The sequence below is a fragment of the Nonomuraea sp. NPDC050153 genome, from assembly GCF_044460125.1.
Taxonomy (GTDB): Bacteria; Actinomycetota; Actinomycetes; order Streptosporangiales; family Streptosporangiaceae; genus Nonomuraea.
The window spans coordinates 1-57,671 of the sequence record NZ_JBITJQ010000047.1 but is presented as its reverse complement, the minus strand read 5'-3'; the positions used below and the strand labels follow the sequence as shown (position 1 = coordinate 57,671).

At 70.7% G+C, this 57,671-nt stretch carries 44 protein-coding genes (1 of these 44 running past the window's edge); 23 read left to right on the top strand and 21 right to left on the bottom strand.

What is annotated here, in order from left to right:
* Together ACIBQ1_RS56260 and ACIBQ1_RS56255 are read right to left on the bottom strand one after the other, a co-directional pair.
* Positions 1-428 carry the start of a lyase family protein gene (locus tag ACIBQ1_RS56260; RefSeq protein ID WP_397291268.1) on the bottom strand. Its footprint begins 847 nt before the window's first position, so the window shows 428 of its 1,275 coding nt (coding positions 1-428); its start codon is at positions 426-428; its stop codon lies off the left edge, out of view.
* A 29-nt stretch (positions 429-457) separates the two neighbouring features.
* Entirely contained in the window at positions 458-1,612 is a 1,155-nt protein-coding gene (locus ACIBQ1_RS56255; protein WP_397291266.1) for a 4-hydroxybenzoate 3-monooxygenase, read from the bottom strand.
* Between the two features lie 68 nt (positions 1,613-1,680).
* Here ACIBQ1_RS56255 and ACIBQ1_RS56250 point away from each other — a divergent pair, with 68 nt between their 5' ends.
* A complete protein-coding gene (locus tag ACIBQ1_RS56250) occupies positions 1,681-2,448 on the top strand; it encodes an IclR family transcriptional regulator (RefSeq protein WP_397291264.1) in 768 nt (255 codons plus the stop codon).
* On the opposite strand, the gene ACIBQ1_RS56245 is transcribed toward ACIBQ1_RS56250, so the two are convergent.
* The gene (locus tag ACIBQ1_RS56245; protein ID WP_397291262.1) at positions 2,417-4,177 is read right to left on the bottom strand and encodes a thiamine pyrophosphate-dependent enzyme; all 1,761 of its coding nucleotides are present in this window, start codon (positions 4,175-4,177) and stop codon (positions 2,417-2,419) included. The genes ACIBQ1_RS56250 and ACIBQ1_RS56245 overlap by 32 nt on opposite strands.
* Positions 4,178-4,264: 87 nt before the next feature.
* Here ACIBQ1_RS56245 and ACIBQ1_RS56240 point away from each other — a divergent pair, with 87 nt between their 5' ends.
* From ACIBQ1_RS56240 to ACIBQ1_RS56210, 7 genes are all read left to right on the top strand, one after another.
* On the top strand, positions 4,265-5,158 hold the full coding sequence (locus ACIBQ1_RS56240; RefSeq protein WP_397291261.1) for an SDR family oxidoreductase: 894 nt from the start codon (positions 4,265-4,267) through the stop codon (positions 5,156-5,158).
* 113 nt (positions 5,159-5,271) lie between these two features.
* Positions 5,272-5,850: a helix-turn-helix domain-containing protein gene (locus ACIBQ1_RS56235; protein ID WP_397291259.1), complete on the top strand. Its 579-nt coding sequence runs from the start codon at positions 5,272-5,274 to the stop codon at positions 5,848-5,850.
* A 34-nt stretch (positions 5,851-5,884) separates the two neighbouring features.
* On the top strand, positions 5,885-7,003 hold the full coding sequence (locus tag ACIBQ1_RS56230) for an ABC transporter substrate-binding protein (RefSeq protein WP_397291257.1): 1,119 nt from the start codon (positions 5,885-5,887) through the stop codon (positions 7,001-7,003).
* 6 nt (positions 7,004-7,009) lie between these two features.
* Positions 7,010-7,885, top strand: a complete 876-nt coding sequence (locus tag ACIBQ1_RS56225) for an ABC transporter permease (protein ID WP_397291255.1) — start codon at positions 7,010-7,012, stop codon at positions 7,883-7,885.
* Positions 7,882-8,676 carry an ABC transporter permease gene (locus ACIBQ1_RS56220; protein ID WP_397291253.1) on the top strand — a complete coding sequence of 265 codons (795 nt, stop codon included), beginning with the start codon at positions 7,882-7,884 and terminating at the stop codon, positions 8,674-8,676. The genes ACIBQ1_RS56225 and ACIBQ1_RS56220 overlap by 4 nt, the downstream gene beginning before the upstream one ends.
* Positions 8,663-9,772 (top strand): ABC transporter ATP-binding protein, encoded by a 1,110-nt coding sequence (locus tag ACIBQ1_RS56215; protein ID WP_397291251.1) that lies wholly within the window; start codon positions 8,663-8,665, stop codon positions 9,770-9,772. The genes ACIBQ1_RS56220 and ACIBQ1_RS56215 overlap by 14 nt, the downstream gene beginning before the upstream one ends.
* A complete protein-coding gene (locus ACIBQ1_RS56210) occupies positions 9,769-11,187 on the top strand; it encodes an NAD(P)/FAD-dependent oxidoreductase (RefSeq protein ID WP_397291249.1) in 1,419 nt (472 codons plus the stop codon). Before ACIBQ1_RS56215 ends, ACIBQ1_RS56210 begins: the two co-directional genes overlap by 4 nt.
* 21 nt (positions 11,188-11,208) lie before the next feature.
* Here the strand turns inward: ACIBQ1_RS56210 and ligD are convergent, their stop codons facing one another.
* Both ligD and ACIBQ1_RS56200 read right to left on the bottom strand, forming a co-directional pair.
* Positions 11,209-12,411 carry a non-homologous end-joining DNA ligase gene (gene ligD, locus ACIBQ1_RS56205; RefSeq protein WP_397291247.1) on the bottom strand — a complete coding sequence of 401 codons (1,203 nt, stop codon included), beginning with the start codon at positions 12,409-12,411 and terminating at the stop codon, positions 11,209-11,211.
* 32 nt (positions 12,412-12,443) lie between these two features.
* Positions 12,444-15,650 carry a BTAD domain-containing putative transcriptional regulator gene (locus ACIBQ1_RS56200; RefSeq protein ID WP_397291245.1) on the bottom strand — a complete coding sequence of 1,069 codons (3,207 nt, stop codon included), beginning with the start codon at positions 15,648-15,650 and terminating at the stop codon, positions 12,444-12,446.
* A 54-nt stretch (positions 15,651-15,704) separates the two neighbouring features.
* On the opposite strand from ACIBQ1_RS56200, the gene ACIBQ1_RS56195 reads away from it, so the two are divergent.
* Entirely contained in the window at positions 15,705-16,985 is a 1,281-nt protein-coding gene (locus ACIBQ1_RS56195; RefSeq protein WP_397291243.1) for an FAD-binding oxidoreductase, read from the top strand.
* A gap of 16 nt (positions 16,986-17,001) precedes the next feature.
* Here the strand turns inward: ACIBQ1_RS56195 and ACIBQ1_RS56190 are convergent, their stop codons facing one another.
* From ACIBQ1_RS56190 to ACIBQ1_RS56180, 3 genes are all read right to left on the bottom strand, one after another.
* Positions 17,002-19,419 (bottom strand): DUF4132 domain-containing protein, encoded by a 2,418-nt coding sequence (locus ACIBQ1_RS56190; RefSeq protein WP_397291241.1) that lies wholly within the window; start codon positions 19,417-19,419, stop codon positions 17,002-17,004.
* A gap of 1 nt (position 19,420) precedes the next feature.
* The gene (locus ACIBQ1_RS56185; RefSeq protein ID WP_397291316.1) at positions 19,421-19,801 is read right to left on the bottom strand and encodes a hypothetical protein; all 381 of its coding nucleotides are present in this window, start codon (positions 19,799-19,801) and stop codon (positions 19,421-19,423) included.
* Positions 19,802-19,938: 137 nt separating this feature from the next.
* Complete coding sequence (locus ACIBQ1_RS56180; RefSeq protein WP_397291239.1) at positions 19,939-20,688, bottom strand: crotonase/enoyl-CoA hydratase family protein; 750 nt, start codon at positions 20,686-20,688, stop codon at positions 19,939-19,941.
* A gap of 152 nt (positions 20,689-20,840) precedes the next feature.
* On the opposite strand from ACIBQ1_RS56180, the gene ACIBQ1_RS56175 reads away from it, so the two are divergent.
* The gene (locus ACIBQ1_RS56175) at positions 20,841-22,439 is read left to right on the top strand and encodes an AAA family ATPase (RefSeq protein WP_397291237.1); all 1,599 of its coding nucleotides are present in this window, start codon (positions 20,841-20,843) and stop codon (positions 22,437-22,439) included.
* 64 nt (positions 22,440-22,503) lie between these two features.
* Here the strand turns inward: ACIBQ1_RS56175 and ACIBQ1_RS56170 are convergent, their stop codons facing one another.
* A complete protein-coding gene (locus ACIBQ1_RS56170; RefSeq protein WP_397291235.1) occupies positions 22,504-23,544 on the bottom strand; it encodes a LacI family DNA-binding transcriptional regulator in 1,041 nt (346 codons plus the stop codon).
* A 60-nt stretch (positions 23,545-23,604) separates the two neighbouring features.
* A complete protein-coding gene (locus tag ACIBQ1_RS56165) occupies positions 23,605-25,179 on the bottom strand; it encodes a glycoside hydrolase family 13 protein (RefSeq protein ID WP_397291233.1) in 1,575 nt (524 codons plus the stop codon).
* Positions 25,180-25,356: 177 nt separating this feature from the next.
* Between ACIBQ1_RS56165 and ACIBQ1_RS56160 the strand changes: the two genes are divergently transcribed.
* Positions 25,357-28,323 (top strand): carbohydrate binding domain-containing protein, encoded by a 2,967-nt coding sequence (locus ACIBQ1_RS56160; protein WP_397291231.1) that lies wholly within the window; start codon positions 25,357-25,359, stop codon positions 28,321-28,323.
* 71 nt (positions 28,324-28,394) lie between these two features.
* Here ACIBQ1_RS56160 and ACIBQ1_RS56155 read toward each other — a convergent pair whose 3' ends face one another.
* The 10 genes from ACIBQ1_RS56155 to ACIBQ1_RS56110 form a co-directional block, all read right to left on the bottom strand.
* Positions 28,395-30,233, bottom strand: coding sequence for a glycoside hydrolase family 13 protein (locus tag ACIBQ1_RS56155; protein ID WP_397291229.1), 1,839 nt, complete (start codon positions 30,231-30,233; stop codon positions 28,395-28,397).
* Positions 30,234-30,271: 38 nt separating this feature from the next.
* The gene (locus ACIBQ1_RS56150; RefSeq protein ID WP_397291227.1) at positions 30,272-31,345 is read right to left on the bottom strand and encodes an SDR family oxidoreductase; all 1,074 of its coding nucleotides are present in this window, start codon (positions 31,343-31,345) and stop codon (positions 30,272-30,274) included.
* The gene (locus ACIBQ1_RS56145) at positions 31,342-32,448 is read right to left on the bottom strand and encodes an ROK family protein (protein ID WP_397291225.1); all 1,107 of its coding nucleotides are present in this window, start codon (positions 32,446-32,448) and stop codon (positions 31,342-31,344) included. The genes ACIBQ1_RS56150 and ACIBQ1_RS56145 overlap by 4 nt, the downstream gene beginning before the upstream one ends.
* Positions 32,441-33,535, bottom strand: a complete 1,095-nt coding sequence (locus ACIBQ1_RS56140; protein WP_397291224.1) for a sugar phosphate nucleotidyltransferase — start codon at positions 33,533-33,535, stop codon at positions 32,441-32,443. The genes ACIBQ1_RS56145 and ACIBQ1_RS56140 overlap by 8 nt, the downstream gene beginning before the upstream one ends.
* Complete coding sequence (locus tag ACIBQ1_RS56135; protein WP_397291222.1) at positions 33,528-34,928, bottom strand: hypothetical protein; 1,401 nt, start codon at positions 34,926-34,928, stop codon at positions 33,528-33,530. Before ACIBQ1_RS56135 ends, ACIBQ1_RS56140 begins: the two co-directional genes overlap by 8 nt.
* A gap of 13 nt (positions 34,929-34,941) precedes the next feature.
* Positions 34,942-36,237 (bottom strand): aspartate aminotransferase family protein, encoded by a 1,296-nt coding sequence (locus tag ACIBQ1_RS56130; RefSeq protein ID WP_397291220.1) that lies wholly within the window; start codon positions 36,235-36,237, stop codon positions 34,942-34,944.
* Positions 36,234-36,563 carry a cupin domain-containing protein gene (locus ACIBQ1_RS56125; RefSeq protein ID WP_397291219.1) on the bottom strand — a complete coding sequence of 110 codons (330 nt, stop codon included), beginning with the start codon at positions 36,561-36,563 and terminating at the stop codon, positions 36,234-36,236. Before ACIBQ1_RS56125 ends, ACIBQ1_RS56130 begins: the two co-directional genes overlap by 4 nt.
* Before the next feature lie 23 nt (positions 36,564-36,586).
* Positions 36,587-37,756, bottom strand: a complete 1,170-nt coding sequence (locus tag ACIBQ1_RS56120; protein WP_397291217.1) for a sedoheptulose 7-phosphate cyclase — start codon at positions 37,754-37,756, stop codon at positions 36,587-36,589.
* A 61-nt stretch (positions 37,757-37,817) separates the two neighbouring features.
* The gene (locus tag ACIBQ1_RS56115; RefSeq protein ID WP_397291216.1) at positions 37,818-39,980 is read right to left on the bottom strand and encodes an alpha-amylase family glycosyl hydrolase; all 2,163 of its coding nucleotides are present in this window, start codon (positions 39,978-39,980) and stop codon (positions 37,818-37,820) included.
* Positions 39,981-40,062: 82 nt separating this feature from the next.
* Positions 40,063-40,536: a MarR family winged helix-turn-helix transcriptional regulator gene (locus ACIBQ1_RS56110; protein ID WP_397291214.1), complete on the bottom strand. Its 474-nt coding sequence runs from the start codon at positions 40,534-40,536 to the stop codon at positions 40,063-40,065.
* A gap of 161 nt (positions 40,537-40,697) precedes the next feature.
* On the opposite strand from ACIBQ1_RS56110, the gene ACIBQ1_RS56105 reads away from it, so the two are divergent.
* From ACIBQ1_RS56105 to ACIBQ1_RS56060, 10 genes are read left to right on the top strand one after another with little or no spacing between them, the layout of a single operon-like run.
* Positions 40,698-42,323 (top strand): alpha-amylase family glycosyl hydrolase, encoded by a 1,626-nt coding sequence (locus ACIBQ1_RS56105; RefSeq protein ID WP_397291212.1) that lies wholly within the window; start codon positions 40,698-40,700, stop codon positions 42,321-42,323.
* Positions 42,320-44,221, top strand: a complete 1,902-nt coding sequence (locus ACIBQ1_RS56100) for a maltotransferase domain-containing protein (RefSeq protein WP_397291211.1) — start codon at positions 42,320-42,322, stop codon at positions 44,219-44,221. The genes ACIBQ1_RS56105 and ACIBQ1_RS56100 overlap by 4 nt, the downstream gene beginning before the upstream one ends.
* Positions 44,218-45,132 carry an adenosine kinase gene (locus tag ACIBQ1_RS56095; RefSeq protein WP_397291209.1) on the top strand — a complete coding sequence of 305 codons (915 nt, stop codon included), beginning with the start codon at positions 44,218-44,220 and terminating at the stop codon, positions 45,130-45,132. The genes ACIBQ1_RS56100 and ACIBQ1_RS56095 overlap by 4 nt, the downstream gene beginning before the upstream one ends.
* Positions 45,129-46,592: a phosphotransferase gene (locus ACIBQ1_RS56090; protein ID WP_397291207.1), complete on the top strand. Its 1,464-nt coding sequence runs from the start codon at positions 45,129-45,131 to the stop codon at positions 46,590-46,592. The genes ACIBQ1_RS56095 and ACIBQ1_RS56090 overlap by 4 nt, the downstream gene beginning before the upstream one ends.
* Positions 46,589-47,410 carry an HAD family hydrolase gene (locus ACIBQ1_RS56085; protein ID WP_397291205.1) on the top strand — a complete coding sequence of 274 codons (822 nt, stop codon included), beginning with the start codon at positions 46,589-46,591 and terminating at the stop codon, positions 47,408-47,410. Before ACIBQ1_RS56090 ends, ACIBQ1_RS56085 begins: the two co-directional genes overlap by 4 nt.
* Positions 47,407-48,327 (top strand): ABC transporter ATP-binding protein, encoded by a 921-nt coding sequence (locus ACIBQ1_RS56080; RefSeq protein WP_397291203.1) that lies wholly within the window; start codon positions 47,407-47,409, stop codon positions 48,325-48,327. Before ACIBQ1_RS56085 ends, ACIBQ1_RS56080 begins: the two co-directional genes overlap by 4 nt.
* A 12-nt stretch (positions 48,328-48,339) precedes the next feature.
* Positions 48,340-49,101 carry an ABC transporter permease gene (locus tag ACIBQ1_RS56075; protein WP_397291202.1) on the top strand — a complete coding sequence of 254 codons (762 nt, stop codon included), beginning with the start codon at positions 48,340-48,342 and terminating at the stop codon, positions 49,099-49,101.
* 5 nt (positions 49,102-49,106) lie between these two features.
* Positions 49,107-49,904 (top strand): ABC transporter permease, encoded by a 798-nt coding sequence (locus ACIBQ1_RS56070; protein WP_397291200.1) that lies wholly within the window; start codon positions 49,107-49,109, stop codon positions 49,902-49,904.
* A 25-nt stretch (positions 49,905-49,929) separates the two neighbouring features.
* On the top strand, positions 49,930-52,158 hold the full coding sequence (locus ACIBQ1_RS56065) for a glycosyltransferase (protein ID WP_397291198.1): 2,229 nt from the start codon (positions 49,930-49,932) through the stop codon (positions 52,156-52,158).
* Complete coding sequence (locus ACIBQ1_RS56060; RefSeq protein ID WP_397291196.1) at positions 52,146-54,293, top strand: glycosyltransferase; 2,148 nt, start codon at positions 52,146-52,148, stop codon at positions 54,291-54,293. Before ACIBQ1_RS56065 ends, ACIBQ1_RS56060 begins: the two co-directional genes overlap by 13 nt.
* A 69-nt stretch (positions 54,294-54,362) precedes the next feature.
* Here the strand turns inward: ACIBQ1_RS56060 and ACIBQ1_RS56055 are convergent, their stop codons facing one another.
* Positions 54,363-54,902 carry a hypothetical protein gene (locus ACIBQ1_RS56055; RefSeq protein ID WP_397291195.1) on the bottom strand — a complete coding sequence of 180 codons (540 nt, stop codon included), beginning with the start codon at positions 54,900-54,902 and terminating at the stop codon, positions 54,363-54,365.
* A gap of 311 nt (positions 54,903-55,213) precedes the next feature.
* Between ACIBQ1_RS56055 and ACIBQ1_RS56050 the strand changes: the two genes are divergently transcribed.
* Positions 55,214-56,125, top strand: coding sequence for a hypothetical protein (locus tag ACIBQ1_RS56050; protein WP_397291193.1), 912 nt, complete (start codon positions 55,214-55,216; stop codon positions 56,123-56,125).
* A gap of 215 nt (positions 56,126-56,340) precedes the next feature.
* On the top strand, positions 56,341-57,513 hold the full coding sequence (locus ACIBQ1_RS56045) for an AAA family ATPase (RefSeq protein ID WP_397291191.1): 1,173 nt from the start codon (positions 56,341-56,343) through the stop codon (positions 57,511-57,513).
* Positions 57,514-57,671: the final 158 nt, after the last annotated feature.

The following is a 57,671-nucleotide window of genomic DNA, read 5'->3' as shown; positions in this document are numbered from 1 at the left end:
CCCCGGTGCCGCTCGGCCAGCCCGCCGAGATCCCGCATGACCGCGCTCAGATCGCCCACGATGCCGCGGATCGCCCTGGTGGCCACGAGCATGGCGGCGCTGTCGAGGATGTCCTGGCTGGTCGCTCCCCGGTGCACGGACGACGCCGCTCCCGGCACGGCCCGCCGCAGGTCGGACACCAGGGGCACGACCGGGTTGGCCGACTGGCGGGCCCGCCTGGCCAGGTCGGCCGGGTCGAGCACGAGCGTGGCGGCCGTCCTGTCGATGGCCGCGGCCGCCTCCGACGGGATGAGCTCCAGCCGCGCCTGGGCACGGGCCAGCGCCGCCTCGGCCTCCAGCATGGCCCGCAGCCAGGCCGCGTCCGAGGTGATCGCCTCCGCCCGGGTCCCCGCCCAGACCGGGGCGAGCAGGCCGCCGTCAGAACCCACGAGGTCCACCTCCTCAGTCAGACCATCATTCACGGCAGGCCCACGTAGTTCTCGGCCAGGGTCGTCGCCGCCGCCTCCGACGAGGTCACGTAGTCGAGGTAGGACAGCTGCAGCCGCCGCCCGTACGGGTCCTCGTCCTCGAACGTGTGCAGCAGCGTCGTCATCCACCACGAGAAGTGCTGCGCCCGCCACACCCGCTTCAGGCACGCGTCGGAGTAACCGTCGAGCAGCCCGGTCGAGCCGTCCGCGAAGTACGCCGCCAGCGCCTCGGTCAGCACGCGGACGTCGGCCACGGCCAGGTTGAGCCCCTTGGCGCCGGTCGGCGGCACGATGTGGGCGGCGTCGCCGGCGAGGTAGAGCCGGCCGTACTGCATGGGCTCGGCCACGAACGCCCGCATCGGCGTGACGCCCTTCTCCGTGATCTCGCCGGTCGTCAGCGTGAAGCCGGGCACGCTCTCCAGCCGGGCCCTCAGCTCGGCCCAGATCCGCTCGTCCGGCCAGTCTTCCGCCCGCGCGTCCGCCGGAACCTGCAGGTAGAAGCGGCTGACGGTGGGCGAGCGCATGCTGTGCAGGGCGAAGCCGCGCTCGGTCCTGGTGTAGATCAGCTCTTCGGACGAGGGCGCCACCCTGGCCAGGATGCCCAGCCAGGCGAAGGGATAGTCCCGCTCGTAAACGCTCAGAACGCCCTCGGGGACGGCCGGCCTGGACACCCCGTGGAAGCCGTCGCACCCGGCGATCACGTCGCAGTCGAGCCGCTCGCCCCCGAAGGTCAGGTACGGGGCCGACTCCAGGGAGTGCACGGCCACGTCCTCGACCTCGAACCGGAGGTCGCCGCCGGCCGCCAGCCGGGCCGCGATCAGGTCCTTGACCACCTCCTGCTGCCCGTACACGGTGATGGACCGGCCCGGCACGAGCTTGTCGAAGGCGATGCGGTGGCCCGCGCCCCCGTACCTGAGCTCGATGCCGTGGTGCGGCAGCCCCTCGCGCAGCAGGCGCTCGCCGACGCCCGCCGCGACCAGCGTGTCCACCGTGCTCTGCTCCAGCACCCCGGCCCGCACCCGCCGCTCGACGTAGTCGCGGCTGCGCTTCTCCAGCACCACCGAGGAGATGCCGCGCAGGTGAAGCAAGTGGGACAGGAGCAGTCCCGCGGGGCCCGCCCCGATGATCCCGACCTGAGTTCGCATGAGGGAAGCATGCTGCCTTGACCGCGATTGGCCGAGCTCCTCCTTCCACTCAGTGGAAGAATGGCTCCATGGCAGGTGGAGCCCGGGAGCGCGGGCGCTCGGTGACGTCCAAGGTGCTGGCCGTCCTGGGCGCGTTCGACTCCGCGCATCAGCAGCTCACGCTGACCGACGTGGCCCGGCGCAGCGGGCTGCCGCTGAGCACGGCGCACCGGCTGGTCGCGGAGCTGGAGGAGTGGCAGGCGCTGAGCCGCGCGCCCGACGGGCGGCTGCGGGTCGGGCTGCGGCTGTGGGAGCTGGGCCAGCTCGCGCCCGGGCGGCTGCACGACCTGGCCCATCCGTGGCTGCAGGAGCTGTTCGCGAGCACGCGCGAGAACGTGCACCTGGCCGTGCGCGACGGGCTCGAGGTGCTGTACGTCGACAAGGTGTACGGCCGGCGGGCGGTGCCGATCGTGTCCAGGACCGGCGGCCGGCTGCCGATGCATCCGACGGGCGTGGGCAAGGCGCTGCTGGCGTACGAGCCCGACTGGTTCGTGAAGTCCTACCTCGCGCGCAAACTGGAGCGGCCCACCTCACACACGATCACCGAGCCGGGCCGGCTGGCCAGGGAGCTGGCCGTCGTGCGGGCCCAGGGGTACGCGCTGACGTACGAGGAGATGACCTTGGGCACCTGCTCGGCGGCGGCGCCGATCCTGGTGGACGGGCGGCCCGTGGCGGCCGTGGGCATCGTGCTGTCCTCGCGGCGCGCCCGCGAGCTGCCGCACCTGATCGAGCCGCTGCTGAGCACCGCGGCGGCTATCGCGAAGGCTAGTCCCCCAGCCGCTGGATCCGGTCCTTGAACAGGGTCGTGGCGATGGCGGCCTTGTGCGGCTGCCCCTTCAGGAACGCCTGGGCGAAGTTCTTCGCCTGCTCGTAGGTGACCTTGGCCGGCATGGGCGGCTCGTTCGGGTTCACGTCCACGTCCACCAGGGCCGGGCCGTCGTGCGCGAGCGCCTGCCCGATGGCCATGGCGACGTCCTCCGACTTGGTGACCTTGGCCCCGAACCCGCCGCACGACCTGGCCCAGGCCGAGAAGTCGGCCTCCGGCTCGGGGTAGCGCACGCCGTGCTCCGGGTAGCCGAGCACCATCTGCTCCCAGAGGATCTGGCCGAGCGAGTTGTTGTTGTTGATGATCACCTTGACCGGCAGCCGCTGCTGGACCGCCGTGAGGAACTCGCCCATCAGCATCGTGAAGCCGCCGTCCCCGACGTACGCGATGACCTGCCGGCCCGGGTAGGCGTGCTGCATGGCGATGGCGTACGGCAGCCCCGGCGCCATCGTGGCCAGCGTCCCGGACAGGTAGAACTCGCGCTCGCCGCGGATCGTCCAGTGCCGGGCGGCCCAGCTGGCGATGGTACCGGTGTCGCAGGTCAGGATGGCGTCGCCGGTGGCGAGCTCGTCCACGATGGACATGACGTACTGCGGCGCGACGGGGTCCCGGTCCGGGTTCTCCAGGGCGTCCATGTCGGCCCGCCACTTGGCCATCATTTCCTGATATTTCGTGAGATGGGCGCTGCGGTCCCGCGAGCCCAGCAGCGGCAGCAGCGCGCGCAGCCCCTCCTTCGCGTCGCAGATCACCGGCACGTCGGTCGCGATCCGCGCCCCCGCCCTGGTCGGATCCGCCTCGAACTGCACCACCCGCGCCCGCTCCGGCAGGAACCTGGAGTAGGGGAAGTTCGTGCCGACCATGAAGAGCACGTCGGCCTCGTCCATCAGCTCCTCGCTCGGCCGGGTGCCGAGCAGTCCGATCCCGCCGGTCGTGTACGGCGAGTCGTCCGGGACGACCGCCTTGCCGGGCAGCGTCTTGACCACGGGGGCGCCCAGCGCCTCGGCCACGGCCAGCACCTCCTGCCGGGCGTGCAGCGCGCCCTGGCCGACGAGCATGGCGGGACGTTCGGAGTTGTTGAGCACCTCGGCCGCCCATTCGACGTCCTCCAGGCGCGGCAGGCCGGACGGCCGCAGGTAGACGGGCGCGGTCTCCGGCAGCCGCGCCGGCGCCACGGTCGGGTACGGGGCCATCCCCGCCTCGGCCACCTGGAGGTCGTTGGGCAGCGTGAGATGGGCGACCCCGCGCCGCGCGTAGGCGGTCCTGATCGCCAGGTCCACCAGGGAGGGCAGCTGCGCCGGATTGGTGATCATCATGTTGTACTCGGCCACGTCCGCGAACAGCCGGTCGAGGTGCACCTCCTGCTGGTAGCCGGTGCCCAGCACGGACGTCTCCTGCATCCCCGTGATCGCCAGCACGGGCACGTGGTCCAGCTTGGCGTCGTAGAGGCCGTTGAGCAGGTGGATGCCGCCGGGCCCCGAGGTGGCCAGGCACACGCCGATCCGCCCGGTGGCCTTGGCATAGCCGGTGGCCATGAACGCGGCCGCCTCCTCGTGGTGGACGAGGACGAAGCGCACCCGGTCGCGGTGGCGCCGCAGCCCTTCCATGATGCCGTTGATGCCGTCGCCCGGCATGCCGAAGACGGTGTCGACACCCCACTCGGCGAGCCGCTCGACCAGGGATTCCGCTGCGATTCGAGCCATGGGGGCCGCTCTACCCTGCTCCGCCGCCCTCAGACGCTTTTACCAGATTCGTTGTCAATTGCGGGCATTCGCGGGTAGAGGGGCGGCATGCGCATTCTGGTCACGGGAGCAACGGGCACGCTGGGCGGGGCCCTGGTGCCCGCGCTGCTCAGGTCGGGCCACCGGGTGCGGGCGCTGAGCCGCACCAAGCGCGAGAGCCGCGGGAACGTCGAGTGGATGTGGGGCGACCTCGTCTCCGGGCACGGCCTCGCGGAGGCCGTGCGCGACATCGACGTCGTCGCGCACCTCGCCACCGGCGGCCGCAAGGGGCGCGGCGCCGTGGACGTGACCGGGACGCGCAAGCTGGTCGCCGCCGCCCGCCAGGAGGGGTATCCGCACCTGCTGTACGTCTCGTGCGTCGGGTCCGACAGCGCGGCCAGCGGCCACCTCCGGCACAAGCTGGAGGCCGAACGGCTGGTCTCGGAGAGCGAGCTGGGCTGGACGATCCTCCGCGCCACCCACTTCCACCAGGCGCTCGACCGGCGGCTCAGCGACTTCGAGTCGCTCCCCGTGCTGGCCGTGGACCGCTCGATGCCCTGGCAGCCGGTCCACACGGGCGAGGTGGCGGCCCGCCTCAACGAGCTGATCGCCGCGGGCCCCGCGATGGACGAGATCGAGTACGGCGGCCCCCAGGTGCTCGACACGGAGGAGCTGGTCAGAACCTGGCTGGAGGCCAGGAACCTGCACCGCCCCTGCCTGCCCGTACGCTTCCCCGGCAGCCTGTACGCGGCCCAGCGCGCCGGCGAGCTGCTGACCGACGCCGAGCCGAAAGGCCGGATCACCTGGCGCGACCACCTCTTCCCGCCGCCGCCCGAGCCTTCCGACGACTTCGCCTCGGAGCACACCACCTCGCCCACCAGCCCCGCCAACCAGCCGGAACACGACCCCGACCTGCACGTCTACGGGGGCGACGAGGGCTACGAGCGCCCCACCCGCGGCTGACCCCTTTTACGCACTCGTTACACAGCTCCCCCTTGATGGGCATTCGGCTACCTATGTACGGTCCTTTCATTGCCACTTAACAACTTGTTCAGTGCAGCCAATCGAGAGGTTCGATGACGGAGTCGGAGAACGCCCGTTTGGGTGCGCGAATCCGCGCCTACCGCAACATGCGCCGCATGACCGTGCGCGCACTCGCGGCGGAGGCCAGGGCGAGCGCGAGCTTCATCAGCCAGTTGGAGCGCGGGCAGACCAGCTCCAGCATCGGGATGCTCAGGCGGATAGCCTCGGCCCTCGGGCTCACGGTCGCGGATCTGTTCAACGAGGAGGACGAGATCGGCCACCGGGTGGTGCGCCGCGAGGCGCGTCCGGAGCTCCACACGGCTCCCGGCACGCGCAAGTTCCTGATCTCCCAGCGTCCGCTCCAGAGCGTGGAGGTGTACGCGGGGGAATTCGATCCGGGCTCGTCCACCGGGGACGAACCGTACACCCACGGCGACTCCCAGGAGATCTTCCTGGTCATCCGCGGGCGGATCACTCTCTGGCTCGGACCCAACGGCTCCGCCGCCGCACACGTGCTGGAGCCCGGGGACAGCGTGGAGTACCGCACGTCGGTCCCCCACCGAATCGTCAACGAGAGTGACGAGACCGCCGAGGTCCTCTGGGTGGTCGCCCCACCTACTACTTCCTCCTGAACCCCAGCCATACCTGCCAACAAGGGGGTTACCCATGCCGAAGCACCCAGCGCGACTGGCCGCCACGGCCGGTGTCGCGGCTTCGCTCCTGCTCGCCACCGCCTGCGGAGCCGGCTCGGCGGCGCCCGCCTCGATCGATCTCGGGTCGGGGCCCGCCAAGTCGGGCACGATCAAGAAGGACGCGCTCAGCGGCCTCAACATGACCTTCGTCTCCTACGGCGGCGCCTACCAGGAAGGCCAGCAGAAGGCGGCGGTGGACGCGTTCGCCCAGGAGTCCGGCGCCAAGATCCTCCAGGACGGCCCGACCGACTACGCCAAGATCAAGGCGCAGGTCGACTCCTCCAACGTCACCTGGGACGTGATCGACACCGACTCCATCTGGGCCGAGGCCCAGTGCGGCAAGCTGCTCCAGCCGCTCGACTACAAGATCATCGACAAGTCCAAGGTCCCCGACGGCCTGTCCACCGAGTGCAGCGTCCCCGCGATGCAGTACGGGATGGTGCTCGTCTACAACAAGGACAAGTTCGGTGCCAACCCGCCCAAGGGCTGGAAGGACTTCTTCGACACGACGGAGTTCCCCGGCAAGCGCGCCATCTCCGGCAACCCCGGCGACTCGGCGCCCGGACCGTTCGAGGCCGCGCTGGTCGCCGACGGCGTGGCACCCGACCAGCTCTACCCGATCGACGTCGACCGGGCGACCAAGAAGCTGCAGTCGGTCCGCTCGAACCTGGTCTTCTGGAAGACCGGCGCCGAGGCCCAGCAGCTGCTGGAGTCCGGCGAGGTGGACATGGGGATGGTCTGGAGCGGCCGGGCCTACGCCGCCGTCAAGAACGGCGCGCCGTTCCAGGTCGCGTGGGACCAGTGGATGCCGATCATGGACTCGCTGACCGTGCCGAAGAACGCCAAGAACCCGAAGGCGTCGATGGCGCTGATCAACTACTACCTGGGTGCTCAGCAGCAGGCCAAGCTGACGGAGCTGACCTCGTACTCGCCGATCAACACCGACGCCAAGCCGAGCCTCGACCAGACCGGCCAGGCCTTCCTGACCACCGCTCCGGGCGTGCCGGAGAAGGCACTCAAGATCGACTCCAAGTGGTGGGCCGAACACCAGCCGGAGATGATCGAGAAGTGGTCGGCCTGGCTCGGCGGCTGATCGCGCATGGCCTCCACCCTGCAGGCGGTCGCCCCGCCCGCCGCCGCCAGGCAGCCGGCGGACCCTGAGCGCCGCCCGGCGCTCCTGGTCCTGCCGGCGCTGGTGGCGCTCGCCGTCTTCTTCCTGTATCCGCTGATCTCGATGGTGATCAGCGCGTTCACCGACCCGGCGCCCGGTCTGGGCAACTTCACCTGGTTCTTCAGCGAGCCCCAGAACCTGCGGGTGCTCGGCCGCACGTTCACCACCGCCCTGTGGGTGACGGTGATCGCGCTGATCCTGGCCTACCCGTACGCGTACGCCATGACGATCGCCGGCCCGCGGGCCAGGGCCGTGCTGACGCTCCTGGTGCTGGTGCCGTTCTGGACCAGCCTGATGGTGCGGACCTTCGCCTGGGTGATCCTGCTGCAGGACACCGGCGTGGTGAACGACGCGCTGGGCGTCATCGGGCTGGGCCCGTTCAGCCTGATCCGCACCCAGACGGGCGTGGTGATCGGGATGGTGCAGCTGCTGATGCCGTTCATGGTGCTGCCGCTCTACGCGGTGATGAGCGGGATCGACCGGCGGCTGCTCACCGCGGCGGGCAGCATGGGAGCGCGGCCCGCCAAGGCGTTCCTCGACGTCTACGTGCCGCTGTCGCTGCCCGGGGTGTCGGCGGGGTGCCTGACCGTGTTCATCAGCGCGCTCGGGTTCTACATCACCCCCGCGCTGCTCGGCTCCCCCACCGACGCGCTGCTGTCGCAGCAGATCTTCACGCAGGTCAACGGCCTGCTGAAGTGGGGCCGCGGCGGCGCCATGGGCGTGGTCCTGCTCGGGCTCACGCTGGCCATGATCGCGCTGCTGGCGGTCACGCTGCGCCGCGCCGGGAAGAAGGTGACCGGATGAGCGCGCGTGCGGGCCGCGGGGTGCTGTGGGCGTTCTGCGCCCTGGTCGGCGTGTGGCTGGTGGCCCCCGCGCTGATCGTGGTGCCGCTCAGCTTCACCTCGAAGGCGTCGCTCAAGTTCCCGCCGGACGGCTGGTCCACCCGTTGGTACGAGCACTTCTTCGGCGACCCGGCCTGGATGTCGGCCCTGTGGACCTCGATCGAGGTGGGCCTGCTGGTCACCGTCGTCTCCACCGTGCTCGGCACGGCGGCGGCGCTCGGCCTGACCAGGGCCAGGATGCGCGGGCTCGCGCTGGTCCAGGGGTCGATGCTGGCCCCGATGATCGTGCCCGGGGTCGTGCTGGCCATCGGCGTCTACGCCGTGTTCCTGAAACTGCAGCTCGTCGGGACGCTCGTGGGCTTCGTCATGGCGCATACCGTGCTGGCGCTGCCGTTCGTGATGATCCCGGTGACGGCGTCGCTGAGCGGGTTCGACCGGCGGCTGGAGAGCGCGGCGGCCAGCCTGGGCGCGGGCCGCTGGACCACGTTCCGCACCGTGACGCTGCCGCTGGTCGCGCCCGGCGTGGCCGCGGGCGCGCTGTTCGCGTTCGTCACCAGCTTCGACGAGGTGGTCGTCTCGCTGTTCATCCAGAGCCCCTACCTGCAGACCCTGCCGGTGAAGATGTACGCGAGCGTCACCCGCGAGACCGACCCGACCATCGCCGCGGCGGCCACGATGATCATCGTGCTGACCACGAGCCTCGTCCTGATCGCCACCTTCTTCGTCGCCAGGAGGTCACGTGCCCACCAGTAACGATCTCGCCGCCCGCGGCGCCGGCATCGAGCTGACCGGACTGACCAAGCGCTACGGCGACTTCGTCGCCGTGGACGACGTCTCGCTGTCGATCAAGCCGGGCGAGTTCATCACGCTGCTCGGGCCGAGCGGCTCGGGCAAGACGACCACGCTGAACATCATCGCCGGCTTCGACCACCCCACCGCCGGCGAGCTGACCGTGGACGGGACCGCCATCGCCGCGACGCCCGCCCACAAACGGGACATGGGCATGGTCTTCCAGCACTACGCCCTGTTCCCGCACATGACGGTCGCCGAGAACATCGCGTACCCGCTCAAGCAGCGCAAGGTGCCCAAGGCGCGCCGCGCCGAGCTGGTCGCGGCCGCGCTGGCCACCGTCCACCTCGGCGAGTACGGCCACCGCTACCCGCGCGAGCTGTCCGGCGGCCAGCAGCAGCGCGTGGCCGTGGCCCGCGCCATCGTCTACAGCCCGCGCGTGCTGCTGATGGACGAGCCCCTGGGCGCGCTGGACAAGAAGCTGCGCGACTGGCTCCAGCTCGAGATCAAGCGCATCCACGGCGAGCTCGGCACCACGTTCGTCTACGTCACGCACGACCAGGACGAGGCGCTGGTGCTCTCGGACCGCATCGCGGTGTTCAACCGTGGCCGCATCGAGCAGGTGGGGCCCGCCGAGGAGCTGTACGAGCGGCCCGCCACGCTGTTCGTGGCCCGCTTCCTCGGCGAGTCCACGATCCTGCGCGGCGACGTCACGCCCGACGGCATCGGCGTGTGCGCGCGACTGCTGCGGGCGCCCGGTGAGCTGTCCGAGAAGGCGGGCGCGCTCGTCGTACGCCCGGAGCGGCTGTCCGTACGGGAGGCGGGTTTCTCCCCCGGCTCCGGCTGGAACGCGCTGCCGGCCACCGTCACCGGCGAGATTTACCTGGGCTCCAGCAGGAAGCTGGAGCTGAGGCTGCCCGACGGCTCGTCCGCGCTGGTGCGCGAGCAGGCCGGCAGCCTCAGCGACGCCCGTGGCGGCGAAGAGGTCACGCTGACGTGGCGCGTCGCCGACTCCGTCCTGCTGCCCGACTCGCCCGATGTGGAGGCTGTGCTCACGTGAAAGGCATCCCGCTCACCAAGGACTTCGCCAACGGCGGCGTCTCGTTCTGGTACCGCCAGATCGGCCTGCCGGACCGGCGTCCCGCGCTGCCGGGGCCGCGCTCGTACGACGTGGCCATCGTCGGCGGCGGCTACACCGGCCTGTGGACCGCCTACTACCTGAAGAAGGCCGAGCCGGGGCTGCGGATCGCGATCCTGGAGAAGGAGTTCGCCGGGTTCGGGGCCTCGGGGCGCAACGGCGGGTGGCTGTCGGCGGAGTTCGCCGGGTCGCGCAAGCGGTACGCCAAGGCGCGCGGCCGGCAGGCGATGATCGACCTGCAGCACGCGATGTTCGACGCCGTGGACGAGGTCATCGCGGTGACCCGCGAGGAGGCCATCGACGCCGACATCCACAAGGGCGGCCTCGTCCACGTCGCGACGAACCCGGCCCAGCGGCGCCGGCTGCGCGCGGAGCTCGATGACCTGCGCACCTGGGGGTACGGCGAGGACGACCTGCGGCTGATGGACCGCGACGAGCAGCGCGAGCGCGTGCAGGTGGCGGGCACGCTGGAGGCCACCTACTCGCCGCACTGCGCCCGCATCCAGCCCGCCAAGCTGGCCGTCGGCCTGGCCGAGGCGGTCGCCCGGCTCGGGGTGGACATCTTCGAGGACACCACGGTGACGAAGATCATCCCGCGGCGGGACGGCGGCCAGGCGGCGGCGATCACCACGCGCGGGGCGGTCACGGCCGACTACGTCATCCGCGCCACCGAGGGCTTCACCGCCTCGCTGGCCGGGCAGCACCGGCAGTGGCTGCCGATGAACAGCTCCATGATCGTCACCGAGCCGCTGCCGGCCGAGGTGTGGAAGCACATCGGCTGGGAGGGCAACGAACTGCTCGGGGACGAGGCGCACGCCTACATCTACGCGCAGCGCACCGCCGACGACCGCATCGCGATCGGCGGGCGGGGCGTGCCCTACCGGTACGGCTCGCGTACCGACGTGCGGGGCGCCACGCAGCCGCAGACGGTGGAACTGCTGTGGCGGATGCTGGTCAAGCTCTTCCCCGCGGCGGCGGACGCGCGGATCCAGCATTCCTGGTGCGGCGTGCTGGGCGTGCCGCGCGACTGGTGCTCGACGGTCCACCTGGACCACACGACCGGTCTCGGCTGGGCGGGCGGCTATGTCGGCAGCGGCGTCACGACCACCAACCTGGCCGGCCGCACCCTGCGCGACCTGGTGCTGCGCCAGGACACCGAGCTGACGGCCCTGCCCTGGGTGGGCCGCCAGGTGCGCCAGTGGGAGCCCGAGCCGCTGCGGTGGACGGGGGTGCAGCTCATCTACGCGCTCTTCCGCGCCGCCGACCGCCAGGAGAACGACCACGGCACCACCACGTCGCCGTTCGCGCGGATGGCGAACCTGATCTCCGGCCGCTGACACCTCTCCCCCGGAGCGTGCTCAGCGCTCCGGGGGCCCGGCACCGCCCCAGGGGTTGTAGTCGATCTCCAGCGGCTCCTGCGGCGGCCGCTCGGCCTCCGGCACGTGCTGGAGGTTGACGCGGATGCGATACCACACGCTGCTGCGCCCCCGCATGCCGTCGACCAGCACGTCGGCGGGCTCCAGCCGGTCGGCGACCGCCGGGTGGCGGGCCTTCCACCGCTCGAACCCGGCCAGCGCCTCCTCCTTGTGCTCCGCCCGCGCGATCTCGATGACGGGCATGGTCTGCTGCCGGCCCCCCGTGCCCTTGGGTGGCTTGGGCGCGGGCCCGAGCTCCTCGGCCAGCGCCAAGAGCCCGTCGAGCGAGCCCGGGTGCAGGTCCATGTCCTCCCACGGGTCGCCGACCTCGGCCAGCCGCTTGGGCACGGTGTCGATCGTGAACGCCTCGGGGCGGCAGCCCGGCACCTCGTCCCAGGTCAGCGGTGTCGAGACGCGGGCGTCCTGCACGGCCCGCACGGAGTAGGCGGAGGCCACGGTGCGGTCGTAGGCGTTCTGGTTGAAGTCGACGAACACGCCGTGCCGCTCCTCCTTCCACCACCGGCTGGTGGCCAGCTCGGGCGCGCGCCGCTCGACCTCGCGGGCCACCGTCTCGGCCGCCTTGCGCACCTTGGCGAACGGCCAGCGCCGCTCGATGCGGGCATAGACATGAAACCCCCGCGACCCGGACGTCTTGGGCCAGGCGACCAGCCCGTGATCGGCCAGCACCTCGCGCGCCACCTGCGCGGTGGCCAGCACGTCGGCCCACTCGACGCCCGGCACCGGGTCGAGGTCGATGCGCAGCTCGTCGGGCCTGGACAGGTCGTCGGCGCGCACCGGATGGGGGTTGAGGTCGACGCACCCGAGGTTGACCACCCACAGCAGCTGGGCCAGGTCGGTGCAGACGACCTCCTCCGCGCTCAGCCCCGAGCGGTATTTCAGCTGGGCCACCTCGATCCAGTCGGGCCGCTTGGCCGGGGCGCGCTTCTGGAAGAACGCCTCCTGCTCGATGCCGTGCACGAACCGCTTGAGCACCATCGGCCGCCCGTGGACGCCCCGCAACGCCCCCTCTCCCACGGCCTGGTAGAAGCGGATCAGGTCGAGCTTGGTGTGGCCGGACTGCGGGAAGACCACCTTGTCGGGGCTGGTGATGCGGACCTCGCGACCCGCGACCTCGATGTCAGGCATACGGTCACCATACGCGGGGCCACCGACAACACTCAGGGCACCAGTTCGGCGCGGCGGGCGCGGCTGCGCGACTCCAGGTAGGCCAGGCCGAGCCGCCGGTGCGTGTCGACGGCCGCCTGGTTGTGCTCGCGGGCCTCCTCCGTACGCCCGAGCCGGAGCGCGAGCTCGGCCAGCACGTCCCGCACGGAGCCCAGGGCCGCGCTGCCCGTGCCCAGGACGACGATCTGGTCGGCGATCGGCAGCAGCCGTTCGTACATCCGCGCGGGGTCGGGGGTGCCGAGCTGGGCTGCCACGAGGCCCCAGACCGGGAAGAAGAAGTCCGCCGACCAGTCCTCGCGCAGGTCCACGCCCCACCGTTCGACCAGCTGCCGCGCCTGTCCGGTGCGGCCCACGTCCAGGCAGGCCAGGACGGCGAGCGGGCGCACCATGCTCATGAGCGGCCGGTCGCCCGCGGCCACCAGCTCGTCCACCAGCTCCGCCACCCGGCCCTCGCCGCGCCGGCACGTGTAGCGGACGCCGAGGCGGCGGGCCTCCTGGCCCCACAGGCTCGCCCCGAAGGAGATCGCGGGGAAGTGCTCGGCCAGCGCCTCGGCCTCCGCCCACCGGCCGTGCAGGGCGTGGTCGGCGGTCTGCGCGACGCGGACCATGGCCTCCAGCTCGGGCCGGGCCACCTCGTGCAGCAACTGCTCGCAGCGGGCCAGGTCCCTGCTCCACTCGGCCAGCTCACCCGCGCGCAGCAGGCACGCCATGCGCAGCACCCGCGCCACCAGCCTGGCCTCCCTGGGCAGGCCGGGGATGGCCAACATCTCCTCGGCCGCCGCCAGCCGCTCGGGGTTGCGGCCGGGGACGAAGCTCGCGATCAGGTAGTTGTTGAGCGCCCTGGCCAGCAGCATGGGATCGCCGGAGCGGCGGGCCAGGCCGACCGCGTCGAGCGCCAGCCGCTCGCCCTCGGCGCGCCGGGGACCGTAGTGCAGCTCGATGCCGAGCGTGCCCAGGAGCGCGGCCCTGGACCGGTCGTCGAGGTCGCCCGCCAGGAGGTCCTCCAGGATGGCGACCATGTCCTCGTCCACGACGCCGTACGGGCGCCAGTTCCACACCGACAGGCCGCCGAAGACCGAGACCGCCGCCACCAGCGCGTCCCGGTCGCCGAGCCGCTGGGCCTGGGCGACGGCCTCGGTCAGGTCGCGGTAGGCGCCCTCGGCGTCGCCCGTGGTGCGGCGGGCCTGGCCCAGCTCGGTCAGCACCCGGCAGCGCCCGGGCGAGTCGCCGGGCGGCAGGTGGTCCAGCGCCAGCTCCCACAGCTGCACGGCCTCCTGGTAGCCGTGCCGTTCCGCGGCCTGCCCGGCGGCCCGGCCGGCGTACGTGACGGCCTTGGCCGCGCCGCCCAGCCGCGCCGCGGCGGCGAAGTGGCCCGCCAGGATCGCCGGGTCGGCGCCGGGCAGGGCCTCCAGGCGCCCGGCGACGCGCAGGTGCAGGCGGGCGCGGTCGAGCCGGGTCAGGCCCTGGTCGAGCGCCTGCCGTACGAGGGCGTGGGAGAAGCGGTAGTCGGCGGCCCCGGCCGGCGGCCCGGCCGGCAGCTCGGCCAGCAGCCCGGCGGCCAGCGCGGGCTCCAGGTCCGACATGACCTCCTCGACGGGGCGGTCCACGAGGGCCGTCAGCAGGTCCAGCGCCACCTCCCGGCCCGCGACCGCGGCGGCTCTGAGCAACTCCTGGGTGGGCTCGGGGAGGCGGGCCAGGCGGCGTTCGATGACGTCGCGGGCGCCGGGCGGGACGAGGTGGCGCTCGCGTTCGGGCAGGCGGAGCAGCTCGGCCAGGTAGAACGGGTTGCCGCCCGAGCGGTCGAGCAGCTCCCGCGGGTCGGCGGCGAGGTCGCGCAGGCGCAGGTAGTCGCGCACGCCCGAGGCGTCGAACGGCGCCAGCGGCAGCCGGCGGCCCTCCCTGGCCAGCGTGCCCAGGGTCTCGCGCAGTTGCTCGGGGTGGTCGCCCGGCTCGGGCCTGAGCGTGGCCACGACCAGTGCGGAGGTCCTGGCCAGCTCGCCGGCGACGTGGCCGAGCAGCTTCAGGGAGGAGGCGTCGGCCCAGTGCAGGTCCTCCAGCACCACGAGCAGGGGGCCGGTCCGCAGCTCCGCCAGCACGGCGTCGTACAGGTCGAACAGCTCGGCCTGCGGGGACGGCGGGATCAGGCCCGCGCGGGTCCACGGCCAGAACGCGGGGGCCGTGCCGCCGTCGAGGCAGCGGCCCCACTCCACCCGAAAGCCCCTGGCCGTGGCCAGGTCGGCGACGGCCCTGGCCAGGCTCGTCTTGCCGATGCCCGCCTCGCCGGTGACCAGCGCCAGCCCGCCCCTGCCGCCTCTGGCCCGCGCCAGCAGCTCCTCCAGGACCCGCAGCTCGCCCTCCCTGGCCACGAGCCTGTCGGACCCCGGGTCCGCGGGGACGGTCGCGGGAACGGGGTCGGGGGCGCTCGCTGGGTTGAGCTTGGGGCCCGGGTCGAGCTCGGGCGCCTGCTCGAACACCGCCTGCTCCAGCCGCCTCAGCTCGGGCCCCGGCTCGATGCCCAGCTCGCCGGAGAGCAGGGCGCGTACCTTGCGCAGCGCGGCGAGCGCGTCGGCCTGGCGGCTCGCCCGGTACAGCCCGAGCACGAGCAGCCCCCACGCCCGCTCCCGGTAGGGGTGCGCCTCCGTCAGCGCCTCCAGGTCGGGCACGCTGGCCTCGCCGAGCGCCAGCAGGGACTCCAGCCGGTCCTCCTCGGCCGCCAGCCGCAGCTCCTCCAGCCGCGCGGACGCCACCGGCGCCAGATCGGGGAACTCGGCCAGCGGCTCCCCCCGCCACAGCGCGAGCGCCCGGTCGAGCGTCCGCGCGCCCTCCGCGTGCCGCCCCTGCCTGACCAGGCGCGCCCCGTCGGCGGCCCACGCGGCGAAGCGGCCCACGTCCGTCTGGCCGGGCGTGACGTCCAGCACGTAGCCGGGCTCGCGGGTGAGCAGCAGCCGGGGCGGCGTGCGCGGCTTGCGGTCCGGCTCCAGCACCCGCCGCAGATGCGAGACGTACGCCTGCAGCGTCGCCGTGGCCTTGGCCGGTGCCTCCCCCGACCACAGCTCCTCGATCAGCCGGTCGAGCGGCACGACGCGGCCGGGCTCCAGGGCCAGCCTGGCCAGGACCGCCCGCTGCTTGCGGGTGCCGAGGTCGAGCCGGTTGCCGTCGCCGTCGTCCACCTCAAGCGGACCGAACAGTCTGAACTCCACGAACCCCAAGTCAACCTCAAATACTTTCCAAGTGCCGAAACGCATGCTTGATCCATGAACGAACTGAAGAACTTGACCACCGGCCGCGTGCTCCTCCCCGGCGACGAGGGTTTCGACGAGGCGCGCAGGCCGTGGAACCTGGCCGTCGACCAGCGGGTGCGCGCGGTCGTCGAAGCGGCCGACACCGACGACGTGGCGGCCGCGGTCGGTTACGCCCGGCTGCACGGGCTGGCGGTGACCGCGCAGCCGAGCGGCCACGGCGCCTCCGGCGACACCGAGGGCACGATCCTGCTGCGGACCGGCGGCCTGGGCGGAGTGGAGATCGACAACGGGGTGGCGCGCGTCGGCGCGGGTGTGAAGTGGGGCGAGGTGCTGACGGCGGCGAGCCCGCTCGGGCTGACCGGCCTCGCGGGCAGCTCCCCCGTGGTCGGCGTGACCGGGTACACGCTGGGTGGCGGGCTGAGCTGGTTCAGCAGGAAGTACGGCTTCGCCGCCGACAGCGTGCGGGCCTTCGACGCGGTGGACGCCGAGGGCCGGCGGATCCGGGTGACGGCCGAACGGGACCCCGAGCTGTTCTGGACGCTGCGGGGCGGCGGCGGCGACTTCGCGATCGTGACGGCGATGGAGTTCGACCTGCGGCCCGCGCCCTTCCTGTACGGCGGGCGGATCATGTGGCCGATCGAGCGGGCGCCCGAGGTGCTGGCCGCCTACCGCGAGGTCACCGCGGGCGCGCCGGACGAGCTGACGGTCTGGTTCGACCTGCTGCAGATCCCCGGCGGCCCGGGGTTCGTCATGATCGACTGCACGTACCTGGGCCGGGACCCGGGCGCGCTGCTGCGGCCCTTCGAGCTGATCGGCGGCGCTCTCAGTGACAACCGGCGACTGCTGCCGGTGGCCGAGCTGGGCTCCGTCTGCGACGAGCCCACCGATCCCCAGCCCGGCACCAGCCGGTGCGAGCTGCTGACCGGGCTCGACGACCAGGTGGCCGGCGTGCTGCTGGGCGAGCCGATCGACCCGATGATCAGCGTGCAGATCCGGCACCTGGGCGGCGCGCTGTCCAGGCCCGCCGACGGGGGCGGCGCCGCGGGGCACCTGGACGAGCCGTACCTCGTCTACGCGATCGGCCGGCCCACCGAGGCCACGGCTGAGCGCCTCGGGCGGCTGGGCAAGGCGCTGGTGCCGTTCAGCAGCGGACGCAAGCCGTACACGATGCTGCACGGCGGCGAGCAGGCCGCGGCGGCGTTCCCGAGCGAGTCGCTGGCCCGGCTCCGCGACCTCAAGCGCTCCCGCGACCCGCACGGCGTCATCCGAGCCAACTTCCCCGTGCTGAGGTAGAGCCGGGCGGCGCCGCTCAGGGCCGGATCTGGTGGGTGATGGACGGGTCGGTGATCGCGGTGTCGGCGGCCAGGAGGAACGCCTTCGACAGGACGATCGACAACATGCCGCCGTCCTCCTCGAAGGGCAGGAAGACCGGGTCGCCCGAACCGCGGCGGGGGACGATGCACAGGTAGGCGTCGTTGGGTTCCATGAGGATGTTGCCCGAGCCGAGATGGATCTTGTAGGTGCGCAGGTCACCGCGGACGCGCAGGAACCGGTCGGTGATGGCGCAGCGGTCGGCGATGGCCAGGCGCGGCAACAACCGGGCCAGCGCGTCACGGCGGACGCGGGCGGTCTCGGTCAGGTCGCCGAAGCCGTAGGACTGCCAGTACTCGCCGTCCCCCTCGGGGTCCAGGCCGGTGGAGGTGACGCCGACGGCCAGGTCGGCGTCACGCAGCACCTCCGACAGCGTCAGCGGGGCCACCTCGGTCAGCGGAACTCGGCGCCCGCCGTCGTCGGTGAAGTGGAGATCGCCGCTGACGCAGATGGACACCGTGCCGAAGTCGTCTCGCTCGAACGAGCCCTCATCCAGATGAAAGCCCCAGTGGGCGACCAGGCCGCCGGGGAGCTCCTTGGCGGCTTCGGCCTGGTCCGAACCGTACTCCCAGCCCCAGTGGCCCAGGGTCATCCCGGTCCAGCCGCGGCCGGTCAGCAACGCCTTCGCCTGACCGTAGCGCAGCAGATGACCGGTGAAGCGGCGCGAGTGGTCGAGAGTCTCCTCCTCGGCGGGGGTGAGCAGGTAGACCTCGCGGAAGGCCTGCTTGAACGGCTGGCGCAGGCCGTGCTCCATGAGGTGGTCGCGCCAGACGCGCACTTCTTCCATGCCGTGGGAGATGGGGTGCCAGAGAAGCACCGGCGTGTCGGGGGAGGGCTGGATGCGGCGCCCGGCCGGGTCGGTCAGCTCCCAGGTGCCGTCCACGAGCACCGGGCGCCCGGCCGGTCCCTGGAGGATCTCCCAGATCAAGGTCCTGCCCAAGGAGCCGGTGACCGGGTGGTCGAGGTAGTACTCGCACACCTCACTCCAGCGCCAGACGCGTTCGGTGGCCAGTGCGCGCTCGATCCGGAAGCGCTCGGCCGGCAAGACCTTCCTGATCTCCTTGGCGGTGGCCTTGAGCTCGGCCAGCAGGTCCTTGTGCTCCTCGCGGACGGCTTTGGGGATCGTCTTGCGGATCTTGCCGGCGGGGTCGACGAAGGCCACGACGCCGTCGAGGGTCAGCCGCAGGCCGTGTTCGGCGCGAGTGCCGTCGGGACCCAGCCCGAAGCTCGGGACCGAGCGCTCCAGCAGTTGCTCGGGCGACAGCCCGTTCCGCGCGGCGACCGCGTCCAAGGTCTTGGCCACGCCCGCCAGGATGGTCTTCTTGCGTACCTTGGCCTGCACCCGGGCCAGCTGGGCGACCACCTCCAGGCCGCCGCGCCGGGCCAGCACCCCGATCGCGGCGTTGGCGAGCATCTCGCTGCGCGCGTTGGCGCCGGAGCCGCCGATCCCGGTGCCGGTCGCCACGGCGACGTCGCCCAGCAGCGCTGTCACCCACGGCTCGTCGATCAGCTCGCAGGTCCACACCATGCCGCGCAGCGGTACGGCGGTGCGCTCGCGCAGGAAGACGGTCTCGGTCCACTCGCCGTCGCGGGTGGGGTGCCGGAGCGTGACCTCACGGTGGGCGATGACCTGGCCGAGGAGGTCTTTGATCAGTTCTGCGGCCTGCGGGGTCAGCAGCTCGGTAGCCCGCCTGGTCCACCTGGCGCTGGGTTTGGAGGCGGTGGCGGTGGTCCAGTGCCGCAGCAGCGGCAGGACCTCGGGAGCGGTGAGGCGGGTGGCGTGATCGGCGATCATCCGGGTGGCGAACGCGTCGTCCTCCCACATGATGTTGCGGACGGTGGCGCCGGGATCGTCGGTCTCCGGTTCTGTCAGTAGCTCCTCGACCGGCTCGCGCAGGACCTCCCAGGCAGGCTTCCAGTGCTGGGCGAACCACCTGGGCATGGAGTTCAGCACGTTGCGCCGCTCGTGGTAGGGCAGCCGGGCGGTGGCGGCCAGCGGCAGCCGGTACAGCTCGGCGTAGTTGGTGTGCCGCCAGGTCATCAGGCCGTTGGCCGCGCTCCACAGCTGGATGACCACCGCCTCGGGAACCTCCGGCAGGTGGCCGATCACCTCGCGGATGACGTCGAGCCGGCGTTCGTCGTGGTCGTGGCCGCCGTCCCAGCCGAGGCTGAGCCGCATCTGCGCCCACACGGCGAGGAGGCGTAACTCGCTCTCGTCGTACTCCCCCGCCTTGAAGGCCTGATGAGCGGCGAAGGCGGAGTCGAACCGCTCGAACACCTCTTTGTGGTCGTTGGCCAGATAGACGAAGTGGTAGTGGTTGTTGAGTGGAGAGTCGCGAAGAATGTCGTAGTTCACGTCAGCCCCCGACCAGGGGGACGAGCTTGACGAAGGACACGACCGGATCGACGGTCAGATCGATCTCGGTGTCCAGGTCCTCGATCTGCCTGTTGCCCACCAGCAGCAGGAATCCGTTGCGGGTGAACGCGGCCTCGGCGGCGTCGGCCTGCTTCGCCCAGTCCAGCCTGCGAGCGGTGCGCATCCGGTAGCCGTTCAGCTCGACCTCGGCGTCGCTCGGCTTGACCAGGCCGCGGAAATGATGCGACGGGGCGGCGTTGTGGCGGGCCACCTCCTCGCGCACGCGCAGCCGTACCAGCTCCCGGGCCGAGATCCGCTCGGGGAGGCCGGGCAGAGAGAACTCCGCCAGCTCCCGGCCTGTCGCAGTCTCATCGCGAAACATCACTGATGCCATCGAACGCCCTGTGTCTAGAAATGTCGGGTGATGACGCCATCTATAGCAACGTAGGGCGACAAAACTTCGGCGACGGTGATGATCCTCGAGGCATGGCCGCGAACCCCGAGGGCCCCTCCTACGTCTCAGAGGTCGCCGAAGTCGCCATGGCGGCCCGCGCCTGCGGCGAAGCGGGCGGCGCCGTCCACGGCGTCGGGCAGCGAGACTAGCCCGTGCCGCAGCTCGTTCCGCATCGCCTCCTCCTCGCCCAGCCCCTCCTGCTCCAGCGCCGACAGCCGGTCGCCGCGCAGGCAGGTCTGCGGGAAGCGGGCGATCTCGCGGGCCAGCTCCTCGGCGCGCCGCCGGGCGGTGCCGTCCGGCACGAGCCGGTTGGCCAGCCCCCACTCGTACGCCTCCCGCCCCTCGACAGGCCGGCCGGTGAGGATCATGTCCATCGCCCGCGAGGCGCCGATGAGCCGGGGCAGCCGTACGGTGCCGCCGTCGATGAGCGGCACCCCCCACCTGCGGCAGAACACCCCGAAGACCGCCCCTTCCTCGGCCACCCGCAGGTCGCACCAGAGGGCCAGCTCCAACCCGCCCGCGACGGCGTGCCCGGCCACGGCGGCGATGACCGGCTTGGACAGGCGCATCCTGGTCGGGCCCATCGGCCCGTCGCCATCCTCGCCGACGTGGTTGTCGAGGGCCTTGAGGTCGGCGCCCGCGCAGAACGTGCCGCCCTCGCCCCACAGCACCGCCGCGGCGGCGTCGGAGCCCTCGAAGTCACGGAACGCGGTCGCCAGCGCGTCGGCCGTCTTGCGATCGACCGCGTTACGCGCCTCCGGCCTGCTGATCACCACGGTGGTGACCGGTCCCTCGCGCTCCACGCGTACGGTCATGCGGCCCTCCTCGGGGAAACGTACGGATATTCCTCGGGGACCTGCCGAGCGTACGCTTATGCGATGGCCCCTGCCAGCAGCGCGCCGAAGCGGTCGCTCACAGGCAAGTCAATGCCGCCAATTAACACTGTGTCCGGTGGCAGAATGTGACCATGCGGCAACCCCGAGCGAGATACTTCAACACCACCGGCCCATGCGGCCCGCAGCACCACTACATGCTGCCCCCCACGCAGCGGATCCCGCAGGCACGGGAGCTCATCGAGATGGATCGTTACTTCGTGCTGCACGCGCCCCGGCAGACCGGGAAGACGACCGCGCTGCGCACCTTGGCGTCCGAGCTCACCGCCGAGGGTGACATCGCCGCCCTGATGTTCTCCTGCGAGCGTGCCAAGGCGGCCGGCGACGACTACGCCGCCGCGGAGTCTCTTCTGCTGGATTCCCTCCGCGAGGCCACCAAGTGGTCGGGATGGCCGGACGAGCTGCTGCCACCGGACCCCTGGCCGCAGGTCACCCCGGGCAGCCGGTTCGGCGCGGCACTGACCGAATGGTGCCACCGCTGCCCCCGCCGGGTGGTGCTGTTCCTCGACGAGATCGACGCCCTGCAGGGCAACAGCATGATCAGCATCCTCAGCCAGCTCCGCGACGGTCACAACGCACGGCCAGGGGGCCAGCCGTTTCCCACGTCCGTGGTGCTGTGCGGATTGCGCGACGTGCGTGACTACAAGGTCGCCTCGGGCGGCAATCCGGGCCAGTCGAACCCGGCCAGCCCGTTCAACATCATCACCAAGTCGCTGCGCCTGGGCGACTTCACCGCCGATCAGATCGCCGAGCTGTACGACCAGCACACTCAGGCGACCGGCCAGGAGTTCACCAAGGACGCGGTGGATCGGGTCTTCGAGCTGACGCAGGGGCAGCCGTGGCTGGTCAACGCCCTCGCCCATGAAGTCGTCTTCGAGATGGGGGTGACAGGCGCCATCACCGCCGGGCAGGTGGAGCAGGCCAAGGAGCGGTTGATCCGGGCGCGCGCCACCCACCTGGACGCCCTCGTGGCGCGGCTGCACGAGCCCAGGGTCAAGCGGGTGATGGAGCCCGTGGTGGCCGGGTCGCTCCCCGACGTCGACCCCACCTTCGACGACGACCTGTCCTACGTCCGCGATCTGGGCCTGGTCAAGCAGAAACCCCCGCTGGAGGTGGCGAACCCGATCTATCGGGAGGTCATCCTGCGGGTGCTGGGAGGCCCGACGGAACAGTACGTGATGGCCGATCCGCGCAGCTTCGTGCTGCCGGACGGCCGGTTCGACCTGGACCGGCTGCTGCAGGAGTTCGTCGTCTTCTGGCGCGAGCACGGCGAAGTGCTCATCCGCCAGGAGGGCTACCACGAGGCCGCCTGCCAGATCATCCTCATGGCCTTCCTGCACCGCCTGGTCAACGGCGGAGGCCACCTCGACCGCGAGTACGCCGCCGGCACCAAACGCCTGGACGTGCTGGTCCGCTGGCCTTACACCGGTCCGGAAGGGGAGCGGCTGATGCAGCGGGAGGCAATGGAGCTGAAGGTCTGGCGGGCAGGCGCAGAAGACCCCATGCCCGACGGACTCGCACAACTCGACCGGTACCTGGACCGGCTCACCCTCTCCACCGGCGTACTGGTGGTCTTCGACCGGCGCCCACAAGCCCCACCCTGGAAGGAACGAGGCGGCTTCGAGCAGGCGAGCACACCGACCGGCCGCCAGGTCACCGTTTTGCGCGTGTGATGGCTGCCCCGCCGTTTGAAGGCCATGCCGATCCCGTATCGGACAGGTAAGCCTGCCCGCCCTGTCACCCCGAGGTCTCGCCCGCCACCGCCAGCGTGACGCGCGCCGGGCCCGTGCTGCTTCTCACGACCAGCTCGGGCCGGTAGAGCAGCTCGGCCTTGGGCCCCTTCGACCCGTTGATCTCTTCGAGGAGCATGCCCACCGCGGCGAGGCTCATCTCACGGACGGGCTGGCGGATGGTGGTCAGGGCCGGATCGAGATAGGGGGTGAACGGCGAGTCGTCGAATCCCACGACGGAGACGTCCTCGGGCACGCGCAGCCCGCGTTGCCGTGTGGCACGGATCGCACCGATGGCCATGACATCGCTGCCGCAGCAGATCGCCGTGCATCCGTTGTCGAGCAGCACCTGCGCCGCGGCGTGTCCCCCCTCGACGGTGAACAGGCTGTTGACGACCAGCTCGTTCGGAACCTCGATCCCGAGGCTGCGGGCGATCCTGCGCCGGAAGCCCTCGGTCTTGCGGATCGAGGGGACGAAACGGTCCTGGCCGACGGCCAGACCGATCCGCCGGTGCCCCAGCGCGATGAGGTGGTCGACGGCCATCTCCATGGAGGCGACGTCGTCGTTGGAGATTTGCGGCGCCTCGATGTCCGGCCGGTAACCGTTGACCAGGACGACCGGGAGCCTGCTCTCGATGAGCCGGACGTAGCGCGCACGGTCGGCCGTGCTGTCGGCGTGCAGGCCGCTGACGAAGACGATCCCGGAAACGTCGCGTTCCATCAGCAGCTCGATGTAGTCGTCCTCTCGCATGCCCCCCGGTATCTGGGTGCACAGCACGGTCACGTAGCCGTGCATGGTGAGCGAGCTCTCGATGACCTCCGCGAAGGCCGGGAAGATGGGGTTGGACAGCTCGGGGACGATCAGGCCGATCAGACCCGCGTGGTGCTGCCGCAACCGGGCGGGCCGCTCGTAGCCGAGGACGTCCAGGGCGCTGAGGACCGCCTGACGGGTGGCAGGCGAGACTCCCGGTTTGGCGTTCAGCACTCTACTTACCGTGGCCTCGCTGACTCCCGCGTGGGCTGCAATATCTGCGAGACGCGTGGTCATGACCGCAAACTTACCGTCCCCGGGCAGCACGGGCGTGCGGGGTTTCCCCTCAGCCGGCAATCACCGCCACCAGGCGGCCGAATCGGGTGGGAGCACGGCCGTCCCGGACTGCATCAGGGGTTCGGCGCTGGCCAGGAGCAGCCTGCCCGGCCTGGGCAGTTCGACGGGCTGCGCGGTCAGGTTGACCGTGCAGACGAAGTCGCCGCGGCGGAAGACGAGGGTGCCCTCCGGAGAGGCGATCCAGGCCAGTGTGCCGTCACCGAGCTCGCCCAGCTCCCGGCGTGTCTTCAGCGCCGCCTGGTAGAGCCGGAGCGTGGAGCCGGGGTCGTTCAGCTGGGTGGCCACGCTCAGCCTGCCCCAGGCCGCCGGCATCGGCAGCCAGCTCGGATCGGCGGCCGGGAAGCTGAAGCCGAAGCTGGGATCGATGTCGGCCCACGGCAGGGGCACCCGGCAACCGTCCCTGCCGCTGCCCGGAGAGCGCAGCCGCTGCGGATCCCGGCACACCTCCGGCGGGAGGTCGCTCACCTCCGGCAGACCGAGTTCCTCGCCCTGATAGACATACGCCGAACCCGGCAGGGCCAGCATGAGCAAGGCCGCGGCCCGCGCCCGCTCGGCGCTGCCGTACCGGGTGACGTGCCGCTTCACGTCGTGGTTGGACAGCACCCAGGTGGCCGGGGCACCGACCGTGGCCGTGGTGGCCAGGGACTCGTCGATCACCTCGCGTAGCCGGGCGGCGTCCCACGGCGCGGAGAGGAACTGAAAGTTGAACGCCTGGTGCAGCTCGTCGGGCCGGACGTACCTGGCCAGCCGGTCGGCGGTCGGGGCCCAGGCCTCCGCCACCGCGATCCGCCTGCCCGGGTAGGAGTCCAGGATCGTGCGCCACTCCCGGTGGATGTCGTGCACGCCGTCCTGGTCGAAGAAGGGCAGCACGGTGGTGCCGATCATCTCGACCTGCCCGGATGCGCCGATGTCCGGCAGCCCGGCGGCCTTGACCATGCCGTGCGCCACGTCGATGCGGAAGCCGTCGACGCCGAGGTCCAGCCAGAACCTCAGCACGTCGGCGAACTCGGCCCGCACCTGCGGGTGCTCCCAGTTCAGATCGGGCTGTGCGGAGGCGAACAGGTGCAGGTACCACTCCCCGTCGGGCAGCCGGGTCCACGCCGGGCCGCCGAAGACGGACTCCCAGTCGTTGGGCGGCCGGTCGCCGCGCCCCTTACGGAAGATGTACCGCTCCCGCTCGGGGCTGCCGGGACCGGACTCGACGGCGGCGCGGAACCACGCGTGCTGGTCGGAGGTGTGGTTGGGAACCACGTCGACGATGATCCGCAGCCCCAGGCGGTGCGCGTCGTCGATCAGCGCCTCGGCGTCGGCCAGCGAGCCGAAGACCGGGTCCACATCGCGGTAGTCGGTGACGTCGTAGCCGAAGTCGGCCATCGGCGACGGGTAGAACGGGCTGAGCCAGAGCGCGTCCACCCCCAGTGCGGCCAGATATCTCAACCGGCTCCGCACTCCCAGCAGGTCGCCGATGCCGTCGCCGTTGCCGTCGGCGAAGCTGCGCACGTAGATCTGGTAGATCACCGCGTCGCGCCACCAATCCGACGCGGTGGCGGGCTGCGCCTGAACAAGCTCGGTCACTTGCTCTCCCCATCAGGAAAGGTCGGTTTCTGAGATCCAGCCCGGACGTTACGCGGCCATAAGTTCCTTTGGAAGAGCCAGAAGAAAATTTCAGGAAGTTTCATTAGATCATTGCAATCGCCCCACAGGATGAGTACCTTCCGGGCAACGCCCCCTAACATCAGCTGTGGAGGCCCAGTGAGCCGGCCCACGCGCCTATCGATGCTGGCCGCGGCCAGCATGTTGGCGACGATCACCCCACCCGCCACCGCCCTGGCGGCCAACTCCGTCACCGTCTACTACGCCACGACCTGGACGACGGCGAACATCCACTACGCCCCGACCGGCGGAACCTGGACCACGGTCCCCGGCTTCACCATGGACGAGACGGCCTGCACGGGGTGGAAGAAGAAGACCATCGATCTCGGCACCGCGACCGGGCTCAAGGCAGCCTTCAACAACGGCTCCGGCACCTGGGACAACAACAGCGGAAACGACTACACCATCGGCACGGGCATCGTGCGGGTCTCCGGCGGGCAGGTGAGCTCCGGCGATCCGTGCGCCCCTGCGGAGCCGGGCAACAAGGCGACCGTCTTCTACTACACCAAGACCCGGGCCTGGACGAACGCCTACATCCACTACCAGCCGGCGGGCGGCGCCTGGACCACCGCCCCCGGCCTGCGGATGGATGAGGCCGCCTGCGCCGACTGGGCGAAGGAGACCGTCGACATCGGCACCGCCGCCCAGCTCAAGGCAGCCTTCAACAACGGCTCCGGCACCTGGGACAACAACGGCGGAAGCGACTACACCATCGGTCTCGGCGTCACCACGGTCAAGGACGGGGTCGTCACGGCGAACGCGACCGCGCCCTGCACCCCGCAGACCCCGGACACCACGCCGCCCAGCGCGCCGGCCTCGCTGACCGCCACCGCCACGGGCACCACGATCAGGCTGAGCTGGAGCGAGGCCACCGACGACGTCGGCGTCACCGGCTACAAGATCTCGCGATCGAAGGGTTCGAGCGCCCCCGTGCCCCTGACCACGGGGACCAACACGGTCTACACCGACGCCGGGCTGGACCCCCAGTCCACCTACACCTACACCGTCACGGCGGTGGACGCGGCCGGCAACGAGTCGGCAGCGAGCGATTCGGCCTCTGCCAGGACCGGCGACGCGCCGACGCCCGTCCCCGGCTCACCGCTGGGTGGCGACCCGCGTGAGGACAGCATCTACTTCGTCATGACCGCCCGGTTCAACGACGGGGACGCCTCCAACAACCGGGGCGGCAGCCAGCACGTCAAGTCGGGCAACGCGGCCAACGACGACCCCATGTTCCGCGGCGACTTCAAGGGCCTGATCGACAAGCTCGACTACATCAAGGGGCTCGGCTTCTCCGCGATCTGGATCACGCCGGTGGTCCTGAACCGGTCGGACTACGACTTCCACGGCTACCACGGCTGGGACTTCTACCGGGTGGACCCGCGGCTGGAGTCGCCCGAGGCCACCTACCAGGATCTGATCAACAAGGCCCACGCGAAGGGCATCAAGATCTACCAGGACGTGGTCTACAACCACAGCTCCCGATGGGGGGCCAAGGGACTGTTCGTCCCACCCGTGTGGGGCGAGCGCGACGCCGAGTGGCGCTGGCTGTACAGCAAGAAGGTGGAAGGCAAGCAGTACAACCCCCTCGACGAGCACCAGGGCGACGACCCTGAGATGACCGCTGCGGAGAACGCGAAGGCCAAGGGCCGGCCGTACAACGGCGATCTCTGGCACACCACCGCGCCCGCCGGCAGCACCTGCCCGAAGTTCGGCGAGGCCAACGGGCAGAAGTCGCCCGAGGGCCACACCATCCGCCACTGCCAGTGGCCCAGCCCGACCACCGGCATGTTCCCCGCGCAGTACTACCACCAGTGCTGGATCGGCAACTGGGAGGGGTCCGACTCCAAGAGCTGCTGGCTGCACGACGACCTGGCCGACTTCAACACCGAGAGCAAGGCGGTCCAGGACTACCTGATCGACGTCTACAACAAGTACATCGACATGGGCGTGGACGGCTTCCGCATCGACACCGCGGTGCACATCTCGCGGCTCATGTGGAACCGGCGCTTCCTGCCCGCCATCCAGCAGCACGCCCAGGCCGTGCACGGCGACAAGGCCAAGGACTTCTACGTCTTCGGCGAGGTCGCCGCCTTCGTGCACGACAAGTGGAACCGCGGCTCGGTCAACCACAGCGCGCAGTTCTACACCTGGAAGGAACGCAAGGAGTACGACGCCGACGACGCCAAGGCCGTCGTCGAGCAGTACGACTACGAGAACCTCATGGGTACGGCAGGGCAGCCCACCACGGACAACGCCTTCCTGCGCGGGAACGACTACCACGCTCCCGACCGCTCGAAGTTCTCCGGCATGAACGTCATCGACATGCGCATGCACATGAACTTCGGCCAGGCGTCCAACGCCTTCTGGAACGGCAAGGACAGCGACGACAGCTACAACGACGCCACCTACAACACCGTCTACGTCGACTCCCACGACTACGGCCCCAACAAGTCCACCGTCCGCTACGCAGAAGGCACCGAGGCGTGGGCGGAGAACATGGCGCTGATGTGGACCTTCCGCGGGATCCCGACGCTCTACTACGGATCGGAGATCGAGTTCCAGAAGGGCAAAACCATCGACTGCGGACCCACGTGCCCGCTGGCCACGACCGGACGCGCCTACTACGGAACCCACCTCGCCGGAACGGTGACGGCCGCCGACTTCGGCGTCGTCACCGAGGCCACCGGGGCCGTGGCGACCACGCTCGCGCAGCCACTCGCCCGGCACGTCCAGCGGCTCAACCAGATCCGCCACGCGGTCCCAGCGCTCCAGAAGGGTCAGTACTCGACTGACGGCGTCACCGGCACCATGGCGTTCAAGCGCCGCTACACCAGCGGCTCTGTGGACAGCTACGCGCTGGTCACCGTTTCGGACGGCGCCACCTTCACCGGCATCCTGAACGGCACGTATGTCGACGTGGTCACCGGCCAGAGCGCCACGGTCAGCAACGGCACGCTGACGGTCGCCGCTCCCGGCAAGGGCAATGCCCGCATCTACGTGCGCGCCGTTTCCGGCCGGCCCGCACCCGTGAAGATCGGTACGGCCGGGCCGTACCTGAAGTAGACCCGCGATGGCGTCCCCTCAAGGCGAGGGGACGCCATCGCGTCCATGGGCTCGTGCCTTCGGCCCTTCCGTTATCGGCCCACGCGCCAGATGCGCAGGGCCGCCGCCCCCGCGGGCAGCACGACCTGGCCGTTCGACGGCGTCAGGTCGGCGGCGTCGTACACACCGGTGAGGGGCGCGTCGAGCGGCAGCGCCACCGGTCCGTGCTCCGCCCTGGCCGCCGCGACCAGCAACGACTCGCTCGCGGTCTCGCGCAGGAAGATCAGAGTGTCCGCGTCGGCGTGCAGCCAGCGCAGGCCTCCCCTGCGCAACGCCGGCTCGGCGGCCCGCAGCCCCAGCAGCCGCTGGTAGGCGAGGAACGTGGCCTCGTCCCGGTCGCCCGGCCGCCGCCACGGCATCGGCGTGCGGGCGTCCTCGCCGTTGACTCCGGTGAGGCCGTACTCGGAACCGCCGCAGACCGTGGGCGTCCCCGGCAGGGTGGCCTGCAACCCGGCCGCGACCAGGTGCCGCTCGCGCGAGCCCGTGACGGTGCGGACGCGGGCGCAGTCGTAGGAGTCGAGCAGCTGCCAGGAGCGGGTGAGGGAGGTCCAGGACATGCCGGCGGCGAAGGCGCGCATCGCCGCGAGGGTGTTGCGGCCATCACGACTGGGCACGTTGCCGGGGACGTCGATGAAGTACGGCAGGCGGACGTCGGGGCCGCGCAGCCAGGCCCACAGGGGACGCGTGAAGCCGGCGTAGTTCATGGTGCCCTGCCAGCCTCCGGCGTCGAGGTCGGGGGCGGCGTCGTAGTTGTGCTCGGCGATGAGCACGGCATCCGGGCGGACTCGCTCGACCTCGCGGCGCAACTCCGCGGCGATCTCGAGCGTGCGATCGACCTCGCGGTTGCGGCCGGTCATGTTGGCCACGTCGACGCGCCAGCCGTCGTAGTACTCCAGCCAGCGGCGCACCACCGCCGCCATGCGCTCGTGCACGAGCGGGCTCTCCCAGTTGAACTTCGGCAGCGAGGGCACGCCGTACCAGGCCTCGTAGCCGCCGTCGGCGTCGAAGTAGAACATCTCACGCTCGGGAGCGCCGGGATCGGCATGCGCGGTGCGGAACCACTCGTGGGCGTCGCCGCAGTGATTGGTGGTGATGTCGCCGATGAGCCGCATGCCACGCGCGTGTACGGCGGCGGCCAGCCGCTTCAGCGCGGCCTCGCCGCCCAGGAGCGGGTCGACCAGGTCGAAGGTGGTGGCGTTGTAGCGGTGGTTGGACTCGGCGGGGAAGACCGGCCGCAGGTAGATGGCCGTGACAGCCAGTGACTGCAGGTGGTCGAGATGCTCGATGATGCCGTCGAGGTCTCCGCCGTAGAACTGGCGCGGCGTGAGCGGACCGGCGTGGATCACCGTGTCCTCGTCCCAATCGGCGGCCACCGCCCAGTCGGGCAGGCCGGATGGCTCCGGCGAGCCGGCGGAGCGGGCAAACCGGTCGGGGAAGATCTCGTAGACGATCGCGTCGCGGGCCCAGTCCGGTCCCGGGTCATGCGTGACGAGGCGGAAGTCGGTGGTGTCGCGCACGTCATGGCCGACCACTCCGGCCGCGGTGAGCCAGTACGACTCGTCCGCGGGCCCGCGCAGCACGAACCGGTAGCCGGTGACCGGGTTGCGAATGGGCACGTCCGCGTACCACCAGACATCGCCGGCGCCGTACCCGCCCAGCGCGCGGCCCGTGCGTTCCTCGTCGATGGCGGCGCGCCGGTACAGCACGTCACCATCCGGGGTGGTGCGCAGGAGGACTTCCTTGATCGCCGTTCGGGCGGGCACCCGGACCCATACGCGTACGGCACCGCCGAGGACCGGCCGGATCTGCTCGGTGTAGAGCGCGGAGCCGTCGTGGTGCGGGTGCAGGCCGAGAACATCTGGATCGAACACTAGAACTTCCTTATCAAATGCGGCTGCGCGCTTCGAAGTCACGCAGGGTCGGCAGGGTGAAGGCCGCCGGTGTCGCGGCGTCGGTGATCCGGCCGGTCGCCACCATGCGGGGTACTTCCGTCCACTCCACCCATCGTTGCCGCATGTCGGATGCAGTCCTCCAGCAGGTCGGCGGCGCCTTCGTCGACTCCGCGGACGCTCAGTCCCCAGGTGTGCAGCAGGTCCGGCAGCAGCCTGCTCGTCAGGCACGAGTTGGCCGGGCGGCAGGCGTACGGCCCGGCGTCTCTGGCGACGTCGGTGACCAGAGTCCTGGGTGCCTTGGTCAGGTCTGCGAGCCTGCGTGCCCAGTCTGCCCGGCTGAGCCGCTCCGGCCCACCCAGATGCAGCAGCCGCGGCGCCTCGCGCACGGCGGCCAGGGCCACCGTGGCGACGTCGCCCACATGCACCGGGGTCGTCCACTGGTCGGCGGGCGCGTGTACGGCCCGGCCCGCCCGCAGGTCGCGCGCGCACGAGGCGGCGAAGTTGGGGCGTTTCCCCGGTGTCGGCGTCTGCGGGCCGTAGACCAGGCTCACCCGCAGGACGGTGGCGTCCGGGTGGCTGTGCACGACGGTCTCCGCGGCCAGTTTGGCCCTGCCGTAGGCGTTGGCCGGGGCTGTGGGCGACTCCTCGTCGTTCAGTTCGGCCACGCCGTCGAAGACGTTGTCCGTGGAGATCATCAGCAGGCGGGCCGTGCCTGTCGCGCGGACCAGGTTGTCCGTGGCGGTCAGGTGCGCCTCCAGGGCGGCTTGCGGATGCCTCTGGCACCAGGTGACGTCGGAGGGACCGTGCACGGCGATCACCGCATCCGGCTTGACCTCGTGGACGACCTCGGCACACCCGGCCGCGTCCGTGGCATCCAGCCGCACCCACCGAGCCACGTCCGCGGCGTCCTGCCGGACCTGCCAGGCCGTGTCCATGGCAACCGGCTTCGTCTGCCCGGCCGGGGCCCTCACGCGGGGACAGCGAGCAGGCCGGTTGCGGCAGGCCAGGACCGGCTCGCCGCCCGCGCGTTCGAGCGCTCCGGCGATGGCCCGCCCCACGAAGCCGCCGCCGACGATGAGGACACGCGTCAAGCCCGCTCACCCGCCAGGCTGCCGCTGTCATGGGCGAGCACATGGCTGGTGTTGCGGACGTCGCCGGTGTCGCCGGCGGGGATATGGCCGCTGCCGTAGGCGTTGCCGGTCTCGCGGGCGAGCAGGCGGCCGGCGCCGATCAGGCCGTGGTCGTCGTCGGCGTGGCCCATCAGCACCAGCCGGTCGATATCGGCCGGGTCGAGCCCGAAGCAATCGTTCTCATGCAGGCATTCGGTCAGCAGGTCGGCGTAGCGCTGCCCGACAGCCCGGGCGAAGCCGCCGATGATGCGGAAGCGCCTCACCCCGATCGCGCAGAAGACCGAGGTGATGGCCGAGGCCAACGGCCGAAGCCCCGCGCGCAGCACGCCGGTGGCGAACGGGTCGCGGGAGCGGATGGCGAGGGCGAGGATCTCGTTGGTCAGCTGATCCGGCCGCGGGCAGGCCAGGCCGAGCGCGGATGCGCGGTAGGCGGGGGCGTCGGCCTCTCCGGCGGCGCGGGCGGCGGCGAGCAGGCCACGGCCCGAGGCGATGGCGCCGAGGTGTCCCCGCCCGCCGCAGTCGCATCGTGGAGCAGCGGGGTCGGTGCGCCACGTCCAGTGGCCGAGCTCCCCGCCGTGTCCACCGTCCAGCAACACCCGGCCTCCCCAGTAGACCTTGTTGCCGATGCCGGAACTGACGGTGATGAGGCAGAAAGGCGGCTCCTCCGGACCCCGGACGTAGCGCCACACCGCGGCTGCGACGTCGTTGACGACGACCACCGGCACGCCGAGCCGCTCACGCAGCAGATCCGCCGCGGCAACGGGATCGCCGCCGGCGCCCCAGATGGTCGGCGCGCCCAGCACGCACCCGGCGTCGGTCACCGGCCCGGCGAAGGCGATCCCGGCCGCCGAGCCCCCGTGGCGGCGAAGCGCGGTTTCCGCCTCGGCGGCGATCTGGCCGATCACCCGCTCCTGCAGCACCCGTACGGGGGTGTCCGGGTCGATGGCGATGCCACTCGTGGGCGTGCGCCGCACCGCCTCGAGCGTGTCGCCTTCCGGCCGGTAGAGCCCGGTGCGCAGGGTCGTTCCCCCGACGTCCATGACGACGAAACGCCGCTCAGCCATCGTCGCCCTCCGGACCCGGCTGGACCTGACCGTCTTCGAGCACGATCGCCCTGTCGATGCGGGCACCCGGCGGCACCGCGGCTCCCGGCAGCACGACGCTGTCGGTGACCACGGCACCCTCCCCCACGCTCGCACCGGGGAACAGCACCGAGTGGGAGACTTCGCCGAGAATCCGCGCGTCGGCGGGGACGATGCTGTGCCGGATCCCGCGTGCCTGCGACAACAGGCGACGATCGACCTCGGAGCGGATCGTCCACGGCATCGCCTCGATCGCGAGCGCCGCCGGGTCGCGCCGTACCGCCCGCATGTGGGCCCGGTGGTAGCGCTCCACGGTGCCGATATCGGCCCAGGGGCCGGTCACCGGGTAACCCTCGATGTGCTCACCGGCCGCGAGCATCGCGGGGATCACGTCGCGGCTGATGTCGTGCTGCCATCCCGTGCCGTCGAGGGACTCCAGGTAGGAGAGCAGGATCTTCGCGTCGAACACGCAGAAGGCGGCGAACACCAGGTCGCCGGTCGGATGCTCGGGCTTCTCCACGAAGGCGGCCAACCGGCCGCGGACGTCGAACTCCACCATGCCGAACAGGCGCACGTCACGCCGCTCGATGCGCTGGTAGGTCAGGGTCAGGGCGGCGCCCGAGGCGCGGTGCCTGGCCAGCAGCGGACCGTAGTCGAAGCGGTAGACGTGGTCGGCGTGCAGGACGAGCACCTCGCGGACGTCCGGGCCGAAGACGTGGGCGGCCTTGCGCAGCAGCGCGTCGGCCGTTCCGCGCTCCGGGGCGGCGACGGAGGCCGCGAGAGCGTCCGGGATCCCCTCCCGATAGGCCGTGTCGAAGGGTCCGAAACTCACCCGGAAGTCCCGGTGCCACCACCGGCCGCGCAGGTCGTCCATCAGCCGTTTCTCCTCGAACTGCGGCAGAAGCAGCACCTCGGGCAGGCCGGACCGGCGGGCGTTGTCCAGGCTGAAGTCGATGAGGCGGCAGGCTCCGCCGTACGGGATGAGCGGTTTGAGCCGGCCGCGGCCGAGCGCACCCATGCGGCGCCCCTCGCCACCGGCCAGCAGGACCGCGCGCACACCTTCAGTCATCGTGCATGCCGCTCTCCAGTGCGTTGCGCAAGGTGATCTCCGCGTAGTAGGTCCGGTCGTGGGCGTAGGCGTGGGAGAGCTCGTGGAGCAGGCGACGCAGCAGGAACATCCGCCAGGCCGGGTGCCCGGCGATCCGGGTGGCCGGGGCGTAGCCGCGCAGGAGCAGGGCGCCGATCCGGCTCTGCCAGGCCGCCGCGCCCCGGCGGAGGTGATCCAGGTGAGCCAGGCGCGTCCCGGTCCAGCCGGGGCCGTCCGGCGGCAGGCCGGCGGCCAGCAGGAGCGCGGCCCGGCAGCTCTCGGCGGAGTCGACGCCGAGGTCCAGCCCGGCACGGTAGGCGAACTCGTCGCCGGTGAAGCAGGCGAGGCCGCGCAGGAGCGCGGCCAGATCCTGCCACGGTGACTGGGCCTCGAACCCGGGATCGGCGGGGTCCAGCGGCGGCGTCGACAGGTCGATCAGCTGCATGTGCCAGGTGCCGTCATCGCGCTCGGCGCGCAGGAAGTGCGACAGGTGCAGGTCGCCGTGGCCGGGGCCCGAGGGCCAGTCCCGGTGGGTGGCCGCCTGTGCGCGCGCCCACTCGGCCCGCAGGGCGGTGACCACCGCCGACCGCACGCGGGCCGGATACCGGTGGTCGGCACGGATGACGGCCGCCACCTCGGCGATCCGATCGTCCGCCGAGGCGAGGAAGCCGGCGGCGGGGAGGCCGACGGCGGGGAAGGGACCGCACTCCCCCAGGCGGGTGGCGAGTTCTCCGTGGAAGCGGCGCAGGAACGCGCCCGCACGGGAGATCGGCCGGGCAAGCGGGCCCGTCACGCTCCGGACGGCAGGCGTGAGCGGACTTCCCTGATCGAGCGCGGCCCAGAGCGAGCGGAGGCTCTGCCGCAACGGGACATCCAGACCGTCGCCGTCGGCGTAGACGTAGATCATGCCCAGGGGCACGCGGGTGCCGTCGGCCGGCAGGTAGGTGTACTCCCCCACGGGCCGCTGGGTCATGCCGCTGCCGTTCATGGCCTGGAGCAGAGCGGGCTCCCGGCTGGGCGGCGTGATGCGGCGGTAGGTCTTGTGGACGTGCCTGACGCCTGCGAGGTCGAGCACCGTCAGCGCGTTGGACGACCAGCCCGGGTCGTACGGCACCGTGCCGGTGTACGGTCCGGGCGTCCCGCGGAACTCGATGCGGTTGCCCAGGCGCGTGAGCAGCGTGGAGCGCGACCGCATCGCCTCGACGACCGCCCGGTCGAAGGCGGCGTCCTGTCCGTCCCCCAGCATCGGCACGAACAGGTGCTGGGTCCGGTCACCGAGGATCAGGAGCCGGATCGGGCCGAGGGCGGCCTCGTCGACCACGGTGTGGCCGTCGTGGACCGACTCCCCCACCCCGGCCCGGACGGTCAGTGCCATGCGACTCGCCGCATCATCGGCCGCCCGCTTCCACGAGCGAGAGCGCCCGGTCCAGCAGCCGCAGACCCTCGTCGAGTTCGTCGGCGGTGGTCGTGAACGGCGGCGCCAGCCGCAGGATGTGGCCGCCCATGGCGGTGCGCAGCCCCAGGTCGAGGCCAGCGCGGTAGACCTGGCCGGCCAACTCGGGCGCGGGCTGCCTGCTGTCACGGTCGTGCACGATCTCCAGGCCGAACAGCAGTCCGGCGCCGCGCACCTCGCCGATCATCGGGTGACGCTCGTGGAGATCGTCCAGGCCCGCGCGCATGGCCGCGGCCAGGCCGGGGACGCGGGCGATCAGGCCGTCCCGGTCGATGACGGTCAGGGTGGCCAGCGCCGCGGCGATGCCCAGCGGGTTGCCGCCGAAGGTGGAGGCGGTCGAGCCGGCCGCGGCGCCCTCCGGCCCGCGCAGCACCTGCGACCGCCCGGCCAGGACGGCGAACGGGAAGCCGGAGGCCAGGCCCTTGGCCAGCAGCACCAGGTCGGGCTCGATGCCCAGCCAGCTGCAGGCCAGGAACGCGCCGGTACGGCCGCCGCCGGTGGCCACCTCGTCGGCGACGAGGAGGACGCCGCTGTCGCGGCAGGCACGGGCGATCTTGTCCCAGTATCCGGGCGGCGGCACGATGACGCCGGCCGCACCCAGGACCGGCTCGAAGATCAGCGCGCTGACCTGGGGCTTGTCCGCGATGTGCCGGACGACCAGGTCGGCGCAGCGGGTCTCGCAGGAGGGGTAGCGCAGGCCCAGCGGGCAGCGGTAGCAGTACGGCGAATAGCCGAGGATGCTGTTGCCCGCGAACGACTGGTGGCCGATGTCCCAGTGCACGAGCATGCGGGCGCCGAGGGTCTTGCCGTGGAAGCCATGGCGCAGCGCTCCGACCCGGTTGCGTCCCGGCGCGGCCACGGCGGCGACGACCCGGAGAGCGGCCTCGACGACCTCGGCGCCGGTGGTGAAGAAGGCGTAGGTGTCCAGCTCGGCGGGCAGCAGCGTGGCGAGCAGTTCACACAGCGCCGCCCGGTCGGCCGTGGCGCTGTCGTGCACGTTCCACAGGCGTCCTGCCTGGTCCGCGAGCGCCGTGACGACCTCGGGGTGGCAGTGTCCGATCGACTGGGTCAGCGTGCCGGCGGCGAAGTCCAGGTAGCGGTTGCCGTCCGCGTCGGTCAGCGTGCTGCCGGAACCGGCGACGAAGACCCGCTGTCCCAGGGCGGCCTCCTCGCTGGCCCCGGGCGCCAGGTGAGCCGCCTCGCGCGCCAGGAGCCGCCGCTGCCGGCTCACGGCGTCTCCGGTGCCAGCTCGAAGACCAGCAGGTGCAGGTCCTCGTCGCCGTCGTTGACCAGGCCGTGCGTGCCGTACGCCGGATTGTTGATCACGTCGCCCGCGCGGACCGGGAAGCTCTCTTCGCCGAGGGTCATCGTGCCACACCCCCTCAACACCACGTAGGTCTCCTCGTCGTCGCCGTGCCTGTGCAGGCCGATCGAGCTGCCCGCGGGCAGGATCACCAGGTCGATGAAGGCGATCGGCGAGGTGCCGCGGCTGCGGTCATAGGCCCGCCATGCGTTCAGGCTGCCCGCGCCGCCGTGGTCGCCGCTCACCGTTCGCATCAGGGTTTCCAGGCGCCGGATGTTCATCGCCGTCCCGCGCCGATCGCCTGCCGCTCGGCGCCGGCCAGAGCGCGCAGCGCCTCCACGAGCACGCCGTCGGGAACGTCGTCGCTGAAGACGGCCGAGCCGATGCCGCTGGGCAGCACCAGGTGCAGCCGTCCCCCGCGGCGGGAGCGGGCCGAGCGCATCGCCTCGCGCAACAGCTCGGGACGGCACGTGCCGGAGTCGAGGACGGGCAGGCCCAGCGCGTGCAGCAGGCCGACGATCCGGTCGCAGGTGCTCTCGTCGATCAGCCCGAGGCGCCGCGCGAGATGGCTGGAGATGGCCATGTCGATGGCGACGGACTCGCCGTGGGCGATCCGGTAACCGCTGCCGGTCTCGATGGCCGGGCCGAAGGTGTGCCCGAAGTCGACCAGGCGGGCCAGGTCGACTTCGTGCAGGTTCGGGCAGAGCTCCTGGAGCATCAGCTCCATCGACCGGCGCAGGACGTAGTCCTCCCGATCGTGGCCGGTCGCCCTGATGAAGATCCCGGGCTCCTGCTCCAGCGTCTCGAACAGCTCCCGGTCGCCGATGACCGCCATCTTGACGATCTCGCCCAGGCCGGAGCGGATCTGCCGGGGGGGCAACGTGGACAGGAACACGGGGTCGTTGAGCGACCCGTGCGGCGGGTGGTAGGCCCCGAGTGCGTTCTTGGAGCCGTAGGCGTTGACGCCGGTCTTCACGCCGACACCGACGTCCACCTGGCCCACCAGGGTGGTGTTGACCTTCGCGTGGCGGACGCCCCGGCAGAACATCGCCGCGGCGAAGCCGACCACGTCGCAGGTGACGCCGCCCCCGACCGAGAGCATCACGCCGTTGCGGCCCAGGCGGCGCTCGCTGGCCACCGCGCAGATCTGCTCGACCGTGGCCAGGCTCTTGTGCTGCTCACCGGTGCGGATGACATGCGTGCTCCAGCTGCCCGGCGCCAGCCACGCCCGCAGGTAGGCGCGCAGGGCGGAGCCGTACAGGGAGTCGACGGTCGGCCCGGTGAAGGCGATGACCTGGCGGTCGGCGAGGTAGCTCGCCAGCAGCGGATTGCCCGGGGACAACACGCCGTGATCTATGTCGACGCGGTAGGTGACGCCCTCCGGGCTGCGCAGGGTGAATCCCTGCGGGTCGGCGACGACGCCACTCCCGCCTGGGGTCTGGGGCATTGTGACGCTCCTCCCGATCAGGCGCCGGCGGGGTGCGGTGCACCCCGCCGGCGCCCCCGGCTCAGTACTGCCAGCTGACCGTGGTCGAGCCGGTGCCGGAGCACGGCGTCGTGTAGCTGTGGTTGGAGCCGCTCTCCCAGGTCACCGCCCCTCCGCTGGTGATCTTTATGAACTTGAACTGGATCGTCGAGCACGCCGGGACGCTGGCGGTGGTGAACCAGTTCGGGTAGTTCGGCGCCAGCAGCGGGCCGATCGCGATCGACTTGTTCGTCGACCAGTTGCCCAGCTCGGCGACGCTGCCGGTGAGGTAGATGCCGTCGCCCCAGTTGGTGGAGGGGGCGTTGTTCACCGTGAACGTGACGGGGACCTGCGCTCCGGACAGGTTGGTCACGTTGTAGCCGGCGCTGGTGCCGCCGCTCGTGGTGACGGTGACCGCGGCGGCCCCGGCGACGACGCCGGCGGGCACGGTGGCGACGATCCGGTTGGCGGTCCAGCTCGTGGTGGTGGCGGTCACGCCGCCGACCTTGAGCGTGCCGCTGGTGCCGAAACCGCGGCCCTCGACGGTGATGGTGTTGCCTGTACGCGTCAGGGTCGGGCCGACGCTGCCGACGACCGGCGCGGCGGGCTCGGCGGCCTTGTAGGACCACACGGCGGTCTGGCCGGCGCCCAGCGAGAAGGTGGTCACCGGGTTGTTGCCTCCGGAGCCGCTGGTCACGGTGATGCCCGAACCGCCCAGCAGGCCGTCGAGCTGGTCACCGTAGCTGCCTGCCGGCATCGCGGTGTAGAGGCCGGAGACGGACTGCGCCGTCGTGCCCTTGTTGATCGCCGTCAGCACGACGTCCGTGCCGAACTTGCGCTCGTAGATGTAGACGTTGTCGTTGATCCACCGCTGCTGGTGCGTGCCGTACGCCAGGGCGGGGTTGGACTGGCGCAGCGCCGACAGCTTCTGGAGCTCCCTGAAGGCCGTGGTGTTCTCGTCGAAGCCCGGCATCATCGGGCGGTTCCACGGATCGCCGCCGCCGCTGGTGTCGTTGTGCAGGTACTGCTCGGTGCCGTAGAAGACGCACGGGGTGCCGCGCAGGGTCATCATGAACGCCAGCGCCTGGTGCAGCTTGCCGTTGTCGTTGTTGGCGGTCAGGAAGCGCGGCATGTCGTGGTTGTCGAGGAAGGTGACGAGGTTCCCCGGGTACTTGTAGTCCGTGCCGGTCTTGGTGACGGCGGCGTCCAGCGCGGTCATCGAGCCGCCGTAGGCGAACGCGTTGCGCATCGCGATGTTCATGTAGAAGTCGAGGACCGAGATGCCGCTGTCGTTGGCGAAGCGCACGTTGTCGGCGTAGGTGGGGTCGCTCTGGCTGCCCAGGTACCACTCGCCGAACAGGGTCGTGTCCTTGTGCGCCTGCATGGTGTCGGCCCAGGACTGCTGCCAGCCGGGCGTCATGTGCTTGACGGCGTCGACCCGGACCCCGTCCACGCCCCGGTCCATCCAGTACTTGGCGGCGTCCTTGGCGATGGCGTTGACCGTCGGGTTCTGCTGCTCCAGGTCGGCCAGGTCGGCCATGTTCAGGTACTGGGCCTGGTAGCGGTCGTCGTAGTTGGTGATGCCGCCGTTGTGGTGGAAGAGGCTGGCGCTGTCCGAACCGTACTTCCCGACCAGGGTGCCGTCGTTGTAGAGGGCGCCGTTGTCGGCGAAGGAGGCGTCCTCGGAGCTGGCCGGGCTGGTGTGGTTGGGCGCCCAGTCCATGATGACCTTGATGCCCTGGGCGTGCGCCGCCGCGATCAGGTTGTCGAAGTCGGTCAGCGAGCCGAAGTGCTCCTCGGTGCGCTTGAAGTCACGCGTCCAGAACCCGTGGTAGCCGGTGTTGGTCACGCCGCCGTAGACGACAGGGACATCGACGTTGTCCACGTGCGGCGAGATCCAGACGGACGTGACGCCCATGTTCTTCAGGTAGGTGAGCTTCTGCTGGACGCCGGCCAGGTCGCCGCCCCAGTACTTCTTCCAGTTGGACTTGCCGGAGTCGAACAGGTTGGGGCTTTTGCTCGGGTTGTCGTTGCCGGAGTCGCCGTTGTGGAAGCGATCGGTGACGATCTGGTAGCACAGGTCCTGCTTGAGGCTGGACCGGTTGCTCACCGGGGCGTCCGCATGGCCGGCCGTTGCCGGGGTCACGGCCGCGAGCAGGGCGCCCGCGGCCAGGACCACGGGCACGCGGCGACGTAAGGGTCGCATCGTTGCTCCTTCGAGGGGGTGTCAGGGCATGCCGAAGCCGGGGGACGGCGGGCAGTGCTCTGGGGGGTGGGGAGGGGAGCGGTCAGCGTGGCCGGTTGACCAGGTGCTTGCGCAGTTGCCGGCTCACCGCGCTCAGGGTCTCGGCCAGCTCGGCGATCTCAGAGTCGGTCATCTCGCCGAACCGGGTCGCGTTGAGCTGAGTGTGTTCGCGATCGGCGGCGGCCAGGTGCTCGGCGCCGGTCGCGCTGAGGACGACCCGGGCCAGCCGCTGATCGGAGCTGTCGGACCGGATCTCCACGAGACCGGCGGTGACGAGGCGCTGGACAAGGCGGCTGGTGTTGCCGCGCGTGCACAGCGTCAGCTCGGCCAGCCGGGTGATGGTGTGACCGGCCACGTCCGGACCGGACTCGAGCAGGCGCAGCACGTTGAAGTGGGCCGGAGTGAGTCCGGCGCCGTGCATGGCGCCGCGGTCACCGTCGTCGATCAGGACGGCGATTTCCTGCAGGCACCGGTACAGGCGCTCGTTCAGCTCACCGCGTTCCATCCGAACGATCACTCCGGCAGTTTGTTGACTAGGAATCAAACTCTCGTTGCCGGGATGCTAAGAGCGGTTACGGAGGGATGTCAACGTGTTGACGCGCGCCGCATCACCGGCCTACATTCGGCCTGCCCATTTTGGTGACTAGTCATCAAACTCGCCTCGGGAAGGGGGCCAGGGTGTACCCGGACTCCGTTGCGGCGCTGCGACTCGACCCCGTCCCCGGACGGGTCCACCACCCCTCGCCCGGCGACTGGCGCGACGAGGTGGGCTACTCCGTGCTCATCGACCGGTTCGCCCACGCCGGATTCCGGGCGCACGTCGGCGACCCCGCGCACGGCGACACCCGGCATGGCGGCAACCTGCCCGGCGTCACCGCGAACCTGGACTACCTGCGCACACTGGGCGTCACCGTCCTGCAGCTGTCACCGGTCACCCGCGCCGATCCCGAGTGCTACCACCACTACGGGCCGGCGCACCTGACCCGCGTCGATCCGCACCTGGGCACCCTCGACGACCTCGTCGAGCTGGTCGATCAGGCGCACCGCCGCGGCATCCGGGTGATCCTCGACCTGGTCGTCAACCACATGGGCCGGGTCTTCGAGTACACCGGCGGTGACCACTTCAGGCAGGCCCCGGCGGACATCGCCCGGTGGACGGCCGGCGTCGGGCCCGGGGAGTTCGCCGACGCGTCCCGGTTCACCCGGCGGGGCGTGATCGAGGACTGGAAGGATCCCGAGCAGGCCGTCCGCGGCGACTTCCCGCCCGGGCTGCGCCGCCTGGCGACGGAGGACGCGTCCACCGCGCGATTACTGATCACGGTGGCGCAGTGGTGGATCCGGGCCACGGACGTCGACGGGTTCCGCATCGACGCCGTCCGTCACCTCGAACCGGCCTTCGTCACCGGCCTGGCGGCCGAGGTGAAGAAGTACGCCGCCGGCCTCGGCAAGCACGACTTCCTCGTCCTCGGCGAGTACTCGGCCACCGACGACGCGCCACTCGCCGAGTGCCTGCGGCTCGGGGTCGACAGCGTCTACAACTACCCCGAGTACCGCAGGCAGAGCTGGGCCCTGCATGGCCAGGCACCCACGCTCGCCCTGGAGGAGAGCCTCCTGCGGGCGCGGGCGGCGTGGACCGAGGACGCCCACGACCGCACGGTGCGCTTCATCGACAACCACGACGTGTACAGGTTCCTGCGTGAGGGTGAGCCTCTCGGGCGCCTGCATGTGGCGCTGGCCTTCCTGGCTTACTCGACCGGCATCCCGATGCTGTATTACGGCACCGAGCAGGGGTTCAGGCAACCCACCGGACGGCTGGAGCGCGAATGCTCCGCCGACCGCGCCGCGCCCCGCAACCGCGAGGACATGTTCGCCGACGGCGCCTTCACCTCGCCCAGTTCCGCCGGTGACCGGTTCGACACCGCGAGCGAGACCTTCGAGTGGACGCGCCGGTTGCTCGACGTCCGCCGCCACTTCGAGGCGCTGCGTCGTGGACGGCAGGTACCGCGCCTGGCGGACCCGCGCGGGCCCGGACTGTACGGCTTCAGCAGGCTGACCCGGGAGCAGGAGGTCCTGGTCGTGCTCAACACCGCTGACCGGCCGCGACACGCGGTGATCCCCGTCGGGCCCCTCCTGGGCGGCCGGGACGTCCTCGCGGACGCGCTCGACCCGGAACTCCGCGCCGCGCCCGGTCCCGACGGTGTCGCCGTCACCGTGCCCGGCCACGGCGTGCGAGTCCTCACCGGTCCCGACGGCTCCTTGCCCGGCTCCGGCGTGCGCGTCCGCACCAGCCCCGATGCCTCATGAGCGCGTTCGACCGCATCGTCATCGAGGACGTCGCCCCGCTGGTCGACGGGGGGCGCCACCCGGCCAAGACCGTCGTCGGCGAGCACCTGCCGGTTCACGCGGTCGTCTGGCGCGACGGTCACCGGCCCGTGACCGTGGTCGTGCGCTGGACCGGGCCGGACGGCGAGGGGAGCCTGGTGCCGATGACCCTCGTCGACGACGATGCCGACCGGTGGAGTGCCACGGTGGTCGCGACGGTGCCCGGCCTGTGGTCGTTCCGGGTCGAGGCCTGGACCGACGCCTGGCAGGCCTGGCGCGAGGGCATCACGGCCAAGATCGAGGCCGGGCACCCGGCCGAGCAGCTCGCCAACGATCTGGAGACCGGGGCGAGGCTGCTGGAGCGTGCCGGCGCGTCCGCGGCCGACCTGCGGGACGATGCCCTTGCGCCGGCGGTCAGAGTGGCGCGCGCCGAAACGGTGGAGAACCTCCGCGAGCACCCGGCCTCCAGTGCCGCCCACGCGGTGTACGCCGACCGGCCCGAGGCGGCGTTCGGGGCGTGGTATGAGCTGTTCCCCCGCTCGACCGGAGGGTGGGACGAGAAGGGCCGGCCCGTCCACGGCACCCTCCGCACCGCCGCCGCCGATCTGCCGCGCATCGCCGCCATGGGTTTCGACGTCGTCCACCTGACCCCGATCCACCCCATCGGCCACCGCCTGCGCAAGGGACGCGACAACAGCCCGGCCGCGGAACCGGGCGATCCCGGCTGCCCCTGGGCGATCGGCTCCGCCGAGGGCGGGCACGACGTGATCGACCCCGCGCTGGGCGACATCGCCGATTTCAAGGACTACGTCGCCGCCGCCCGTGAGCTGGGCCTGGAGGTCGCGATGGAGCTGGCGCTGCAGTGCTCCCCCGACCATCCGTGGCTGCACACCCATCCGGAGTGGTTCGACGTCCGCCCGGACGGCACGATCGCCTGCGCGGAGAACCCGCCGAGGGTGTGGAGCGACATCCACCCGCTCAACTTCGACCTCGACCCCGAGGGCCTGTACGCCGAGATCCGCCGCATCGTCACCCAGTGGATCGACCTGGGCGTGAGCGCCTTCCGCGTCGACAACCCGCACACCAAGCCGGCGGGCCTGTGGCAGCGCCTGATCTGGGACGTCAAGCGTGACCATCCGCACGTGCTGTTCCTCGCCGAAGCCTTCACGCGGCCCGCCGTGCAGAAGGGACTGTCGAAGCTCGGCTTCACGCAGACCTACACCTACTTCATGTGGCGTGACACCAAGCAGGAGCTCATCGACTTCGGCGAGCAGCTGGTCCGTGACGCGGACTTCCTGCGTCCGAACCTGTTCCCCAGCAACCACGACGTCCATCCACCCGTCCTGCACCGCCCGGAACCGGCCGCTTTCGCCATCCGCGCCGCGCTGGCCGCCACCCTGTCACCGGCCTGGGGGATCTACAGCGGTTACGAGATCTGCGAGAACGAGCCCGCCACTCCGGGCGGGTACGCACCGGCGAACGCCGAGAAATTCGAGCTGCGTCCACGCGACTTCACCGCCGGGCCGTCGATCGGGCCCTGGATCACTCAGCTCAATCTGGTACGGCGCCGCCGACCGGCCCTGCGGCGGCTGCGCACGCTCCGCTTCCATGCCGTCGACGACGAGGCACTCCTCGCCTATTCCAAGACGGACGCGTCCACCGGCGACACCGTCCTGTGCGTGGTGACGCTCGACCCGCGGACCCCCCGGCACGGGGTGCTGGCGCTGAGCCCGCGCGACCTCGGCATCCACGCCGGGCGCGTCCGGCTGGAGGACGAGATCAACGGGCTATCCAGGCCCTGGGACGGCCCCCTGCAGGTCGGTCTCGACCCGAGCCGTGCAGTCGCCGCCATCTACCGCGTCTTCGAGGAGCATCCGTGACACGCCCTGACATCGACGTGCTCGTCCTCGGCGGAGCCGGGGTGGACACGATCGCCTACGTCCCTGAGCTGCCGCTGCCGTTCGCCGACAGTCACATGGTTCCGGCCATCGAGGCACGCGCGGGGCAGACCGGTGACAACGTCGCCCTCGGCCTGCACGGGCTGGGGCTGCGGACCCATCACCTTGACCTCATCGGCGACGACAGGGAGGGTGACCTGGTCCGCGCCCTGCACTCCGGGCACGGCATCCCTTTCACGGCCATCCCGTCGGCGGCCGGGACCAAACGGGCGGTGAACCTCGTCGGGCCCGACGGCCGGCGGCTGTCGCTCTACGACATGACCCGCACCGCCGACGGCGACCGCCTGCCGCCCGAGCAGGTGCGCGCGCTGGCGCTGCGCAGCCGGCACGCCCACGTGTCCATCACCTACCCGTGCGGTCACGCGCTGCCGATCCTTCGCGAGTCGGGAACGACGATCTCCACCGACCTGCACGACTGGAACGGGACCGAGCCCTACCACGAGACGTTCGCCTACGAGGCTGACCTGGTGTTCCTGTCGGCGACGGCGCTGGACTCCCCGCACAAGACCATGCGGCGCATCGCCGAGCAGGGCCGTGCCCGAGTGGTCGTCGCGACCGACGGCGCGAAGGGCGCGCACCTGTGGGCCGACGGCGAGGTGTCCCACGTTCCCGCAGTGCCGCCGCCCGCCGAGGTCGTCGACTCCAACGGCGCGGGCGACGCCTTCGTCTCGGGGTTCCTGTTCGGATGGCTCGGCGGGCACGCGCCGCGGAACTGCGCCGTGTTCGGCTCGATCGCCGGTGCGTACGCCTGCACGGTGCCCGCGACCCGCACCGCCATGATCAGCCGCGCGGAACTGCTCGCCGCTGCCGCGCGACTGGACGAACCGGCATGAGCGACCTCTCCGCGCCACCGCCGGTCACGGCCGTGAGCGGCCCTGTCCCGCTCCCGCAGGCAACGGGCTTGGGCGATCCCGTCCCACTGCCGCCGGAAACGGCCGACCACCTGCGCCGCGCCGCCTGGATGGACGAGGCAGGGCGCAGCGCCACCGGATTCGAGGTCGTGGACGTGGTAGAGCTCGGCCGGTGCCGGAGCCTGCTCATCACGGCCCCCGCGAACCAGCGGGAGCGGTGGTACTCGATCCCGCTCGGGGACGAAGGCGAACCGCTGGACGGGCCCTGCGCCACGATGGATGCCCTGGTCGTCGACGGCATGCGCGAGCGCCACCGGATCAGGACCCGGCATGGCGGGCTCGTCACCTTCCACGGCGATCCGCCGCCGTTCGACACGGCTGTCGCGTTCGACGGCGGCTGGTCCTCCAACGCCCTGTCGATGATGCGCCTCGGCGGCGAGCTCCATGTCCACAAGCGCTACCGGGTGCTGTCATCAGGCATGCATGAGCCCGAGGTGCTGCGACGCATGAGCGGCACGCGGTGCCTGCCTGACGCCACCGGAGGCTACGACTACCTGAGCCCGTCCGGCGAACGCTTTCCGCTGGGCGTGGCCTATCGGTATGTCGAAGGTGAGCCACTCGAAGAGCTGTTGCGCACCAATCTGAGGAGCTTGTGGAATCGCGGCGATGGCGCCGTCCACGCGCAGGTGCGCCTGCTGGAACCCCTGCTGCGCGCCGTCGGATCCCTGATCCACCGCCTCCATCAGAGCCTGGCCACCGCCATCCCTCCCGGCGAACCCCGGCCCGGCATGGCGCGGACGAGCCACCTGGCCGCTGTCACGCGCTATCTGATGAGCGATGAAACCCACCCGGTCACCGTCCGGCAGAGCCTCGCCGACGCCCTGGACCGGGCAGCGACCGCCATGCCGGCCGGTTCGCCACGATCGGGCCCCTGCCACGGCGACCTTCACCTGTCCCACCTCGTGTGCCGGCCTGCTCCGGACGGCGCGTGGACGGCCCGGGCCATCGACGTCTCCCCGGTCGCCGTCGATCCGCACGATCCCGAGTTCGCCGATCAGTCTCCCTGGCAGGACCTCGTCGCCGTGCAGCGCAGCCTCGAATCCTTCGCCGCGCACGAGGCCGCCGTCGAGGCGGCCCGCGTGCTGGGCGTGCACCGGCGCGAGATCTGCAAGGCCGCCGTGAGTGACGCGTTGCACGCCGACCGGGACGCGGCCCAGCAGGTACGGCAGCACCTGTACGGCATGGCGGACGCCTGGAGTGGCCTGGTCATGAGGGTGATCCTCGACCACTACCGGCCCGGAGCGACGAACGTCACCGGCCACCCCTGGTGGCGTGCGCTCTACGTGCGGCGGCTGCTGCACGAGCTGGCCTACAACTACGCGCACGACCGTCACTACCAGGTCGACATGGATCTCCGCCGGGTCCCGGCGGTGCTGACGTGACAGCGCCCTTCCGGCTCGTGGCGACCGATCTCGACGGCACGCTCCTGCGTTCCGACCTCACGGTGTCCCCGCGCAGCAGGCGCGCGCTGGCCGCGGCAGGCACGCGAGGGGTGCGACATCTCGTGGTCACCGGTCGCCAGGTGGCCGCCTGCCGCCGGCTGCTCGCCGGCCTCGGCTACCACGGCCTGCTGGTCTGCTCGCAGGGCGCGCAGCTCTACGATCTCACCCTCGATCGCCCCGTCTGGTCGGCCACGCTGGACCGATCCGTGGCGCGGGACGTCGCCGCCCGCGTCGGCGCGGAGGCCGGCCCGATCTCGGTCGGGGTGGCCACAGCGGGAGCGCACGGCCGCATCCTCGTGTCCAGGGGCTTCTACAGCAAGCCCGGGGCCGATTGCGAGCCCGTGGAGCCGGCCCGCTTGTGGGCCGAGCCGATCGAGAAGATGTTCCTGCGTCACCGCATGCTCTCCGCCCACGACCTGACCCAGCTGGTGTCGCGGTTGTACGGCGACGCCGTCACCGCGACCTACTCCCACCACGACGTCGTCGAGATCCTTCCGGCGGGAGTGACGAAGGGGCACGGGCTCACCCTGGCCGCCGACCTCCTCGGATTCTCCCCCTCCGGCACGGTCGCTTTCGGCGACATGCCCAACGACATCTCCATGCTCCAGTGGGCCGGTCACGGAGTCGCCATGCGCAACGGCGACGAACGGCTGCTGGCCGTCGCCGACGAGATCGCGCCGGGGAACGATGACGACGGCGTGGCCGTGGTCCTGGAGCGAATGTACGCCTCCCGCCCCCGACGCCGAGGTGCGAAATGACGGCCATCCACATCCGCGGTCTGGTGAAGCGTTTCGGCGGCTTCACCGCCGTGGACGGCATCGATGCCGACGTACCGCGCGGCGAGTTCTTCGGCATCCTCGGCCCCAACGGCGCCGGGAAGAGCTCGACCATGCGGATGCTCGGATGCGTCTCCCCACCCACCGACGGGGTGCTGCGCGTGCTGGACATGGACCCCGTCAGGGACGGGCACCGCATCCGTGCCCGCCTGGGAGTCTGCCCGCAGGCCGACGGGCTCGACGCCGAACTTACCGTCGGGGAGAACCTCACCACCTACGCCAGGTACTTCGGCATGTCCCGGCGGGCAGCCCGCGAACGCACCGCGGAACTGCTGGAGTTCATGCAGCTGGCGGACAGGGCGGGCAGCACGATCCAGACCTTGTCCGGCGGCATGAAGCGGCGGCTGGTGATCGCCCGCGCGCTGGTGAACGAGCCCGACGTCGTGCTGCTCGACGAGCCGACCACCGGCCTGGACCCGCAGGCGCGGCATGTTGTCTGGGAGCGGCTGTTCCGGCTCAAGCAACGGGGGGTCACGGTGGTCATGACCACCCACTACATGGATGAGGCCGAGCAACTGTGCGATCGGCTGGTCGTCATGGACGCGGGACGCATCGTCGGGGAAGGTGCCCCCGCGGCCCTCATCAAGGAACACGCGAGCCAGGAGGTGGTCGAGCTCCGCTTCTCCGGCGCCTCGCAGGAGGAGTGCGCGCAGGCGCTGCCGGGCATCGGCGAACGCGTCGAGGTGCTGCCCGACCGCATCCTGCTGTACTGCGCGAACGGGGAGAAAGCCGTGGCCGACGTGCACGACCGCGGCCTGACGCCGACCGGCGTCCTGGTTCGCCGCGGCGCCCTGGAGGACGTCTTCCTCCGCCTCACCGGCCGGCAACTGATCGACTGAGGGACGGGCCAGATGTCGTCCGGTGTCTTCTTCGTCTTCGAGTACTACCTGGTCGGCTTCCGCCGTACCTGGAAAGCCGCGCTGCTGACCACCTTCGGACTGCCGCTGCTGACCCTCCTGGGCCTCGGCATGGGAGTGGGCCACTACCTGACCGAGGGCTTCGACGGCCTGCCGTACCTGCATTGGATCGTCCCCGGCCTGATCGCCTCCACGGCCGTGAGCGTCGCGGTGGGCAACTCGACCTGGCCGGTGCTGGCCAAGCTCTCCTGGACCGGGAGCTACGGGATCCAGCTCGCCACCCCGCTGCGGGTGGCCGACATTCTCGGCGGCCACGTCGCCTTCGTCCTCTTCCGGGTGCTGCTGTCGTGCGCCGGGCTGCTGATCGTCTCGGCCGCGTTCGGCGTGCTGCGATCGCCCTCCTCCCTCCTGGTCGTGCCGCTGACGTTGCTGCTCGCGCTGTCGTGCGCGGCCCCCACGTTCGCCTTCTCCTCAAGCGTGCCGTCGGAGACGTACTTCAGCGCCTTGACGCGCTTCGTCGTCATCCCGATGTCGCTGTTCGCGGGGGTGTTCTTCCCCGTGGAAACGCTGCCCGCGGCGGCGCGGCTCCTGGCCTACGTCTCGCCCCTCTGGAGCGGAATCTGCCTCATCCGCTCCGCCGTCCAGAACGTGGCCACGCCCTGGCCCGTCGCCCTGCACCTGCTCTACCTGGCTCTGTGGGCGGCTGCAGGCTGGCTGCTCGCCCATCACCGATTCCGCCTCAAGCTCACCGGCTGACCGACATGACGACAAGACTCGACCGTCTGGCCACAACCTGCTCCCTGTCCGTCCGCGTCGCCGAGCGCAACGTCGCCGCGCTGAGGGGCGGATCGTGGATCATCCTCCTCACGGGCTTCTTCGAGCCCCTCTTCTACCTGCTGGCCATCGGGGTCGGCCTGGGCGCCGCGATCGGCCCGATCACGCCGGCGGACGCCCGGACCGTCGGCTACGCCGAATTCGTGGGCCCCGCGATGGTGGCGTCGTATGCGATGTCCAGCGCCCTGGCCGAGACCACTTTCGTGTTCGTCGGACGCCTGCGGTATCTCAGGGTTTACGACGCGATCCTGGCCACTCCGGTACGGCCGGTCGAGATCGCGCTCGGGGAGCTCGGCTGGGCCACGGTGCGGGTGGTGATCTACGCCGCCGGATTCCTCGTGATCATGACGGCGATGGAACTCACCACGCCGATGCGCGCGCTGGCCGCGCTACCGGCGGCCACGCTGGCCGCACTGGCCTTCGGCGCTCTGGGTATCGTCGCCGCCACTCTCGTGCGTGACTGGCGCGACTTCGACGCCATGGCGCTGGTCCAGTTCGGCATGTTCATGTTCTCGGCGACCTTCACGCCGATCGACTCCTACCCCATCGCGTTGCAGTGGCTGGTCCAGGCCACGCCGCTCTACCACGCGGTGACACTGATCCGCTCGATCACGATCGGCGCCGCCGACTGGTCCCACCTCGTGAACGCCGCCTACCTGATCGCCGTCGTCGCCATCGCGCTCGCGGTGGCCTCTTCGCGAATCAACCGCCTGCTGCGCGCCTGACCCTCCCGAGCAGAGAGAGCACGCCTTGCACATCATCGAGAACTACTTCGACGCCTGCGGCTTCGACCACCGCCTCGTCCAGGGCGGCACGTCGATCTACCTGTGGAACCTGTCCCGCTCCTTCGCGCAGCGGGGACACCGGGTCTCGGTCGTCACCCCCGCCCACGGGCAGCTCGGCCACATCCGCAGTCTGTTCGACGTGGAAGAGCTGTCGTATCGCGACGAGCACGAGCTGACCATCCCCCTGGACCCCGCGGCGTGGCCCGGCTTCCCCGAAAGCCTCACCTGGAAGCTGCGCACGACCGCCCACCGGGTCCGCCTCGACGGCGTGGACGTCTACCTGCTCTCCAACGAGCTGCTCGACCAGCTGTCCGACACCTTCTATCCCCCTTACGAGAGCAAGGGCCGCGACCCGGTGTTCTTCAAACCGCTCGCGTTCCAGGTGGACAGCATCCGCTTCATCCGCGCGTGGTTCGCCGGTGAGCGGGCCGTCGTCCACGCGCACGAGCCGTACTACCACTATCTCCTACCCGCCGCGTTCAAGGACGACCCGGACAAGGTGGTGGTCAGCACGGTCCAGAGCAACATGCCGATCGCCAAGATGATCTACCGCCCGGAGGTCGAGCGGCTGCTGGAGGAGCTGGACGTGCGGGTCTCGTTGCCCCCGCGGCAGGCTGCCCACACCGATCCGCTGACGGTGGCCATGAGCCAGTACCAGCAGCGCACCCACCTGCATTACGAGTATCCGGAAGACTACGTCGAGATCTACGCGCTGGTCGCCGAGCACGCGGACCTCGTGGACTTCTTGTCCACCGGGCAGCTCGAGTTCTACTCCACGTTCGCCGACACCCCGTTCGAGCAGTTGTTCGCCAAGCTCCCGATCGCCGGGACGGTGGCGCGCAACGCGCACAAGTTCTTCGTGGGCGGATGCGCGCTCGGCGACCGCTGGATCACCACCGACCCGGCGAGCGTGGACAGGGGTGCCGTCCTCGGCGGGCTCGGCCTCGACCCCGGCCTGCCCACGTTCTTCCACAACGCCCGCTACGCGCTCAACCACAAGGGCCAGCTGGAGCTCATGCGCGCCATCGACCGTGTCCTGGGCGAGGGGCTCCGGGCCAACTTCGTCATCCGGTGCCTGTCGGCGCACGGCATCGCCCATCCCTACTTCCACGAGGTCGCCGGGCGGTACGCAGGTCAGGTCCACCTCGAGTGGGAGCGGGTGCCGGAGGAGCGCATCCTCGCCTACGCGGCGAGCTCCGACTTCTGCGTGTTCCCCTCGAAGTTCGAACTGGACACCTTTCTCATCGCGCAGGGCGAGGCGATGGCCTGCGGTGCCGTGCCGATCGCCACGGCACAGCTCGGCATGGCCCACTTCGGTCACGTGGCGGACCCGGTGGGCGAGCACGACGCGACCGGCTTCGCCGTCGGCCGCTCGTTCACCGAGGACGACCCCGTCCTGGTGGAGGCTCTCGCGGACCGCTTCCGCACCGCGGTCGCGCTGCTGGCCGAGCAGCCCGAGGTCTACCGCCGGCTGTCGGCCAACGCCGTGGCGACCGCCCGGCGCTTCAGCTGGTCGCGCTGCACCGACCAGCACCTGGCCGCCTTCCAGGCTTGCTATGACGGTGAGCGGCCGGTGCTGTCCGACGACACCGCGCTCGCCCGGGGCTGGTTCGACCTCCTGCCGGACTCTGCTTGGCACGAGCGCGCCGCCGAGATCGCCGATCGGGTGATCGCGCTGGCGGATCTGGACACCTACCTGCGGGTGGCGCAGCTCTCGCCGGACAGCGCCCGCCGTCTCTTCGACGCCGCCTACGGCCGGGCGGACTTCGCCACCTGCGAGCGCCTGGCCGAACTGCTGCCGCAGGAGGAGCACGGGGCGGTGGCGGACCAGGGCCAGGTGGAAGAGCGGGCTGTGATGACAGACCGGAACCCGACGGAGGAGCGGGCGGCGGCCGACCGGAGCCAGGTGGATGTGCGGGCGGTAGTGGATCGGTGCCGGGTGGAGGTCGTTTCCGGCCCGCGACCGATCTGGCGGCTGCGCTACCGGGCGCCGCGAACCCGTCGGGTGCAGCTCGTCCGTCCCGCACCGCCCGGTGCGGGCCGTGGCTCGCCCGAAGTGATCGACCTGATTCCCGAGGACGGCTGCTTCACGGCGAGCTTCGACGGCGACCGGCCGGACGACCGCCTCCACCTCCTGCTCACGCTCACGTCAGGCCGCATGACGTGGGACGCGGTGGTGCCATGCACATCGTGAAGGTCGCCTACGAGGCCACCGCCTTCGACGTCCGCCTGACCCGCGGCGGGACCGCCACGATGGTGTGGGAACTGGCCAGGAAGTACGTGGCGGCAGGCCACCGGGTCTCCGTCGTGACCCCCGCCCACGGCAACGTCGACCACCTGCGCCAGGAATACGGGGTCACCGAGTACGCCATGCCGGACCGGCATGCCGTACCTCTGGTCCTCGATCCCCGCATCTGGCCCGCCCACGGGCCGGAGCTCGAGCTGCCGCTCGAAACCCGCGCCTACCTGATGCGCCGGGAGGGAGTGGACATCTACTTCCTGTCCGACGAGTATCTCGACCTGCTCCCGGAGACCCTCTACCCGGCCAACGAGATGCAGGGGTCCGACCTCGCCTTCATGAAGCCGCTGGTGTTCCAGGTGGACGCCATCCGCTTCCTCGAGCGCCACCTCGACGGCGAGGACACGGTCGTCCAGTGCTACGAGCCCGCCTACCACTACCTGATCCCCGCCGTCCTGAAGGACACCACCACGGTCAGCACCGTGGTGGTGAACACCCGCATCGACGATGCGGTATACCGCCCCCAGCTGGAGAGACTGCTGCGGCGGCATCACGCGGAGATCGACCTCGACCGCTACGTGGATCCCGTGCGGGACGACCCGCTCTCCACCGCCCTGCGTGACTACCACCGGCCGTCGCACCTGAAGCAGGACCACGGATCCGACTACGTCTGCTATTTCGCGATGGTCGCCGACTGCGCCGACCTCGTCGACTTCGTCTCGCCCGGCCAGCGCGACTACTACTCGACCTATCGCGACGCCCCGTTCGAAGCCAGGTTCGAGCAGCTCCAGGTCTCGCGGGTCGTGCGGGAGACGGCGGCCAAGCACGTCGTCGGCGGGTGCGCCCTGCCGGACCGGTGGCTCCAGCGTGACCCGCGCGCGGTGGACCGGAAGGCCGTACTGACCGGCCTGGGGTTGCGGCCGGACCGCCCGACCTTCTATCACGCCGCCCGGCTCGCCCAGAACCACAAGGGCCAGACCGAGCTGTTCCGTGCCATCGACGAGGTGCTGCGCATCGACAGTGAGGTCAACTTCGTGATCCGGTGCGCGGTGGCCGCCGCGGGACGGGACTCGGCCGGCGACCCCTTCTTCCGGGAAGTGGCGCAACGTCATCCGGACAACATCCACCTCGACTGGCGCATGGTCGAGGAGGAGGTCCTGTTCGAGCACGCCGCTTGCGCGGACTTCTGCCTGTTCCCGTCGAAGTTCGAGCTCGACGGGTTCCTGATCACCATGGGCGAGGCGATGGCGTGCGGCGCGGTGCCCATCGCCACCGCCCAGGAGACGCTCAGACACTATCTGCACCATCTGCCCGTCTCACACCCGGAGGCCACCGGCTTCGCCGTACCGCGGTCGTTCCGGTCCGACGATCGCGTCATGGCGGTCCGGCTGAGCGACCGCATCGCCGAGGCCGCGCGCATCCATCGCGAGGAGCCGGGCACCTACGCGCGGCTGTCGCGCAACTGCGTGGACCTGGCCGGCACCTTCACCTGGGAAAGGTCGGCGGCGGAACGGCTGGCGTGGTTCACCGGGAACCGGCGGGACAATCCCGGCGATCGGCTCGCCAGGAACCGACGGGATGATTTCCGCGATCGGGTGATCGAGTACGGCTGGTTCGACATCCTCGACGACGACGCATGGCAAGCCGATCGCGACCGCATCCGCGAGGCGGCGCTCCTGCGGGGAGACCTGGCCGCCTATCGCCGGTGCGCCGAGGTGGACGCCGCCGTGGACCCCGCAGCGGCCGCCCGGTTGTTCGACGCCGCCTACGCGCGAGCCGACTTCGGCCGGTGCGAGGAGCTCGCCCCGCTCGTCGACCAAGCACGGCGTCGCACACTCCACGGGCGCTGCCGGGCCACCGGGCAGCTGGTGGTCTACTCGCTGCCGCACGCGGAGCAGGTCGACCTCATCGTCCCGGCCCGCCTCTCTGACGGGGTCGGGAGCGGCAACAGGCACACCTATCCCCTGACCCGCCGGGGGGTCGAGTTCGTGGCACGCCTGCCGGAGGAGATGGCGGGCCGCGGGCTGGTGTTCATGATCACCTTGGGCACGGGCCGGGTCGCGTGGGACCTGGCCCGGCCCGCTACGTGACTTGCAGCAAGCTTCAGAAGGAGGGAAGGCCCCGGAGACCTGAGGTCTCCGGGGCCGGGTGGCGGCGTGTCAGAAGGAGGGCGTGATGTCGTGGCCGTAGCCGCTGACGCCCGCGTGGTTGCCGCCGGTCGACCAGGTGCTGTCGTTGATCAGAACCTTGTACTCGAACGCCTGCCCGCCCGGGATGCCCGCGACGGTGCACTCCCACAGGTCGGCGGCCTGGTTGACGCAGGGCTGGCCGCTCGCCCAGCTCAGCGGGGCCACACTGCCCCGGATCGAGACGTTGTTGCCGAAGCCCGCGTCGTAGTGCACCTGGACGGTGGTCTTGGCGGCGAGGTAGAGGCCCGAGACGTTGGAATAGCCGTAGCCGCTGCCGATCGTGGTGTAGGTGCCGGCGGCGACGTAGTGGGGCACGCCCTGCTCGCCGTTGGCGTAGGTGGCGTAGACGTGGACGCCGTCTTCGCAGTTGTTGGTGGCGGTCAGGTAGCGGTAGCTCTGGCCGTAGCTCACACACGCCGGGGCGGCGCTGTCGTCGGCCGCCGCCGGGGCCGCCGTGGCGAGGACGGTGCCGAGCAGGAGGGCGCCAACCGCGAAGATCCGTGCTTTCATCAGCAACTCCCATCGTGTTTGGAAGATCGCTGATCACTGTAATTTTTCAGCAAGTTTCATGAAAGGTGTGTTTGGTCACGTTTGACGAGCACGCGAAGGGAAGCAGAAAACGGCCAGGGTGGACGACAACAGTGCGAAGGCGCGAATCTCGTTGCCCTTGGCCACCTTGCAGAGAATTGCAGAAAGACATTGCTATGTCCGGAGATATCCGGCTAGCGCTAGCCCTGGTTTTACGGAGACGCCAAAGCCGAGCAGCGGACGGCGTACCGAAATCGCGAACCGCCATCACGTTCCGTACTCATGATGTAACAATGAGCGCCATGCCGTCCCCCCGACATGACGCCCTCGTCAAGATGTTTACGGACCGCCCTCAATTGGCGGTGGAGGTCCTGCACGACCTCATGGGAGTCGACCTGCCCGCCACCCCGCTGATCCAGCTGGAAAATACCACCTTCAACACCCGCCGCTCCGACGACATCGAGGCCGATCTGGTCCTCGCCATGGGCCCCCCGCAATCCCCCGCGCACGCCATCATCGTGGAGATCCAGCATGACAAGTCCAAGGAGCCCCAACAGCTGGCCCGCTATGCCGCCGCACTGTGGCTGATGCTGCGCTGCGATGTCACGGTCCTCGTCATCTGCCCCGACCGCGGAGTCGCCACCCACTACGCCCAGCCGGTCGAATCCGGGCTGACCGGCTATCGCCTGCCGGCTCAGGTGCTGGGACCGGACGGTATCCCGGCCATCACCGACCCGCAGCAGGCCACCTGCCAACCGGACCTGGCGGCCATGTCGGTCATGGTCCACGGTCACAACCGCAAGGTCATCGAGGCGTTCGCCGCGGCACTCGCCGAAACAGGCGACGAACACGCTCCGAAGTACTATGAATACGCCTACAGCATGGCCGCACCCGAGATACGGCGCCTCATGGAGGAGATCATGACGTCTACAGACTGGCCGGTCTACAGCCCCTTCGCCCGCGAACACTACGGCCGCGGTCTCGCGGAAGGCCAAACCATAGGCAAGGCAGAAGGCAAGACAGAGGGCAAGGCGGAAGAGGCCGCCAGATCGGTGCTGCTCGTGCTGGCCACCCGCGGCTTCAACGTCCCCGACGACACCTGCGCCCGGATCACTACCTGCACCGACCTTGCCCAACTCGAAACCTGGCTCACCCGCGCGGTCACCGCCCAGACTCTCCAAGACCTGTTCAACGAACCAGGCTGACAGCGCGTCCACTGAACGAACCGACGGCCACCTGTCCGAGGTCATCTGTGCCCCTCCGTTAGGCGGTTACGGCTCTGAGCGTTGAGCAACGCATCGGGCGCATCTCACTGAGCTGCTACGTTGCGGAGCGTGACCCTGGCCGCACGTCCAATGACCTCGGCGGTCTCGACGCGGAATCTCGAACTCGACACGGCGGATGGTGGCAGAATGTGACCATGCGGCCACCCCGAGCGAGATACTTCAACACCACCGGCCCATGCGGCCCGCAGCACCACTACATGCTGCCCCCCACGCAGCGGATCCCGCAGGCACGGGTGCTCATCGAGATGGACCGTTACTTCGTGCTGCACGCGCCCCGGCAGACCGGGAAGACGACCGCGCTGCGCACCTTGGCGTCCGAGCTCACCGCCGAGGGCGATGTCGCCGCCCTGATGTTCTCCTGCGAGCGCGCCAAGTCGGCCGGTGATGACTACGCCGCCGCGGAGGAGATCCTGCTGAAGTCCCTCCGCCAGGCCGCCGAGTGGGCGGGATGGTCAGCGGAGTTGCTGCCGCCGGATCCCTGGCCGCAGGCCCCTTCGGGTACCCGGTTCGGTACGGCGCTGACCGAATGGTGCCACCGCTGCCCCCGCCGGGTGGTGCTGTTCCTCGACGAGATCGACGCCCTGCAGGGCAACAGCATGATCAGCATCCTCAGCCAGCTCCGCGACGGTCACAACGCACGGCCAGGGGGCCAGCCGTTCCCCACGTCCGTGGTGCTGTGCGGGGTCCGCAACGTGCGTGACTACAAGGTCGCCTCGGGCAGCGATCCTGACGGGTCGAACCCGGCCAGCCCCTTCAACATCATCACCGAGTCGGTGCGCCTGGGCGACTTCACCGCCGACGAAATCGCCGAGCTGTACGACCAGCACACGCAGGCGACCGGCCAGGAGTTCACCAAGGACGCGGTGGATCGGGTATTCGAGCTGACGCAGGGACAACCGTGGTTGGTCAACGCCATCGCCCATGAGATCACCTTCAAGATGGGGGTGACAGGCGCCATCACCGCCCGGCAGGTGGAAGAGGCCAAGGAACGGTTGATCCGGGCGCGCGCCACCCATCTGGACGCGCTGGTCGCCCGGCTGCACGAACCACGGGTGGAACGGGTGATCGAACCGATCGTGGCGGGAACGTCGCCAAGCACAGACGCCGCTTTTGACGATGACGTCTCCTACGTCCACGATCTGGGCCTCATCAAAGGGACCAGGAACCTGGAGATCGCCAACCCGATCTATCGAGAGGTCCTGCTACGGGTACTGGGCAATCGCACGGAACGGTTCGTGCAGGCCGATCCGCGCAGCTTCGTGCTGCCGGACGGCCGGTTCGACCTGGACCGCCTGCGTTCCGCATAATTCGCTCGGGCTGGAGCGAAAATGTGTGTGTTGACCTGGGGAAACACGTAGAGACACGCTGGCGAGGCGTGTCTCTAGGCGGTGGCGTTCGTGCAGGTCAGCGGCGTGCGGGGGCGAGCTCGATGATCTGCTTGGGCGGGTCGATGGCGAGCTTGGCG

Bases quoted from the DNA above. Each gene is read 5' to 3' on its own strand.
- ACIBQ1_RS56120 (WP_397291217.1), bottom strand. From the start codon at position 37,756: ATGCCCCAGACCCCAGGCGGGAGTGGCGTCGTCGCCGACCCGCAGGGA.
- ACIBQ1_RS56140 (WP_397291224.1), bottom strand. From the start codon at position 33,535: ATGACTGAAGGTGTGCGCGCGGTCCTGCTGGCCGGTGGCGAGGGGCGC.
- ACIBQ1_RS56255 (WP_397291266.1), bottom strand. From the start codon at position 1,612: ATGCGAACTCAGGTCGGGATCATCGGGGCGGGCCCCGCGGGACTGCTC.
- ACIBQ1_RS56090 (WP_397291207.1), top strand. From the start codon at position 45,129: ATGAGCGACCTCTCCGCGCCACCGCCGGTCACGGCCGTGAGCGGCCCT.
- ACIBQ1_RS56225 (WP_397291255.1), top strand. From the start codon at position 7,010: ATGGCCTCCACCCTGCAGGCGGTCGCCCCGCCCGCCGCCGCCAGGCAG.
- ACIBQ1_RS56055 (WP_397291195.1), bottom strand. From the start codon at position 54,902: ATGAAAGCACGGATCTTCGCGGTTGGCGCCCTCCTGCTCGGCACCGTC.
- ACIBQ1_RS56070 (WP_397291200.1), top strand. From the start codon at position 49,107: ATGACGACAAGACTCGACCGTCTGGCCACAACCTGCTCCCTGTCCGTC.
- ACIBQ1_RS56045 (WP_397291191.1), top strand. From the start codon at position 56,341: ATGCGGCCACCCCGAGCGAGATACTTCAACACCACCGGCCCATGCGGC.
- ACIBQ1_RS56080 (WP_397291203.1), top strand. From the start codon at position 47,407: ATGACGGCCATCCACATCCGCGGTCTGGTGAAGCGTTTCGGCGGCTTC.
- ACIBQ1_RS56115 (WP_397291216.1), bottom strand. From the start codon at position 39,980: ATGCGACCCTTACGTCGCCGCGTGCCCGTGGTCCTGGCCGCGGGCGCC.
- ACIBQ1_RS56250 (WP_397291264.1), top strand. From the start codon at position 1,681: ATGGCAGGTGGAGCCCGGGAGCGCGGGCGCTCGGTGACGTCCAAGGTG.
- ACIBQ1_RS56220 (WP_397291253.1), top strand. From the start codon at position 7,882: ATGAGCGCGCGTGCGGGCCGCGGGGTGCTGTGGGCGTTCTGCGCCCTG.
- ACIBQ1_RS56185 (WP_397291316.1), bottom strand. From the start codon at position 19,801: ATGTTTCGCGATGAGACTGCGACAGGCCGGGAGCTGGCGGAGTTCTCT.
- ACIBQ1_RS56075 (WP_397291202.1), top strand. From the start codon at position 48,340: ATGTCGTCCGGTGTCTTCTTCGTCTTCGAGTACTACCTGGTCGGCTTC.
- ACIBQ1_RS56240 (WP_397291261.1), top strand. From the start codon at position 4,265: ATGCGCATTCTGGTCACGGGAGCAACGGGCACGCTGGGCGGGGCCCTG.
- ACIBQ1_RS56145 (WP_397291225.1), bottom strand. From the start codon at position 32,448: ATGGCTGAGCGGCGTTTCGTCGTCATGGACGTCGGGGGAACGACCCTG.
- ACIBQ1_RS56170 (WP_397291235.1), bottom strand. From the start codon at position 23,544: ATGACCACGCGTCTCGCAGATATTGCAGCCCACGCGGGAGTCAGCGAG.
- ACIBQ1_RS56050 (WP_397291193.1), top strand. From the start codon at position 55,214: ATGAGCGCCATGCCGTCCCCCCGACATGACGCCCTCGTCAAGATGTTT.
- ACIBQ1_RS56125 (WP_397291219.1), bottom strand. From the start codon at position 36,563: ATGCGAACGGTGAGCGGCGACCACGGCGGCGCGGGCAGCCTGAACGCA.
- ACIBQ1_RS56245 (WP_397291262.1), bottom strand. From the start codon at position 4,177: ATGGCTCGAATCGCAGCGGAATCCCTGGTCGAGCGGCTCGCCGAGTGG.
- ACIBQ1_RS56230 (WP_397291257.1), top strand. From the start codon at position 5,885: ATGCCGAAGCACCCAGCGCGACTGGCCGCCACGGCCGGTGTCGCGGCT.
- ACIBQ1_RS56100 (WP_397291211.1), top strand. From the start codon at position 42,320: ATGAGCGCGTTCGACCGCATCGTCATCGAGGACGTCGCCCCGCTGGTC.
- ACIBQ1_RS56175 (WP_397291237.1), top strand. From the start codon at position 20,841: ATGCGGCAACCCCGAGCGAGATACTTCAACACCACCGGCCCATGCGGC.
- ACIBQ1_RS56180 (WP_397291239.1), bottom strand. From the start codon at position 20,688: ATGACCGTACGCGTGGAGCGCGAGGGACCGGTCACCACCGTGGTGATC.
- ACIBQ1_RS56135 (WP_397291222.1), bottom strand. From the start codon at position 34,928: ATGGCACTGACCGTCCGGGCCGGGGTGGGGGAGTCGGTCCACGACGGC.
- ligD (WP_397291247.1), bottom strand. From the start codon at position 12,411: ATGCCTGACATCGAGGTCGCGGGTCGCGAGGTCCGCATCACCAGCCCC.
- ACIBQ1_RS56195 (WP_397291243.1), top strand. From the start codon at position 15,705: ATGAACGAACTGAAGAACTTGACCACCGGCCGCGTGCTCCTCCCCGGC.
- ACIBQ1_RS56060 (WP_397291196.1), top strand. From the start codon at position 52,146: ATGCACATCGTGAAGGTCGCCTACGAGGCCACCGCCTTCGACGTCCGC.
- ACIBQ1_RS56235 (WP_397291259.1), top strand. From the start codon at position 5,272: ATGACGGAGTCGGAGAACGCCCGTTTGGGTGCGCGAATCCGCGCCTAC.